Origin of the sequence: Polynucleobacter sp. MG-28-Ekke-A2 (assembly GCF_035012985.1) — a bacterium.
Classification (GTDB): Bacteria; Pseudomonadota; Gammaproteobacteria; order Burkholderiales; family Burkholderiaceae; genus Polynucleobacter.
Genome location: NZ_JAYGQU010000015.1, coordinates 1 through 42,208, shown reverse-complemented (window position 1 = coordinate 42,208; position 42,208 = coordinate 1). Strand labels below are relative to the sequence as shown.

Sequence of the window (42,208 nt, the reverse complement as noted above, 5' to 3'; positions counted from 1 at the left end):
GATAAGGAGCTTAGAATGATCCAAGACCGTTTAAACAACCGACCTAGAAAACGATTAGGATTTAAAACCCCCAATGAAGTATTTATGCAGTCCTTAAACCGTGTTGCACTTCGTGTTTGAATCTACGTTTAAATAAAAACCCGAAAAACAGTCATTTTTAGGGTTAATTTATGCTCTTTAAGCGCAAAATTCGCATTTTTCAGAAGTTAAGAAACCACCTTAAGGCTTGATATAGTAACCATAAACACATCGATTTCCACCTCTTGAGGGGTCATGCGTATCGTAAATTATCCCATTCACCACAGCAGTCAGATGCTTTGAGACCTTCACAATTAAGACCCCTGCAGGAAGCTCGCCTAACCTTAGGTGAACCTTGCAGCCAGCACCTATTTCCATCGTAGGCACCCATCGAAAACCCAGACTAATAATGTAGTCATGAAAGACATTGCGATGATTCCCGTTCCTAGGAGATGAACCTTTGACGTTGAGCCTTTTAGCAAGGCGGTCATTTTTCAGCTGGGCGTAACTCTCATTTGCCAGTCTTAAATCCTCATAGACCTGCATATAAGGCAGGCTTGCGGCAATCGCAATGGATCTCACAACGCAATCTCCTGCGCCGCCTTTAAAGCCAGCCGCCTCCCTGCCACCATCATTCAATTGAAATGGAAACCTGGGATATGACTTGGCGAATGGGTTTAAAAATGCAAACATTTGACGGTGTGTAATAAAAAATGGATTTGCTTTTTGGGCAAATCCATTTTTACTTAAAGCGTCGGCTAGATTACTTAGCGTGCGCCTTCTTTACCTCTAAACGCCATGCATGCAGCAAAGGCTCTGTGTAGCCGTTAGGCTGCTCAAGACCTTTGAAAATCAGATCGCTCGCTGCTTTATAGGCATATGAATCTTGGTAGTTAGGCATCATTGGCTGATACAAAGAATCACCAGCATTTTGACCATCAACCACTTTAGCCATACGTTGCAAGCTCTCGTTGACCTGATCAGCAGTCACAATGCCATTGAGCAACCAGTTAGCAATGTGCTGGCTGGAGATACGCAAAGTCGCACGGTCCTCCATCAAGCCTACGTTATGAATGTCAGGAACTTTAGAGCAACCAACACCTTGATCAATCCAACGAACCACATAACCCAAGATACCTTGGCAGTTGTTATCTAATTCTTGCTGAATTTCTTCCTTAGACCAGTTGGCCTTTTCAACCACTGGAATAGTCAACAAATCATCGATTAGCGCTTCTGCTTCAGCGGCTGTATCGAGCTTTTCCATTTCTTTTTGGAGTTCAGCTACGTTTACTTGATGATAGTGAAGCGTGTGTAAGGTTGCTGCTGTTGGTGATGGTACCCAAGCGGTATTTGCGCCCGCTTTAGGGTGAACAATCTTCTGTTCAACCATGGCCTTCATCATATCTGGCATCGCCCACATGCCTTTACCGATTTGAGCGCGGCCACGCAAGCCACAATCCAATCCTGCAAACACGTTACGGCGCTCATAAGCGGATAACCACTTGCTGGTTTTCATATCACCTTTGCGCATCATTGGACCTGCATACATCGCTGTGTGCATTTCATCACCAGTACGATCTAGAAAGCCAGTATTGATGAAGGCTACGCGCGCACCGGCAGCAGCAATAGCTGCTTTGATATTCGCACTCATACGACGCTCTTCATCCATGATGCCCAGTTTCACCGTATCTGCTGGTAAGCCGAGTAATTTCTCAATACGCCCAAAGAGCTCGCCTGCAAAAGCCACTTCTTCTGGGCTGTGCATTTTTGGCTTGACGATATAAACAGAACCCTTACGAGTATTACCAATGGCTTGGCTTGCTGGACGATTGATGTCGTATAGAGCAATCAATACAGTCACTACTGCATCTAAGATACCTTCGTAGATTTCTTTTCCTTCACCAGTAATGATGGCTGGGTTTGTCATTAAATGACCAACGTTACGAAGGAACAAGAGTGAACGGCCATGCAAAGTTACCACGCCATCTTTTGCATCAACAGCACCGATACCGGCCTTGTACTTACGATCTGGGTTTAGTGAGCGAGTAATCGTCTTGTCGCCCTTCTTCACCTCTTCAACCAAAGTGCCTTTTAAGATACCTAGCCAGTTTTCATAAGCAAGAACCTTGTCGTCACCGTCAACGGCAGCAATCGAGTCTTCCAAATCCAAAATAGTAGAGAGTGCAGCCTCAAGCACAACATCATTAATGCCAGCAGGATCGCTAGCACCAATCGTTTTGGTCTTATTGATTTCAATATCAATATGAACACCGTTATTACGCAACAAGATAGAGCTTGGAGCTGCTGCCTCACCTTGGTAACCAACAAATTGCTTCTCGTCCGCCAACCCTGTTGTAGTGCCGTCTTTTAATTTAACGGACAGCTTATTGCCATCAACAGAGTAAGCAACTGAATCACGGTGTGAGCCCTTAGCCAAAGGCGCAGCCTGATCCAAGAAATTGCGAGCGTATGCAACTACTTTTGCACCACGAATTGGGTTGTAAGCGCCAGCCTTAGTAGCGCCATCTTCTTCTGAGAGAACATCGGTACCGTAGAGGGCATCGTACAAAGAGCCCCAACGTGCATTAGCAGCATTCAAGGCATAACGCGCATTGAGTACTGGAACGACTAATTGAGGACCCGCTTGCAGAGCCAACTCATCATCTACATTCTTGGTGGTTGCAGTAATTTTTCCTGGCACATCAACTAAGTAGTCGATCTCTTTCAAAAACTTGCGGTACGCAGGCATATCCTTGATTGGGCCTGGATTGGCTTGGTGCCATTTGTCCAAATCCAACTGAATGCGGTCGCGCTTTGCGAGCAAGGCATCATTTTTTGGTGTGAGGTCTTTAACGATCCCATCAAAACCTTTCCAAAAATCGGCACTCTTAATACCGGTACCTGGAAGCACTTTGTCTTCGATGAATCGATATAAGGGAGTTGCCACCTGGAGGCTATTGCAAGTAGTGCGCGCAGTCATGTTGTGAACCTTTGTCTCTAAAGCGAAAGTTAATAAATATGGTTGATTAAATATTTTCCATCAATCCTGGAAAGGATGTTGGAGAAGAATGGTTTCATCACGCTCTGGGCCTGTAGATACCATTGCAATCGGCTTACCAGCTACTTCCTCGATACGACGAAGGAACTTTTGGGCTTCGGCGGGCAACTTATCCCACTCGCGAATGCCGAAAGTTGTACCCTTCCAACCCGGGAAATCCTCATAAATTGGCTCGCAACGGGCAACTGATTCCGCGCCACGCGGCAATACATCTAACTTCTTGCCATCAAGGTGATAACCAACGCATAAGCGAATAGTTTCAAAGCCATCAAGGACATCTAGCTTAGTAATGCAAAGACCAGATAGGCCATTGATCTGAATCGAGCGCTTCAAAGCAGCAGCATCTAGCCAGCCAGTACGACGTGGGCGTCCAGTGACAGAACCAAATTCTTTACCTACTTCAGCCAAACGCACGCCAATCGGATCTTGTCTTGCAGGATTGTCATGGTCATATAGCTCACTTGGGAATGGGCCGGCACCAACGCGTGTGCAGTAAGCCTTCGTAATACCTAAAATGTATTGCAAAGAGTCTGGCCCAACCCCTGAACCTGCAGCAGCATTACCTGCTACACAGTTACTGGAGGTTACATAGGGATAGGTGCCGTGATCGATATCGAGCAATGTGCCCTGCGCACCTTCAAATAACAAGTTTTGACCAGATTGCTCGGCAGCATACAAGGCACTGGATACATCCACCACCATTGGCTTAAGACGCTCTGCATAAGACATTGCTTCAGCTAAAGTCTTCTCATAGCTTACTGGCTCAGCACCGTAGTAATTTGTGAGCATGAAATTATGGTATTCCAAATTCTCTCGCAATTGCTCAGCAAATTTCTCTGGGTAGAACAAATCTTGCACACGCAAAGCACGACGAGCTACTTTATCTTCATACGCAGGTCCGATGCCGCGACCAGTTGTGCCAATCTTGGCCTCACCGCGCTTTTTCTCGCGAGCATGATCAATAGCTACGTGATAAGGCAGAATTAGAGTGGTTGCTTCAGAAATTTTGAGACGGGACTGAACATCTAAACCAGCAGCCTCGAGCTCCCCGATCTCTTTAAAGAGCGCCTCTGGTGAAAGCACCACGCCGTTACCGATATAGCAAATCACGTTTTTATGCATGATTCCAGAAGGAATCAAACGAAGAATGGTCTTCTTGTCGCCTATGATTAATGTATGGCCGGCGTTGTGTCCACCTTGAAAGCGAACTACTGCTTGAGCATGGTCAGTCAACCAATCCACTACCTTACCCTTGCCTTCATCACCCCACTGGGTGCCAATGACAACTACGTTACGACCTTTTGCTTGCTGCGTTGAAGACATAATGAAATCCAAAAAGATAATTACAAAATAAGTTAACTGCTTAATGCCAAATTGATTGCTTTACTTCTTTTTTACTTCCCAAGAGCTGCCCTGCTTTACCAGTTCTCGATCACATTCATACTCGGCAGCTTCTGCTGCTGTTCCTACTGGAATCTGTATCACCACCTCGCCCTGACTTCTCAAAGCGGTGATTGCCTTGCTTAATGCAGCATCCTCAACCCAAGGAGCCAAGATAGCCAACTTGCGCACCTTCATGGGTGATAAGCCTGCAAGAGTCAAAAGATCTAACGAAAATCCGGTTGCTGGACGAGGGCGACCAAAGGCCTGACCCACATGATCGTAGCGACCACCTCTGGCAATGGGCTGAGGCAACTGATCTATATAAGCCGCGAACATCACACCACTGTGATATTGATAGCCACGAAGATCGGCCAAATCAATACTGAGCTCTAAGTTGACAGATAACTTCGCTGCAGCTGAAACTAAACGCTCCAGATCTGCCAAAGCCTGATCAATTGCTACGTGCTTAGGCAAGTCTTTCTTAGCCTTTGCCAACACTTCAGCACAAGGGCCATTTAACTCAGTCAAGGCCATCAGCGCTTTAGCAACATTCGCAGGCAAACACGCCGCCCACTGACTTAAGCGAGGACGATCCTTGCTTTGCAAAAGGCTATACAAAGCTTCAACCGTTGCTTTATCTAAATTCTGGCCATCTAAGATACCCGCCAAAATGCCCGCATGAGATAAATCGAGGTAAACCTTTTCTAGGCCTGCAAGAGACAGCGTTTTGAGAAGCAAGGTGATAGCCTCTAGATCAGCTTCCCAAGTGGCACATCCATAGATCTCTGCGCCCAACTGCAACTCTTCACGCGCTGAGCTACCAACTGGTGTGCGAGCGTGCGCAACGGATCCGGCATAGCAAAGACGAGTGACGCCAGCACGATTCAAGAGATGTGCATCAATACGAGCAACTTGCGGAGTCATGTCTGCACGCAAACCTAAGGTGCGCCCAGATAACTGGTCTACCAATTTAAAAGTTTGCAGATTAAGATCGGAGCCAGTGCCGGTTAATAGGGAATCTAAAAACTCCAAAATAGGGGGGGCAACCAACTCATAACCATAGGATTGATACAAATCCAAAATAGCACGACGCAATGACTCAACTTTGCGAGCCTCAGCGGGCAAAACGTCTGCAATATCTTCAGGAAGTAACCAGCGATTCATGATGTGGACTATTCGCTTTCTTATTTTTTGTGCAGGAACTTAAAGAACTCACCATTCGGCTCAACCACCATAATGTCCTTCTTGTCCTTAAAAGAACTTCTATAGGCTTCTAGGCTTTGATAGAACTGAGCAAACTGGGGGTCGCGCCCAAACGCCTCTGCATAGAGTGCAGTCGCTTTAGCGTCCCCTGCCCCTTTAATCTTTTGGGCATCGCGATAAGCTTCCGCCAGGATAGTGTCACGTTGACGCTCTGCATTCGCACGAATCTTGTCGGATTCTGCAGCACCCGTGGAGCGGAGCTCATTAGCCACACGCTTACGCTCTGCTTCCATACGGCGATATACAGAATCACTGATTTCTGCCAAGAGGTCAACACGCTTTAAGCGCACATCAACAATCTCTACGCCGATATCAGAGGCATCATCAGCAACCTTCTTGCGAATACCCTGCATCACCTCTTCACGCTGATCAGAAATTAACTCACGCACAGTGCGTTTAGTGAATTCTTCATTCAGGGCGGAACGAACCAATTGGGTTAAGCGATCCTGAGCTAAGCGCTCATCGCCTTTGAAGCTGATAAAGAACTTCCGTGGATCAACAATGCGCCACTTCACATAAGAATCTACTAATAAGTTTTTCTTCTCGGCAGTAATAAAACGCTCTGCTTCTGGATTATCGATTGTCAAAATGCGGCGATCGAAGAAGCGCACGTTTTCAAATGGCGCTGGAAACTTTATTTGTATGCCCGGCTTCTCAATCACGCGAACAATCTGTCCAAATGAGAACACCACGGCGAACTTACGTTGATCCACGACAAAAATACTAGAAGACAGAACATAAATCAGCGCAATAAAGCTAATACCTGCAGCGATTAAACGATTGGCATTCATTATCTGGACTCCCGATCACGACTACGGAGACCATCACGTTTATCGGTAGAGTTATTCACAGCTGACGCTGGGGTTGCAGGAGTGGCACTGGAAGTTGGGGCTGGTGTATTTACTCCAGTGGCACCACCAACCGTCACGCTACCAGTTGGAGTGTTGGTACCAGACTGATTTGTCTGTGTATTTGCCGCTTGAGCACTTTCAGCACTCACCTGTGCAACGATCTTATCAAGCGGGAGATATAAAAGACTATTGCTCTTGGTGGTATCAACCAAGATTTTGGTCACGTTGCTATACATCTCACGCATGCTATCGATATACATGCGATCACGCGTTACTTGTGGCGCCTTTGCGTACTCCACCAAAATTTGCTTAAAGCGCGTGGCATCACCCTCTGCAGTAGCAACTACACGAGCCTTGTAGCCCTCAGCCTCCTGAATCAGACGGGCTGCAGTACCTTTGGCGCGCGGAATAATGTCATTAGCGTAAGCCTGGCCTTCACTCTTCAAGCGCTCCTGGTCTTGACCCGCTTTGACTGCATCGTCAAACGCTGCTTGAACCTGTTCAGGCGGTTGAACGTTTTGCACAGTCACACTGGTCACATATATGCCCGTTTTGTAGCTATCCAAAATCTTCTGAATTGAGTTGGCTAAATCGATACCAATCTTTTCGCGCCCCTCATACAACACGGTATCCATTTTGCTGCGGGCAACAATCTCACGCACTGCAGTTTCTGCCGCTTGCACAACTGCAGTATCAGGATCACGATTATTAAATAAGTAATCCGTAGGATCCTTGAGGCGGTATTGCACAGCAAAGCGCACATCGATGATGTTTTCATCTTCGGTGAGCATTGAAGAATCTTTTTGATTGGTAGCCTTGATTAATACGGGGCGCCCTACTTCTACAGAGCGAACGCCCGAGAGATTGACAGTCTCCTCAGATTGAATCGGCCAAGGCATGTGCCAATTAATACCCGGTTTTGCGGTGTAATCATATTTACCAAAAGTTAAGATAACGCCAGCCTGCCCTTCTTGAATAATGAAGAAGCCACTGCAGATCCACACAAAGAAGACCAGCGCTCCAGCAACAAGAATGCTTGCTTTAGATCCAAATGGATTATTGAAATTAAAGTTAGGCGCATTGATGCCGCCATTACCACCACCGTTACCGCCATTTCCGCGTTGTGAAGGTGGGGGAATATCGGTGCTGCTTGGTTTATTCGTTGGCTTACTAGCAGGACCGCCTGTTACGCCAGGTATTTTCTTGCCGCCAAAGATGCCAGCAATTCTGTCGTTGAAGTCGCGCCATAGCTCGTCCAAGTCTGGCGGGCCATCTGGCTTAGTTGGCTGAGTTTCTACCGGTTTATTGGTTTCTGGATCCGCCTTGGGAGCTTGTTCATTTCCCTGCCCATCTTTGGCATCTTTGGATCCACCGGAATTGTGGCTATTGCCCCAACCTGGATCATTGACCGAAAACAGGTCGAGAAATTTACGCATCATTTGAAAAATAGCTTCGCTTGGCAATCGGATTAAATTCAGAAGTTTCTGGTCGTTCGGGTAAAGGCTCTAAAAACTCATCCGGGGCCAATTGCTTCTTGGCACGGTTGTGCTCGACCCTTATTCTATCAGTCATTTGGGAGCATTCGGCCAAGGCTGAACGGAGTAAATCAAGGCCCAAGCCCGTCTTGGCTGACAGGAAAACCTGGCTCGGAATACCCTCCCCGTCCCGCTCTAAAACAGCCCCACGAGTGAAGGTTTGAGGCATCTGGTCGATCTTATTCATGACCTCGATACGGGGGATGTCATCTGCCCCGATTTCCTCCAAAACCGCTTCAACTTCCGCTTTTTGCTCTCTAGCTACAGGGCTACAGGCATCAATGACATGCAAAATCAGGTCGGCATGGATGGTTTCATCCAAGGTGGCTCTAAAAGCCTCTACTAACTGGTGAGGCAAATCCCGGATAAATCCAACCGTGTCAGAGACCACAATGGAACCAACCCCCTCTAAATGGACCCTTCTAGAAGTGGTATCCAGAGTGGCAAATAACTGGTCAGCAGCATAAGTCCCGGCTTTGGTTAGGGCATTAAATAAGGTGGATTTACCAGCATTGGTATATCCAACCAAGGAGACCGAAAACACATCTCTACGATTTCGGGAACGTCTTTGGGTTCTTTGCTGACGCTGCAGCTTTTCAAGCTCATTTTCCAAGCGCTTTGCTTTAGTGGCTAGCATCCGGCGATCTAACTCCATCTGCGTTTCACCAGGGCCGCCACGCACACCAATACCGCCGCGTTGACGCTCCAAATGACTCCAGGCTCTCACTAAGCGTGACATGCGATAGCGGACCTGTGCAAGCTCAACTTGCGTCTTACCAATATGACTTTGCGCTCTTTGGCTAAAGATATCCAAAATCAAGCCTGTGCGATCCATTACATGAAAGCCAATGTGACGTTCTAAATTGCGTTGCTGGGTTGGGGATAGCGGGTGATTAAAGATGGCAAGTTCTGCCCCCTGCTCCTCCATCACCCTCTTGAGTTCGTTAGCCTTGCCCGAACCAATAAATAAGGCGGGGTCAGTTTTGCCCTTGCGTGCGATAACACTGGCTGCAGGTATAGAGCCGGCGCTGTCAGCTAAAAGACTGAGCTCAGCCATGCTATCTGCAAAATCCTCGCGTCCTGTATCTACACCAACCAGAACGGCGCGTGCCGCATCTACTCCAGTTTTATACAGGGCTAGCTTCTTCCAAACGGAAATCAATCGCACGAGCTGGAACGATCGTGGAGATTGCATGTTTGTAAACCATCTGTGTCACGGTATTACGCAAGAGGACAACATATTGATCAAAAGATTCAATATTGCCCTGTAACTTAATGCCGTTTACAAGATAGATCGAAACAGGAACATGCTCTTTGCGCAAAGCATTGAGAAAAGGGTCCTGAAGTAATTGAATTTTGTTGGGGTTGCTATTACTCATACTGCTCCTTAATTATTTTTTGCTTTATTACTTTTTTGGGAGTCTTGCTTTTTTTATTAAATACCAATTCACTACAAACCTTCACTACAAATCATTTATTACAAACTACTCAATCAGCCCTCTATATTGGGCTGATTTTGGAAAAAATCAAGCCCATTTCGAATGAAAGATAAAACTCAGCTCAAATTAACGCTTTTTGCCTTTTTTACCCTTATCTGCCTCTACGTAGGGGTTTTTAGCGGTATTCATCTGAATACGCAGAGGCGTACCGCGTAATTTAAAGACATCCCTAAAGCGACCTTCTAAGTATCGCTTGTAGCTATCCGTCACCCCACTCAAGGATGTACCATGAATGACCACAATTGGAGGGTTCATGCCCCCTTGATGGGCATAACGCAATTTAGGACGACCCATACCAACGCGTTTAGGCTGTTGATGCTCAATCGCCTCTTGCAAAATACGGGTTAAGCGTGGGGTTGGTAGTTTTGCCATTGCGGCTGCATATGCAGAATCCACATCCTTAAAGAGCTCCTTAAGGCCTGTACCCTTTTTAGCGGAGATTGGGTGGACGTTTGCAAAATCGAGGAAGCGTAGCTTTTGCGCAATCTCTAATCGAGCGCGCTCTTTTACATAAGCATCCAAACCATCCCACTTGTTCACTGCAACCACTAAAGCGCGGCCAGCTTCCACAATAAATCCAGCGATGTGTGCATCTTGCTCCGAAATATCTTGCTGAGCATCTAACATCAAGATCACCACATTACAGTCAGCAATCGCTTGCAATGTTTTAACAACAGAAAACTTTTCAATCGCTTCAAAAACTTTTCCACGGCGACGCAAGCCTGCAGTGTCAACCAAGATGTAAGGCTTGCCATTGCGCTCAAAGGGAACTTCGATCGCATCACGGGTGGTACCTGGCATATCAAATGCAATGACGCGCTCTTCACCGATTAATTTGTTAATCAGTGTTGACTTGCCAACGTTAGGTCGCCCTACTACGGCGATCTTCATTGGACGATTTGGATCGTTAGCCAATTCATCCTCATCTGGCTCTGCAATGCCAAGGGAATCTAATGCGTCATCGATCAAGCCACGCACGCCATCGCCATGTGCTGAAGAAATTGGGAACGGCTCACCTAAACCAAGCTCATGGAAGTCGGCTGTGACAACGCCAGCCTGCATGCCTTCTGTTTTATTAACTGCGAGGATAACGGGTCGACCAGTCTTACGTAAGAAATCAGCGATGACACGATCTTGTGGCGCCATACCAAGACGACCGTCAACCAAGAAAATCACAATGTCAGATTCAGCAACAGCTTGCTTAGTTTGCTTTGCCATCTCAGCCACAATGCCGGTCTTAGCTACTGGCTCAAAACCACCGGTGTCTACGCAAATAAAAGCGCGCTCACCAATACGACCTTTGCCGTAGTGTCGATCTCTGGTTAGGCCAGAAAAGTCAGCCACCAATGCATCACGTGAACGCGTTAAGCGATTAAAGAGAGTCGACTTTCCCACATTAGGACGGCCGACGATAGTGATGACTGGATTCATTTTGGACTGTACGCCGCTATTTTTCCACCTTGAGATTGAACCAAGATGAGGCCACCTACCGCAATGGGGGCAGCCGAGATTGGACTACTGTCGTGACGAATACGCGCAACCATCTCGCCATTCGCCTGTGAAAATGCATGGATATAACCTTGAGCATCACCCATGAGTAGCACCCTGCCTACCGCAAGCGACTCACCAACATCACGGAATGTCAGCTGCGTGTTTTCCCAAACTTGAGTGCCGTCTTTTGTTGCAAAGGCGGTGACATAAGACTTATCGTTTGCCGAGAAAACCATGTCGGTGCTTTGTGAGGTACCGGTATAACTTGAATAGTCTTTGAACCATAAAAGGTTGCCTGTACGAGCCTGCCCGCAACCAATCCGTCCTTGATAAGAGACTGCGCAGAGGATATCGCCTTCCATACTTGGTTTAGCGGTGACATCATTCAAGCGCTCAATCTCTGAGAAGCCCTTAGGAAAAGAAACTGGCGTCTCCCAAACTAAGCCGCCATTAGCAATAGCAATCATCCCAAAGCGCCCACCAGTGAAACCAGTAACGATGACTTCATTGCCAATAGCCAGCATGCCGTAGCCAACACGCAATGACAATGCAGCCTGTTGACGCTGATAAGTCCATTTTTTAGCGCCCGTTAGCGCATCCAGTCCAATGAAGCGATTGTCTAGCGCGCGCACTACGACAACGCCACCGGCTACCACTGGCTCACTCAATACTTCACTACCAACGCTGACATTCCATATCGGCTTGCCAGTATCGTCATAGGCGTAGACCACCCCCTTGGTGGTAACGGCAACAGTAGTACGGCCATCAGAGCCAGGGCCAACCGACAAATTCTCAGGAACGGATACTGACCAGACCTTATTGCCGGTTGCTAAATCAATCTTTGCCAAGTTCCCACCATGAGAGGCTGCATACACCGCATCGCCAGCAACAATAGGATGAAAGTTAAAGGATTCAGATGAACCAATGCTAGTTGACCATACAGGCTGCAAATCAAATTGCTTGGTAACGGTCACTAAATCAGCGGGCTTCCTTACTCTGGAGCTACCAGAGCATGCGGCTAAAGCAATTACCACGGCACCCAATACCAAGGCGGCGCCTAAGCACATCGGTAAACGCTTGATTTCTTTAGTCATCACTGAGCAACTCCTCCAACAGCATCTAATTTAACCTTGAGAAGGCGACGCGCCTCTTCAGGAAATTCTTTTGCTTGGTCTAATTTTTTCCAGGCATCTTGATAGCTTACTTTAGCTTGCTCATTTTTCTTTTGCGCCAAATACCAATCGCCACGACGCTCAAGCCATAAAGATTCAAAACCAGCAATCGGTTTCTCATTCAATATTTGATCAGCCTCTGCAAAATCTTTTTCACTGCCCTGCTCAATCAATAGAGTTACTAGGCGTAATTTCGCCAATCCAAGATAACCATCATTAGATGCATTCTTTGCCGCCCAACGCAAATAATCCAAAGCCTTCGCGGTATCACCTGCGTCTGATGCGATCCGTGCGGCGATCAAACTAGACATTGCTGCGTAAGGTGTACGGCCAAAATCTTTTTGCAAGTCGTCTGTTGCGCGCAGAGTCTGGTCTTTATCGCCTTTAGCAATGGCACCTACCATCGTTTCATAAAGCTTAGACGCTTCGAGTGCCTGACTATTGCGCCACCATTGATAGCCACTGTAAGCAGCATAAGCAAACAACGCAACTGTAACGACCCCAGTAATAAGGTTACGGTACTTTTGCCAAAACGCTTTGAATTGGTCTAATTGTTCTTGTTCTTCTAGATCTAAAGGCATGTCAATCCAAACTCATTTAATAGGTAATTAGTGTGTATTAGCTTAATTCTATTCGGAGGCGCCTACCAGGGCATCAATTGCAGCCCCTAAGACATCATCCAGGGGTACAGACTTCTGCTCGCCGGTACCGCGCAAGTCCTTGAGTTGCGCCTCATTCTTGGCTAATTCATCAGGTCCAATAATGACCGCAAAGGCAGCCCCACTAGCATCCGCCTTCTTCATTTGGGACTTAAAGCTGGCTGATTGACCGTCAGGAGGGCAGAACAGGATTGTATCGATTCCAGCGCTCCGCAAGCGTTCAGCGATGATCATGGCAGCAGTCAAAGTCTCGCCGCCTTGATGCAATACAAAAATATCGCATTGAGCCTGAGCTTCTGGCAATGATCCAGAAACCTTCATTAATTCTAGAACCCGTTCCATACCCATAGCCCAACCACAAGCTGGTGCAGCCTTGCCACCCATACGCTCAATTAATGGGTCATAGCGTCCACCGCCAGCAATAGTGCCTTGTGCACCTAATTCATCAGTCACCCACTCGAATACAGTGAGGTTATAGTAATCGAGGCCACGAACTAAACGAGGATTAATTTTGCAGGGGATGTTATTTGCTTTAATTAATGCCTGCACCGCATTGAAATGCTTCAGCGACTCTTCGCCCAAAAAATCCAATAATTTTGGTGCGCCCTCAATCAATGCCTGCATCTCTGGATTTTTAGAGTCCAAAATACGCAAAGGATTGGTAATCAGGCGACGCTGTGAATCTTCATCGAGCTGCGATTGATTTTTCTCAAAGTAAGTAACCAATGCGGCGCGGTGTTCAGCACGCTCAGGGGCCTGACCTAGGGAGTTCATTTCTAAACGAACGCCCTTCAATCCCAACTCGTCCCATAAACGCTGACCCATGAGAATGATTTCAGCATCAATATCAGGTCCGGCAAAGCCTAAGGCCTCAACACCAAACTGGTGGAACTGGCGATAGCGACCACGCTGTGGGCGCTCATGACGGAACATCGGTCCGGTGTACCAAAGACGCTTAGGCCCTTCGTATAACAAATTATTTTCAATTACAGAGCGCACTAATGCGGCAGTACCCTCAGGGCGTAAGGTGAGTTGCTCGCCATTCAAGCGATCCTCGAACGAATACATTTCTTTTTCAACAATATCGGTAACCTCACCGATGCCACGCTGGAATACGGCAGTTGCCTCAACAATAGGTGTTCGCAAAAACTCATAGCCGTAAGCATGAGTTAAATCACGCAATACATGCTCAAGATGAGCCCACTGCGCCGCATCCGCTGGCAGTAAATCATTCATACCGCGCACGCCATTTATCTTTTGAGTTTTCTGGACTTTAGTTTGCTTGTTCTCGTCAGTCATTTTTATTATTCTTCTTGTTAAAGCTTGGCAGCGTAGTTTTGTTTAACATAGTCATCTACGATCACCTGAAACTCTTCGGCAATTTTCTCACCACGCAGGGTTTTGACCTTAATTCCGTCGACAAACACTGGGGCTGCAGGGGTTTCACCCGTTCCAGGCAATGAAATACCAATATTGGCATGCTTACTCTCGCCTGGGCCATTCACGATACAGCCCATCACGGCGACATTCATATTCTCTACGCCAGGATGGGTTTTCTTCCAAATAGGCATTTGTTGACGCAAATAAGACTGGATATTCGCTGCCAACTCTTGGAAGGTGGTGCTAGTTGTTCTTCCGCAACCTGGACATGCAATTACCATCGGTGTGAAATTACGCAAGCCCATGGTTTGCAATATTTCTTGGGCAACAATGACTTCATTTTCACGAGGAGCGCCTGGATCAGGCGTCAATGAAACGCGAATGGTATCGCCAATACCTTCTTGCAACAAAATACCCATTGCTGCAGTAGAGGAAACAATGCCTTTGCTACCCATGCCTGCTTCAGTTAGACCTAAGTGCAGCGGATAGTCGGAGCGACGTGACAGATCACGATACACAGCAACTAAATCTTGAACATTACTGACTTTGCAAGAAAGCAAAATTTGATCGGGATTCATGCCAAACTCAACCGCTTTTTCTGCTGACTGCAAAGCCGACTGAATCAAAGCCTCAATCATCACTTCTTGCGCAGTCTTTGGATTTGCCAGAGCTGCATTGCTATCCATAATCGAAGCTAGAAGCTCTTGATCCAAGCTACCCCAATTCACACCAATTCGAATAGGCTTATCGTACTTGCAAGCGGCTTCTATCATTTGTGCAAATTGTGGATCGCGCTTGGCGCCCTTACCCACATTGCCTGGGTTGATGCGGTACTTCGAGAGCGCTTTAGCGCACTCCGGAAAATCGTTTAATAAAGTATGGCCGTTGTAGTGGAAGTCGCCAATCAACGGTACCAAAACATCCATCTTGTCTAACTGCTCACGAATATAGGGAACTGCGGCAGCCGCCTCTGGAGTATTGACAGTGATACGCACCATCTCTGAACCAGCGCGAGCTAATTCCTTTACCTGAATTGCAGTACCCACTGCATCCGCAGTATCGGTATTAGTCATTGACTGCACACGCACTGGTGCATCTCCACCAACGGTAATGATGTTGGTTTTCCAGGCAACGGTTGCTTGACGCGTTGCACGCTTAGGGGATGGGCCTAGCGGTAGTGGTGGCAAAGAATGATTAGAGCTCATTAGGATCTATGGGTTGGGTTCTAATTTTTTTACTTCAGCTTTTTGAGCCACTCAATGGGATGCTCGTTTGGCCCCAGATTGGTATCCTCATCAAACTCTTCATCCGGCTCAACCTCGGCGAGTTCAATCTCGGCATTGTGAACAGCGCGTTCACGCACACGGGTGCGATCCACAACACCTCCTGCCAGCTGACCACAGGCAGCGGCAATGTCATCACCACGTGTCTTCCGCACAGTAGCCACCATGCCCGCATCTAAAAGGATGCCGGCAAAAGCATTGACGCGTTGGGCTGATGAGCGCTTGAGACCGGACTCTGGGAAAGGATTAAATGGGATGAGGTTAATTTTGCACTTAATGTTTCTGAGTAAGCGTACTAATTCTTTTGCCTGGATATCGGAGTCATTCACGCCATCGAGCATGCAATATTCAAAGGTCAAGAAATCCCTTGGCGCAAATGGTAAGTAACGTTCGCACACATCAAGCAATTCACGTAAAGGATATTTTTGATTGAGTGGCACCAATTGATCGCGTAATGCATCATTGGGCGCATGTAATGAAACTGCCAATGCTACAGGGCAATCTTGTGCGAGACGATCAATCATCGGCACTACGCCTGATGTAGAAACCGTCACACGACGGCGCGATAAACCATACGCCCTGTCATCCAGCATCAAGCGCAATGCAGAAACCACATTGTCATAGTTGAGCAAGGGCTCGCCCATGCCCATCATTACCACATTAGAAATCACACGACCAGTGTGTTCCCAACCTGGCGTTGGAAACTTCTCAATTCTACGAATAGCCTCAGGGTCATTGCGTAAAAGATGTTCAGCAAACCAGAGTTGACCAATGATTTCACCGGAAGTGAGATTGCGTGAAAAACCTTGGTGCCCAGTTGAGCAAAAACGGCAATTGACTGCGCAGCCCGCCTGAGAAGAGATACACAAGGTGCCTCGATCATCTTCAGGAATAAACACAGACTCGACCGCATTACCAGCGCCCACATCCAATAGCCACTTGCGTGTACCGTCATTGGCGTGTTCATCTTTGATAACGGGGAGGGAAATTACTTCCGCTTTATCTAGCAAAGTTGCTCTAAAGCTTTTTGCTAAATCACTCATGTCGTTAATGTCAGCTACACCGCGTTGGTGTATCCACTGCATGAGTTGCTTTGCCCTAAAGGGCTTTTCATTCAACCCCGCGACAAACGCTGCCATTTGGTCAGCGTCAAAATCTAAGAGATTTACGCGCGGGGAGGTCAATGCGCCTACTTATATATTAAATAGGTTGTTCGTTAGCAATCGTAGATTAACGATTGAAAACATTCATGCCAGGGAAGAAGAAAGCAACTTCCACAGCAGCCGTTTCAGGAGCATCAGAGCCGTGAACTGCGTTTGCGTCGATGCTATCAGCAAAGTCAGCACGGATTGTGCCTTTTTCTGCCTTCTTCGGATCAGTAGCGCCCATCAAGTCACGATTCTTAGCAATAGCGCCTTCGCCTTGCAATACTTGAATCATTACAGGACCAGAAATCATGAAGCTCACCAAATCTTTGAAGAAAGGACGATCTTTATGAACACCGTAGAACTGCTCAGCTTCATTCTGTGACAAATGCGCCATTCTGGAAGCAATGATCTTCAAACCAGCAGATTCAAAACGGTCATAAATTTTGCCGATGACGTTTTTAGCAACAGCATCAGGTTTGATAATAGAAAGGGTGCGTTCAATTGCCATGCAAGACTCCAATAGTGATTTCAAAGGTATTTGCCAGGTGAGGTCAATTAGCCACCCCACTCCAGCGACCCCCGAATTATACATTGCCTAACCGTATTTACCCCTATGTCCGTAGGGCTAAGCCCTTGAATTTACAGGGCATAAGCCTTTAATTTGTAGGTCTTTTCAATAGCGGCTTGAAATTAGGGTGTTTTGTCTATACTTAACCTCAACAGCCCTTCATGGGCTCTTGTATTCACTATGAAAAAGAAGGAGTCAATATGAGTGATCTGAACTCTTACGGCTTTGGCCAAACCGGCTCAATTAGTAATGTCCAGGTGCGCAACCGCGTTCTCCGTAATACTTATGCCCTCTTGGCGCTCTCCATGATTCCAACCGTGATTGGCGCCTGGCTTGGAGTGGCCATGGGTCTAAGCCTTTTCTCTGGTAGTCCATTTATTGGCTTTATCGTCTTCATGGCCGTAGCCTTTGGCTTCTTCTGGGCAATTGAAAAGAATAAAGATACAGGCGTGGGCGTTCTCCTGCTCCTGGGCTTTACCTTCTTTATGGGCATCATGATGTCCCGCTTGATTGGCTTCACCCTCAATAGCTATAGCAATGGTGCGACATTGATCATGTTGTCATTTGGCGGTACGGCTGCAATCTTCGCCACAATGGCAACCATTGCAACAGTGAGCAAGAGTGATTTCTCTGGCCTAGGCAAATTCTTGATGGTAGGCGTACTTCTCTTGATCATTGCCTCATTGGCAAATATCTGGCTGCAATTACCAGCGTTGATGTTGACAGTGATGGTGTTAGCCATTGCCATCTTCTCAGCCTTCATCCTGGTTGATGTTCAACGCGTCATCAATGGTGGCGAGACAAATTACATCATGGCTACTCTGGCTATTTATTTAGATGTCTATAACGTCTTCACCAACTTACTTGCCCTCTTGGGTATTGTTGGTGGTAATCGAGATTAAGGGAGATTAAGACACGCTAAAACTTTAGTGTGTTGTTCTCATTAGGCGCCTGCGGGCGTCTTTTTTACTACTGCTATTTAGTCTGTTTGTTTAGCTAAATAATTAAGTTGCTACAAACATACTCACAGCATAGGATAGTGCAAGCAAGATCAATAAGATTGCAAAACTATCTGAGGCTTTCATGACGCTCTCCCGAAGGTAAAAAAGTTGGGCAGAAATACATCACTGCACAAACTCAATCTACTCTTCTATAAGACATGATTTTGAGGGCGCCGCACCAGCATCAGGCTAAATGCACTAAATATGGGCAATACTTACGGAAAATAGAACTAAATCTGGGGTTTGAGGGGCTATAGACGATCAAATACGGCCATAGACTCCACGTGGGAGGTGTGGGGGAACATATTAATAATGCCCGCACTACTTAATGTGTAGCCTGCCTGATGGCACAAGATCTCTACATCCCTCGCCAAAGTTTTGGGATTACAGGATACGTAAACAATCCGTTGTGGCAATAATTCACTTTGCGCAATATGCAACTCTGCAAGCGCTTTACAAATCTCCATCGCACCCTCGCGCGGCGGATCCATTAACCAACGCTCTGCTTTGCCCCACGATACAATCGTTTCTGTTGTAACTTGAAATAAATCGCTTTGCATAAAGCTGGCCTTATCAACGAGTCCGTTATGCTCTGCATTGGCTTTAGCTCGAGTCGTCAGACTCTCCAAACCCTCGATCCCTAGGACCTGTTTTGCTTTTCTGGCTAACGGTAATGTGAAGTTGCCAATACCGCAAAACAAATCCAACACTCGATCTGTTTCTCTCACTTCCAATAAGCGAATAGCCCTACTGACTAAGGCACGATTCATCATATGATTTACCTGTGTGAAATCCGCAGGTTTAAATGGCATCTCTATCTCAAACTCAGGCAGCCGATAACAAAGCTTGCCGGTCTCGGGATAAAACGGTGCGACGGTCTCAATGCCTTTAGGCTGGAGCCAAACCCAAACCTGGTGCTGATCTGCAAACTGTCGGAGAAGTTGCTCATCTTCAGCCGTTAAGGGCTTGAGATTCCGAAACACTAAAGCAGTAACTGGTTTTGATTTCTTGGGATCATCCGAGAAGACATCTTCCGGCTCACCAACCGCAATCTCAATCTGCGGCATACGGTCAACGATCGATAATCCCATTACCAACTTACGCATTTCTGGCAATAAATCCGATACATGCTTGGGCAAAATTTCACAAGCCAGCATGTCAGCTACATAGCCGCTCTTACCCTCATGAAAACCAATCAGTACGGTACCTTTTTTAATGGAGCGATTGACAGCACTTAAACGTGCGCGGTGACGATATTCCCAAGTAGGGCCACCCATCGGGCGCAGAATTTCTTCAGGCCTTACCTTGGCAATATGTTGCAAGTCATCCTCAAGTACACGCTGCTTGATAGCCACTTGCGCTCGTATATCTAGATGCTGCATGGTGCAGCCACCACACACACCAAAGGCTTTGCACTTAGGTTCCGCCCTAAATACGGCGGGTTTCAGAATATCGCGTACTTTGGCTTTGCTAAAGCGCGCTTTATTACTGGTGATGGTGTAACTGACCAACTCTGTTGGTAGTGCGCCTTTAATAAAGATCACCTTACCGCTTTGACCTTGGGCGGCCTCCTCCTCATTGGGGGCTAGGCGTGCAATCCCCTGAGCATCCAAATCCAGCGCTTCGACTTTAATTGGCTCAGTCACCTCTATATTGACTGGCTTATCCCCTCTACGCATCCGCAGAAAAACCTTGCAGATATTCTTGCCATTGACTGCCATTAGGCTCTTTAGATTCCCCCTCTAAATAAGCCTTAACAAACTCAATTTCTTCTTGATATTCAGCGTGAGAAAAGCCGCCACGCAGCAATTGAAAGCGGCAGTACATGAGATAGGTATTGACCACGTCGGTCTCGCAGTAACGGCGGATGTCATTAATCTTGCCATCTTGATACGCGGGCCATACTTGGCTGCCGTCCATACCCATCTTGCCCGGGAAACCGCAGAGCTTGGCCAAGCCATCCAATGGTGCATTAGCGCGGCCGTTAAATTTAGCCAATAGATCCATCATGTCGAGATGGCGCATGTGATAACGACTGATGTAGTTATTCCACTTAAATTCTCGGCTATCAGAATCCTGGCTCTCACCCATCTCCCAGTAGCGGGGAGCTTGCACATGATTCGCTAATGCGCGATAGTGCAACACGGGTAAATCAAAGCCGCTGCCATTCCAAGAAACGAGTTGAGGGGTGTATTTTTCGATGAGATCAAAGAAGGCTTGTATTAGGACCTTCTCATCATCCTGCGGAGTGCCTAGAGTGCCCACTTTAATTTGTGGCAAGCCCTCTTTAGTAGTTCTGCGAATCACGCAAGAGATGGCAACAATCTTTTGCAGAAACAAGGGTAGAAATTCACTACCGGTCTTTTCTGTGCGCTCAGCCATCACTTTGCTAGCAACCTCGGCATCACTCATGGAGTCCGGCAAATCTTCTAGGCGACGCAATCCAGCTACATCAGGGATGGTTTCAATATCGAATACAAGAACGGTCGCCATGGCGCCTACCCTAGACCAACAACATTACTGCAAGTACGGCGTTGGATTAACTGGTTTGCCGTTAACGCGTAACTCGAAATGCAGCTTAGCTGCAGTAGTGTCTGTATCGCCCATCTCAGCGATCTTCTGACCCTTACGAACAGTATCACCCTCTTTTACCAAGAGCTTACTGTTGTGGGCATAAGCAGTGAGATAGGTGTTGTCGTGCTTAATAATCACGAGATTGCCATAGCCACGCAAACTATTCCCTGCGTAAACCACTTTGCCATCAGAGGCGGCAAGAACTGGCTCGCCGACCTTACCAGCAATATCGATCCCCTTATTTGTCTCACTGAACTCACCGGTGACCTTACCTTTTGCAGGCCAAGATAAACGTATGCCCGGCTCAGCAACTACATCGTTTTTCGCTGGCTCAGGAGTGGAGGCTGCTGAATCTGCTTTATCCGCTGCAGGTTTTTTCTCAGCCACTTTTGCGGGCTTAGTTCCTGCTGGTGCTTTAACCATGATCAAGTCACCGACCTCAATCACGTTGGGATTAAAGCTAGGATTGGCTGTCTTGTTCCACTGCACCACATCACGCGGTGCCTGACCATGGTCCAAAGCAATGCGCGCCAAGGTGTCACCTTTTTTAACGCGATAGTAACCAGGGGGCGCAGGCTCAGTTGAGCCACCGCTACGATCAGTCACGCTAGCAGGCTTAGTGCGAGGTGTAGAACATCCAACCATCAACATCAAAGATGAGGACATGAGCGCGGCGAGGAAAAGCTTCAATAAAGTGGATGACATTAAATTGGGTTCTGAATTGGTGAATTCATCATAAATCTCATACTACCCCTGATTGTAAGGGTACAAAAAAGACCCCGTCCAGTACAGTTCTTTGATAGCGCTGGGAACTCATTCTTTCAACCATCACCAGTTGCTGCTCTTTGTCATTTTTGGCGACTGGGGCAACTAAGCGCCCTCCAACCGCTAATTGGTCAAGTAAGGCATCCGGAATACCCAAGCCAGCAGCAGCCAAAATAATGCCGTCAAATGGAGCGGCCTGAGGCAAACCTAAAATACCGTCGCCGTATATCAAGCGAAGATTGTTAATGCGAAATGGGCGCAACTTAGCTCTTGCCATATCATGCAGCGGACGAATACGCTCTATGGAGTAAACCTCGTCTGCCAATAAACTCAGTACCGCCGCTTGGTAACCGCAACCAGTGCCAATCTCCAGCACTTTGCCAAGTTTATGTTTAGGCTTGTGAAGCAACTCAATCATGCGTGCCACTACTGATGGCTTAGAGATAGTCTGCTCGTGCCCAATTGGTAGCGCAGTATCTTCGTAGGCTTGTGCATGTAATCCAGCATCCATAAAAGCGTGCCGAGGAACAGTAGCAATCGCCTCTAATGTTTTACCGTGCTTTACTCCGCCAGCATGTACTTTTGCTGCTAGGGCTTGCCGATAAGCAGCAAAGCGTTCGGTTGGAGCCTTCAACCGCGATCCCAACCATTCGCGCGCATCGCTGCTAAACGAGCATGGTGCGTTAAATCCAATTGCATAGGCGTGATCGAAACACATCCTTCAGCAATCGCATGAAAGTCCGTACCCTCTGAACCCTCTTTGACATCGCCCGCAGCGCCGATCCAGTAGATCTTCTCACCACGCGGACTATCCTGCACCACTACTGGTTGAGAGTGATGACGATTACCGAGGCGCGTTACACGCCAGCGATACAAATCAGCATAAGGGCGATTGGGGATGTTGACGTTCAGTAGTGTTGCTGTACCCTCAGTACGAGCCAAGGCAGAAACCAGCATTTGGGCCACTACATCATGCGCCGCTTTAGCGGCATCTTCAATGCGATTCCAGCCGCGATCAATTTGCGAGAAAGCAATGCCTGGCACACCAAACATCACACCTTCAACTGCGGCAGCAACAGTGCCTGAGTAAAGCGTATCTTCACCCATGTTTTCACCTTGATTGATGCCAGAGATCACTAGGTCAGGTTTCTCATCCAAAAATCCTGTCATGGCAACGTGCACACAATCGGTTGGTGTGCCATTGACAAAGAAAAAGCCATCCCGCTCGCCACCAGCAACGCGATGAATCGACAATGGTCTAGATAATGTGAGTGAATTCGAGGCACCGCTATGGTTCTGCTCAGGAGCAATCACGGTAATACGACCCAAGGGACGTACCGCCTCTACTAAAGCTAGCAAGCCAGGAGCTAAATAGCCATCGTCATTAGAGACCAGGATGTGGGGTTGCTTAGACATGATTAAACGAGTCCTGGTTTGTGTTTGCCACGCGCTCTCATTGCTGCGTAGATCACTGGCAATACTAGTAAAGTCAAAATAGTTGTGGTGATCATTCCGCCTACAATCACAAGGGCCAATGGACGCTGCGCTTCCGAACCAATTGCATGTGACAGCGCTGCCGGCAAGAGACCAAGGCCAGCTAGCATCGCGGTCATCAGAACAGGGCGCACTCTCAAGGCAGCCCCATCAACCATCGCATCTTTCATAGCGCCATGCTCTTGCGCAACAGTTTTATTGATATAAGAAATCAAAATCACGCCATCCTGAATCGCAATACCAAATAACGATAAGAATCCAAACAAGGCAGAAATGCTTAAAGTCTCACCGCCAAGATGCAATGCGATAATGCCGCCGATAGCCGCAAAAGGTACGTTAATCAGAACAATGATGGCATCACGGAAGTTGCCTAGAGCAGTCACTAGCAGCAAGAAAATTGCCACCAGTGTTAATGGAATAATGACCATCAGCTTTTGCTGCGCAGCCTTCATTTGATTGAATTGGCCATCCCATGCAATAGAGTAATTGGCGGGTAATGCCACATTCTTCTCCACTAAATATTTAGCATCCTCTACGGCACTCCCAAGATCACGATCACGCACACTAAAAATCACAGCAATATAGCGTTTCCCAGCTTCGCGGTAAATAAAGAATGGGCCATCAGTTAATTCAACATTGGCGACCATACCCAAAGGTACCCTGGCACCTGAAGGGGTATCAATCAGTAAATTAGCAATATCGGGTAAATCGTTTCGGCTTGACTCATTTAAACGCACCGCAATACCAAAAGTTTTTTCATCTTCCAAGAAATTACTAACTGGTGCCCCACCAATGGCATTCGCCACTACAGTCTGAACATCTCCGACATTTACACCATATCGCGCCGCTCGCTCACGATCGATTTGAATATTCAAGGTTGGCTGACCAAGCTCCCTCAAAATACTTTCGTCCTCAATACCGCGTACTTTTTTAAGCTGATCAATAACTTCATGAGCTTTAGTATTCAGAATATTCAGATCGGTACCAAAAATCTTTACCGAGTTCTCACCCTTGACACCCGACAAAGCCTCATTCACGTTGTCTTGAATATATTGAGAGAAGCTAAAGGAAACTCCAGGAATACGATTGAGCTCACCCTGTAAACGTTTCAAGAGGTCGGCTTTTGTGGTGCCCTTAGGCATCGCTTCTGGGGATTTCAGATACAAACCATACTCTTGATTAAATACCCCGGTAGAGTCAGTACCATCATCAGGGCGCCCAATTTGGGCGGCAACATGGTCTATCTCAGGCTGCCTTGTAAAGGTTTCTCGCAGCTGATTGGCTATGCTAATGGAATAGTCCAAATCTACTGTATTGGGCAAGACAACCCGCAACCAAATATTGTTTTCCTCAAGAGTGGGCAAGAATGCCGTACCCAAACGGGTAGCGCTTATTAAAGTAATCCCCAACACCAAAATAGATATTGTAATTACATGCCGAGGATGATCCATGAGACGTCTAAGCAATGGCTTATAGCGACTGAGCATCCAAGTGATAAATTTTGGTGGCTCATGGTGGAAGTTTTCACCAAACGAATATGAAATCGCCGCCGGCAAGAATGTCAGACTCAAAATAATCGAGGCAATTAACGCAAAGCCCATGGTGAAGGCCATGGGCTTAAAAATAATTCCCTCAACTCCACCCATTAAAAATAAGGGGGAATAAGCAACAATAATGATGCTGGTGGAATACACCATGGCCCTTTGTACTTCGGCAGTGGCCAAAATAATGCTTTGGTTTAAGCGTTTTCCGCCATCCTCTAGATGGCGCATAACGTTTTCAGTGATGATCACTGCGGCATCTACAATCACGCCAAAGTCAATGGCCCCTAAAGAAATTAGATTAGCTGGTACGTTAAACACGTACATCATGATGAAAGAGAAACACAGTGCCAGCGGAATGACAACTGCAACTACTGCGGCGGCCCTAAAATTTCCTAAGAAGATATACAGCAATATCAAGACCATAGAGATGCCAAAGAACATCGTATGCTTTACTGTGCCGACAGTAATATCTAATAGCACCTGACGATCATAGAATGGCTTGACTTCAATGCCAGGAGGCAATACATGGGCATTGATTGTGGCAATTTTTTCACGCACTCGTGCCAAGACTTCGGAGGCATTCTCGCCGCGACGCAAATAGACGATTCCTTCTACTGAGTCAGGATTTTCGTCAAACTGGAACAAGCCCAAACGTGGTGCATTGCCAATTTCTACCGTTGCTACATCACCAATACGAACGGGCACGCCATTATTAACAGCAATCACTACGCGCCTAATATCATCTAAATTCTTTAGCAAGCCGACACCGCGTACAACAAACTGCTGTTCACCACTTGGCAAAACACCGCCGCCAGTATTGTCATTAGCCTTTGTTAAGGCATCAATTAGCTGCGCCACAGTAATATTTTTAGATTGCAGGCTCTCTGGGCGAACAATCACGTTGTACTGCCGTACCTTCCCCCCAAAGGAAGAAACGTCTGCGATTCCCGGTGTTTGTTTGAGCTCTTTATAGATCTCATAGTTCTGCAAAGTCTTTAGTCGGGTTGGAGACGCATAGTCAGACTTAACTTGGTAACGCAAGATCTCGCCAGTAGCATCCGAATCAGGACTCACACTTGAACTCACGCCCGGGGGGAAAGTCACATTTCCCAAGTTGGAAATAAAGATTTGGCGTACTTTAAAAGGATCTGCGTTGTCATTAAATTTGAGCGTGACAACAGAAAGACCAAAGAGAGATACCGAGCGGAATGCCTTAACTCCGGGAATGCCAGCGAGTGCATTTTCTACTGGAATAGTCACCTGCTGCTCTACTTCGGTTGTACTTCTTCCAGGCCATTGGGAGATCGCTTGGATGGTGAGCGGCGCTACACCAGGGTAAGGCTGAATAGGCAATTGCTTGAGACTATATCCGCCCATGCACAATAAAACAAAAGAAGCGAAGAGGATGAGAACACGTTTATCTAAAACGCTCCTTAGAAAGTTCGTTGCGAAACTCAATTACTCCTCCTGCTTCGCAAAACGATCATTTAACAAGACCGCGCCATCCGTTAATACTTGCATACCAGGCTCAACACCTTCGGTCACCGCAAATTGTTTGCCATCAAGATCGAAACCTTTGACCACAAAACGTCTAAAAGTATCCGGAGCCGTTCTGATAATGACATAACGCATCTCGCGAACCCGCACAATAGCAGTCTGTGGCAAAACGACAGCCTGCGATGAGCCAACCTGTAGCTTGCCTGAAGCAAACATATCCGGACGCAATAAACCATCGGAATTATCAACATCACAACGAATCACTAAAGCCCTGGTATCCGGATCAATAGTAGGCGCAATAAAATTAGTTTTAGCAGTGAATACTTTGTCCGGATAGGCTTCAGTACGCAAAATAATGGTTTGACCTTTTTGAATCTTGGCAATATCTTGCTCGTATACGTTACCCAAGAACCATAAGGCCTTCGGATCCGCCAAGGTGGCCAAAACATCGCCAATGTTGGCAAAAGCACCAGGCTCTACTGCACGCTTCACTACCACGCCATCAATTGGTGATCGCACCACTAAGTTGGTTTGCGTTTTACCAGTCTTTTCTAGGAAATGAATGTCGCCATCACCGGCACCTAAATTACGAATGCGGTTGGCAGCAGCCTCTTGTGTAATACGAGAATCCGACAATAAATCACCCATCGCTTTATTACCCTCTAGAATCTTCGTAGTCTTAGAGGACAGTAGATATTCTTGCTGAGCAGAAATGAAATCTGGGCTATACATCTCCAAAACAGGAGAGCCCACTTTTACTTGCGCACCATCAAAGGCGTCAATCCGCTCAACCCGTCCAGCAGCTCGAGCCGAGAGCACTTTCGATTTTTCAGCATTAAACGTCAAACGACCAGGCATCGCTAACTCAACTGGAACATCCGATTTAATGGCCTCGGTAAATACATAAACATTTGGATTTAAATTAAGGCCTGGGAGCTTTAACTCCATCACACCAGACGACTCTACCTTTAATGACTTATCATTTTTTTCAAGCTTGACTGGACGGTTCACATTGACAAATAGCCCTATCACAATGCCCAGCATCAAAATTGAAATACAAATGATCACTAAACGCAGTCGAGCGCGCGTCTCTGGTGGTAGCGCCCAATAGGAGCGATGGATATTATTTGTATTCGCATCAATGCGCGCTACAAATTGATGCTTTAGCTTATGCGCTTCTGCAAGGGCTCGCTGGTAAATGGCAATCAGTTTATGCTTCAAAACAACTCCTTAAAAAGGTTCTTTACCGGCCGTAGCCAATAAAACAGCTTGCGCTTGCAATAAATTACTCTCCGCGAGAGCCAGCTGAATTTCCAAGCCGCGTAATTGCGTTTGTGCTGTTAACAAATCATTGAACCCTTGGCCATTATTGGAATACTGAGTTAATCCGACCTTGTATGCTGCATCAGCCTGAGGTACTTGCCTATCCCTGAGAAAGTTTGCCGCAGTTCTGGCTTGCTCATAAGAAGCGTAAGCTGAGTTCACAGCCAGCACGATCTGTTGACGATTAGAAATATCGCTTGCCTCAGCAGAAGCTTGATTGCGGATCGCTTGTTCCACCCCGTATTTCTCCTTGGTAAAAAAGTACAAAGGAATAATGAGGTCTAACTCTAACTGGTAAAACAAGGCACCATTATTGGCTGAAAATGGTCCGCGTGGGGTATAGGAAGAACCAATCACCTGGAAATCTGGCAAGTAGGCCTTCTTCGCCAAGGTCACCCCTTTGCGAGCGGCCTCCAATTGGAGGGCAGATCCTTTTAGACTTGGGTGACTAGATTCGGCGTAATCCTCTAACTCTATCAAGGTTGGCATTGCATTCATCGAACGGCGGACATCGCCTTTGAGAACAAGCTTTTCACGTGAGTGGCGCCCCACTAAAGTATTAATGTTGTTTAACGCTACTTGTAGCTGGCGCTCTAAATTAAATTGATCTGCTTCTGCAGAACTTTGAGCAACTTGAGCATTTAAATACTCAACATAAGCAGCAGCATTATTCGCATAGCGAGCCTTCGCAACATTCTTAATCATCTCCAAACGAATCACCGACTCTTTTAGCACTTGCAACTGCTTTTGTGCAGCAAGCGCGCTGTAATACAGCGTAGATAACTGTGCACCTAACTGCAAATAGGCTGCCTCAGATTGAGCCAGCAATGCCTCTGCATTGGTATCGGCAATATCAGCAGCTAAACTCTTTTTACCTGGAAACTGAAATGGCTGAGCAATCGAAATTGAGTTATTACTACTAATTCCACCGGGGTATTGCTGAGATGGTGCATTAGCACCACCTAATGCAAATGGGGAGTTAGCCGGCATACCGGACCACACTAGACCAACCTGTGGATTAGCTGGTGCTGCAATTTGAGGCACAGTTGCTTTCGCCGATAAATACGATTCACGCAATGCGCCAAGCTGGGGATTATTGAGTTTGAGCTCACTCCAAAGTTGGCGTAAATCCATTTCTGATGAGCCAGTTGATGCGTTGTTGACATAAATCTTTGGGGTATTTTGTTTGGTAACTGGTGCAAATAGTTCCGTAGCCTTTGAGGACTTATCCTTAGCACTCAGCTGAGCACTAATTGAGGGAGGCGCAGTTAAAGATGTATCACCTGTTTGCACGCTGACACTTGCCGGCGTGATGTCATTGGTAGCGGACTGCGCAAACACAGAGCAAGCAAAAGTCGCAACTACCAAGGAAGTGATGCAGTGAGCAGCATTGAATGCGCTAATTTTGCGTGTAAGGATTAACAAATGCGGCAGCCTCTAAATCAATAAAAATGCTGTTTTTATAGCTCCAGATGCAGATTTCGACCAAATTTAAACGCGATTCTGGAGGTTTTAAGGATTATAGGGGATAAAGGATAAAAGTCGAATTATTAAAATTCTCTATGTTATTGATTCTAAAGATAATAATTATGGATCGAGTCTAAAAATTCTTAGAACTCGGCATGAATCCTAAAAGACACAACATTTACAGGACCGCGAGCAGCATTGTAGGCTGGGTTCATGATGTGCTGATAGTTGAGACCCAAGAGGACATTTTGAATCACCAAAGCGTTGTAGTACACCTCACTAATTTGTTCAGGCTTATAACTAATAGACTGACTTGGACCTGCGTAAGGATAAGGGGTGTCACCAATGAAATTGGAAATTCCTCCTGCTTGTAAATAGGCTCTTCGATTAGATGAAATGCCATTGAGCATCGCAGATAGGCCTATCGTATCTTTGGCCCTACCCCAGCGCTCACCATTAATCCCCATACCAACAGATAAAGAGCTGTCGGCCTCTGCAAAAGCCATAGTTTCTGTATGGCCATCGGATGTGAATGCCCGCATGTATATACCCATGTCCTTGGTCAAGGCTTGTTCAGCATTTAAACCAATACCGGTTTTGACTTGAGCGCTATTGCGAACATTGACAATAGCTTGAGTGCCCTGAGCATTATTCACCAACAAATAATTAGTAGCGTCAGTAAATCGTGCCATAACCATGCGATTACGGTAACCTAGGACACTGACCTTACCCGGTAAGCTGCCAATACTATGCTGACGCTCTACCTCAATCTGATCACCGTAAGAATTAAAAATTTGCCAGTTCAGATCGCGCCCGTTTGGGTCTTTTGGAGCTAGCATGCGTGAGGCTCTAAAGACCCAATTATCACGATACCACTCACCCGCCAAGCCCCAGCTATAGCCGCGCGCATCGGCTGCGTAGTCATAAGATAGGGAAGTCATATTGCCCCAGTTCATAAATTGCACGCGGGGATCTTTAGCGTACCTACTGTCATCAAAAATATCTAATGTAGAAAACTGTCCTGCAGTAATCACAAATCGATTGCTGCTGACTGTTTGACCAATCTGGTTGGCATCATTTTCTAACTCGACCTTACCGCCCTCTTGGTTAATCGTTTGACGCAAGAATGCGCGAGCAGAATAAAAGTGGGCTTGTGCACCTTGTGCGCGAGTTGCCTCGCCATTGGTAGGACCACCTAAACCTGTCAATCCAGAAAAAGGCACCCCAGAAACTACTTCAGGATTGAAATAAATATCAGTATCAGAGGCGACACGTGCACCAAAAAATAGCGTCCCCGACCAGGTATAACTCATCGACTTATCGGGTAGCAAACTGTTTTGCCCCTGATAAGGGGAATTGAATGCGTTGTAGCGCTGATTAATATAGGTAGTTTGACCGTGTACGTTTACAGGCAACCCCAGGATCTCACCTTCTGTTGGCAATCCCTGAATTGCTTCTGCAAAACTCGCAATTTGGTCGGCGCCTGACCCTGCCCGCTGTGCGTACACAGAAGCAGTGACAAAACTTAACAAGAGAATGAGCAAAAGCTTGCGGGTCATTCACGATTTCTGATGAGGTTGCTGAACCTAGTGGTTATGGCAACAGATTGAAGGAAAAATCAGTGCACTCACGGCCTGGGATTGAAGCCCAAGGGCGGCGCAGCCCAAATTATCCCCAAAAAGAGGCAATTTACCTAGTCTTTATGTCCTAGAGATGACAGATCAGGGAAGAATCACTGATAGATTGGGCTCGCATTAGTCTTGGGTGTGCCCTGAAAACAACTCAAGGAGCAATCAGAAGAATTAACGGCGATCCATTAATGCGCGAGCTAAGGTGCCAGCATCCACATACTCAAGCTCTCCTCCTACTGGGATGCCTCGTGCAATACGCGTAACTTTGATGCCTTTAGCTTTAAGTACCTCGCCAATGTAATGAGCAGTAGCCTCACCTTCACTCGTGAAATTCGTAGCCAGCACCACTTCCCGAATCGACACACCAGTATCAGGGGTCTCAATGCGATTGAGTAATCGATCAAAGCCGATTTCATTTGGACCCATGCCATCGAGTGGTGAGAGACGACCCATCAATACAAAGTAGTTACCTTTAAAACTGAGCGTCTGCTCCACCATCACTTGGTCAGCAGGCGTTTCTACTATGCAAAGCAAAGAAGGATCACGGCGACCATCGGAACAAGTACCGCAAACCTGAGTTTCTGAAAAAGTATTACAACGCGCGCAGTGCCCTACTGTTTCAACTGCCTCACCCAATGATTGAGCGAGTACTGCCGCACCATTACGGTCATGCTGCAATAAATAGAACGCCATGCGCTGCGCTGACTTGGGGCCTACCCCAGGCAGAACGCGTAATGCCTCGATCAATCGACCGAGTGCATCTTGAGGTGCTTCTATGCGCGCCATTAAATATTCAGGTTCGTATTTAACAAAATTGAATTAGAACGGTAACTTAAAGCCAGGGGGCATTGGCATGCCAGCAGTGGCGCCAGACATCATCTGGGCACTTGCCGCTTCCACCTGTTTGAATGCTTCTGTGTAAGCAGTCACGATGAGGTCTTCCAACATCTCACGATCATCCATGGCGCCTGGATCAATCTGCACACGTTTGAGTTCGTATTTGCCAGAGACAGTTACTTTTACCAAGCCACCGGCAGCTTGACCAGTTACTTCCAACGCAGCCAACTCGGCTTGCGCAGTCTTCATCTTCTCTTGCATCTGCTGAGCCTGTTTCATGAGGCCAGCAAGTCCACCTTTCATCATCGCTTTATTTCCTTAGTGGTATTAATTGTGATTTATGAATATTGATATTGAATTAAAGAGGTTTCACAGAACCGCCAACTACCTTGGCACCAAACTCTTTTTCTAATTGCTGAATAAATGGATCGGCAGCAATCATTTGCTCCGCATTCATTCTTTTCTCTTGATGAATCTGGGCATCCACCTTGGCCACTGTCTTACCTTCTACTTCGCCCTTTTCAATTACGATCTTGACGGGCTTGCCAAAGTGAGTTGTAAGCGCATCAGCCAAACGACCAACAGAAGCTTCTGAAGCTAACTGCGGCATCGGCGTGAGGATAGTTGCACGCACCCCAGAAGCTGAATCATTCCAATCTTGCAACTCTGTCTGAAATGCTAACTGCTGCACCATCCCTTTAACGGGTAACTGACGCATCAAGGCATGCCAATCAGGACGCTCGGCAGAACTGGCCACGGAAATTTGTGCAGCTGGTGCTGACGGTGTAGACACTGGAGCGGCAGGCGCAGCTGCTCTAGCAGCAGGTGCTGGTGCAGACGCTATTGGACGAGCAGTATTGACTGGTGGAGCCGATGGAGATGACGGTGCTGGAGAAGAATTACTTCCTCCGCCGCTATTGCCTCCGGGACGGAACGCCAACATACGTAATAGGGTCATGGCAAAGCCAGTTTGCTCATCCGGTGCCAGCGATAAATCTGGACGACTTGTAATCGTGATTTGATAGAAGAGTTGCGCCTCTTCTTTTGTGAGCTGGCCTGCCAAGCGACAAATCTCGCCTGCTTCTGGCCAATCTTCTAAAACGGATTCTGGAACGACTTGGGCTGCTGCAATTTTTTGCAACAGACTAGAGAGATCTTGCAACGCCAATGAGAAAGACATGCTGCGCTCACCCATTTCGTTTGCGACTGCAAGAAGGCTTGCACCATCTTTAGCAATCAAGCAATCTAAAATACGGATGAGATAAGCATCATCTAATGTGCCAAGCATGCCGCGTACGGATTCTTCGCTAACTCTGCCAGCCGCATAGGCAATGGCCTGATCGGTTAGCGACAAAGCATCACGCATTGAACCTTGAGCCGCCTTGGCGAGAACACGTAAGGCATTGACTTCGCACTCCACCTTCTCAGCAGCGAGCACTTTTTCTAAATGTTCAACAATGAGCGGTACTGGCATTTGCTTGAGGTTGAACTGCAAGCAACGAGACAGAATGGTAACTGGGATCTTTTGTGGATCGGTAGTAGCTAGAATAAATTTGACGTGCTCTGGCGGCTCTTCCAAGGTTTTAAGCATGGCATTGAAGGCATGATTGGTGAGCATATGCACCTCGTCAATCATGTAGACCTTATAACGCGCATTGCTGGGTGCGTAAGCTGCCTTTTCTAGGAGGGCAGCAATATCGTCAACGCCACGATTACTTGCAGCATCCATCTCTATATAGTCAACAAAGCGACCAGCATCGATTTCCATGCAGGCCGGGCATTTTCCGCAAGGCTCTGAAGTCATCTTGCCGGAACCATCAGACCCCGTGCAATTGAGGGCCTTAGCCATAATCCGGGCAATTGTGGTCTTACCTACTCCACGGGTACCCGTAAAGAGCCATGCGTGGTGCAGGCGACCCTGATCCAAAGCATGGGTTAAGGCCTTAACCACATGGTCTTGGCCGACTAATTCAGAGAAGGTTTTGGGGCGCCACGAACGGGCTAATGCCAATGCTGTCATGTCTTACATTCTAACAAGCTAAAATGGAATTGGATGGGCCTCCCCGCATGGTGGGTTGGATAACCTGGTCAGGTCGGGAACGAAGCAGCCAAACCCAATTTCTGCCAGTGCCGGGGGTTTGGCTCATCCACCCTTACCCCCCATCAAAAACAGTTATTCAGAAGATCTTCAGAATCCTAAAAATCCCCCAAATTATCCAGATAATTAGCAAAACCAGAACAGTTCGTGCATCCAGCGAGATTCTGAATAACTGCAGGTGCTTATGGGAACACTCAATAGAAACTCGCAAAGCAAGCCCTCCTCTATATATAAAGATTGAGCGTAGAACCCCAGGATCACAATGCATAGGCAATTAGGATGATTAAGATGTAAGCAGATTGATACTCAGGGCACAATAGATCCATTCAATACCAACAAAGCCCTTATGTCCCAAGCCATTATTTTCGATGTAGAAGCAACTGATAAGAACGATGCCGTCATTATTGAAGCTGCTTCATTAGATGTCACCTCCCTGAAGCCATTTGAAGTGGGTAATCCTTGGGTGCAGCGCTATAACCCCGGCAAGCCTATTAGCTTGGGTGCACTTGCTACTCATCACATCATGGACGAAGAGCTGGTCAATTGCCCGGCGAGTAGTTCTTTTAGATTACCTACTGGCACCAAATACCTGATTGGGCACAACATTGATTTTGACTGGGTTGCGATTGGCAAGCCTGAAGTAAAGCGTATCTGCACCCTTGCTCTTGCACGCAGTCTATGGCCTGAGCTTGATAGTCACACTCAAAGTGCTCTGCTCTACTTCTTCGAACGCGATACAGCTAGGGACCAATTACGCAATGCGCATAGCGCATTAGCTGACGTATGGATTTGCTCCAAGATTGTTGGGCAAATTATTGATAAGCTACACCCAGTCTCTTTAGATGCCCTATGGGAAATGTCTGAGAAGGCCAGGATTCCAACGATCATGCCTTTTGGCAAACATAAGGGCGAGCCCATTAGCCAAGTTCCCACTGACTATAAGCAATGGATGCTTCGCCAAGATAATGTCTCCGAGTTTTTACGCAAAGCTCTAGAAGCTAAGTAGTCTTAGCTTTCTTGCTTAGGTTGATCCAACCCTTACTGTTTTTTTATTAAAGCCCCCTACAAGCTTTTCGGTAATTTCTGATGTAATATATGTACCATTATTGGTACGCTATACGGATGAAAACCCCAATCCTAGATGTGTACTTTTTTAAGACAGAATCAAATAACGAACCCGTTAGGCAATGGCTCCGACTACTAACCCCTAGGGATAAAAAAGTAATGGGCGAAGATATAAAAACTATTCAATTTGGCTGGCCCCTTGGCATGCCCCTAGTAAGGCATATTGATGGCGAACTTTGGGAGGCTCGCAGCAAGCTATCCAATGGCATTGCCAGAGTTCTATTTGTGCTGGATGGCAGTGCCATGATACTGATTCATGGATTCATCAAGAAACAACAAAAGACACCAAAGCCTGATTTAGATTTAGCAAGAACTAGAGTAAAGCAGTTAAGGAGAGGATTATGAAAAAGAAACATATTGGTAGTAATTTTGATGAATTCTTAAAAGATGAATCACTGCTTGAGCACTCTACTGCCGTAGCAGTAAAACGTGTCATTGCCTGGCAAATTGAAAGTGAGATGGAGAAACAGCAAATTACGAAGACTTCTATGGCTAAAAAAATGCACACTAGTCGTGCTGCTTTAAATCGTCTTCTTAATGAAACCGACACTAGCCTTACTTTAATTACCTTAGCCAGTGCAGCAACTGCCCTAGGAAAGAGAATTAAGTTTGAACTAAAGGCCGCCTAAAAAGAGCAAGGGAATAAGGAATCCGTGATTTCCTTATTCCCCCCTACTTTTGCTGCCTGCTGCTTTTTTCATTAACTACTACCGCCGATATTTTTTACTGATATCTACGATTAAAGATCTGTTTTGTTTCAGCATCATGACGCTTGGTGTTTTTCAACACTGCGCAATAAGACAGGATCATGATCACTGCCAATGAGATGCCATTAAAGTTGTTCATCAAGTTGCTAATTGTGTTCATTTGTTTCTCCTCTTTTGCTATTTGGCTTTTGCTATCTATTTTTTACCGCTTATCTACTGCTACGAATTCAGAATAATTGACTTAAAGCTCACAAAATGAGCTTGTAAAAAATTGTGGTTTTTTATTTAAATATTTCATGTTTTTTATCGTGCGATGGGCAACTCATCCCACCTCGTGGTGTAGTTCGGCGACCGATTGTTTGATCTCATCTGCCACTCTTCTTTAGTGCCATTGGTTCCTGCGGCTGCAGATCTGATGAATGCATTGCCAAAGCGCGTGTTGATCTCATCTACCGCTTTCATCAAATGAGCAGACTTACCTTTAGTCTCGATATCCTCAAACAAGGATTGCTGAGCTGTTGGCTTGTCGCTAATCAGATTGAGAATGACGCCCGCCTTCTTGTAGCGGAAGTTCGCTTGATAGATTTGCTTGAGGCCTGCCAATGCTGCATTGGTTAAGGTCAACGTGTTATCCGTTGGATCCGCCAATGGAATCGTGACGCTTTGGTGATACTGTGGCTCGTTTTGCTTAAACGGATTGGTCTGAATAAATACGGTGAGCGCGCCCGTAGTACTGTTTTGCGTTCTGAGCTTTTCAGCTGCACGCGCTACGTGAGTAGCAACCGATTCTGCAAGCTCTACCTGGCTAGTCACCAACTTACCAAAACTGCGCGAGGCGATAATTTGTTGTTTGGCTGGCGCTACCTCTTCTAGTTGCAAGCAAGATGTGCCACGCAGTTCATAACAGAGACGCTCCATCACCACGCCAAACTGTTGACGCATAGCTTGTGGTGAGGCTTGCAAAAGATCAAATACACTCTGAATGTTTTGGGCTTTGAGTTTCTTGGCAATTTGTTTACCAACCCCCCAAACCTCACCCACTTCAGTCTCGCTCATCCACTGATAGAGCTCTTCTTTGGCCATAGCGTTGACATCACATACGCCAACGAACTGCTTATGTTTCTTGGCCAAGTGATTGGCCAACTTAGCCAAGGTCTTGCTGGCACCAATGCCCACACAGACTGGTAAGCCGGTGGTATCTTTCACTTCCTGTTTAATCTTTTGACCTAATTCAATCGTATCTTGATATTGTTTTAAGACTGTCTCGATTTGTAAAAAGCTCTCGTCGATGCTGTAAACCTCTAGGTTTGGCGTGAACGCTCTCAGCACTTGAACTACACGACTACTCATGTCGCCATACAAGGTGTAATTAGACGAGTAAGCCTGAATGCCATGCTGCTTGGCCAAGTCCTTCATTTGAAACCAAGGTGTTCCCATCTTCACGCCAAGCGCTTTGACTTCAGCACTACGTGCTACAGCGCAGCCATCGTTATTGGAGAGCACCACCATCGGCACTTCTTCCAACTTCGGCTGAAATACACGCTCACAAGAAACGTAGAAGTTGTTTACATCCACAAGTGCAAAAAGTGGAGTTGATATGGTTTGTGAATTGGAGTTCATCTCACTTCCCATTTCTGCCACTGGCATTGCTGTACTTACGCACTACCCCAACCACTACACCCCAGATTTGCAGCTCACTGCCTTCATTAAAGGTAATGGGTTGATAGTTTGGGTTTTCTGGCTGGAGCTCAATACGGCCGCGCAACTGATAAAGGCGCTTGATGGTGTACTCGCTATCCACTACGGCAACCACGATGTCTTTATGTTTTGGCTTAAGGGCTTTATCAACGACGACCTTGTCGCCATCACAAATCCCCGCGCCCAGCATGGAATCCCCCTTCACGGTGAACATGAAGGTAGCTGGCTTGTTCTGGACAAGGTAATGGTTCAGATCGAGGCCGTCTTCGGCGTAATCTGCCGCTGGACTAGGGAATCCAGCTGACATCCGATGACTTAGGAGCTTGAGCTCATAGGCGGCAAAATGGCCTGCCAAGGCTTGTGGTGCCTGGCTTAGGGTTACTTTTGCGGGGTTCATTACTTGCGTCATAGTCATTAATATACTGTATGTTTATACAGTATATGTAAAAACCGCAAAAATGGCCTTATTTTTGTTGTTTTGGGGCTATGAACCCCCTCCCACCCCCTCTTTTTTCTCGACCTCCCTAGCCATAAACCCCGAGTACCCCATAGTTGTATTGGGACCTAGGAATTGCATAATGATCCTAGAAGTTATTCAGGAAGTTATCCCTGAAATAGCTCATATAAAAAGAACAGTAGGAGACATATGAAGACGTATAAGATCGCATCCATCCCAGGTGACGGCATTGGCAAAGAAGTCATCCCAGAATGCGAGAAGGTATTGAATGCCTTAAGTAAAAAACATCCTGAAGTCGCTTTCCAATTCGAGCACTTTGATTGGGGTGGCGATTACTACCGCAAGCACGGCATCATGATGCCCGAGGATGGTCTCGAACCTTTGCGCTCTAAAGATGCGATTTTGTTCGGCTCAGCTGGCGACCCTAAGATTCCAGATCACATTACTTTGTGGGGCTTGCGTCTCAAAATTTGCCAGGGCTTTGATCAATATGCAAACGTACGCCCTACGCGCATTCTTCCTGGCATTGAAACGCCACTACGTAATTGCAAACCAGATCAGCTTGATTGGGTGATCGTGCGCGAGAACTCTGAAGGCGAATACTCTGGTGTAGGTGGCCGAGCACACCAGGGTCACCCCATCGAAGTAGCTTCAGATATGAGCATCATGACTCGCGTTGGAGTGGAGCGCGTACAGCGCTTCGCCTTTAAGTTGGCGCAGTCACGTCCTCGCAAGCACCTCACTGTCATCACTAAATCTAATGCGCAGCGCCATGGCATGGTGATGTGGGACGAGATCGCCAATATCGTTGCCAAAGATTTTCCGGATGTCACTTGGGACAAGGAGTTAGTTGATGCCGCTACTGCGCGCATGGTCAATCGCCCAGAATCTTTAGACACCATCGTTGCTACCAACTTACATGCAGACGTACTCAGTGATTTGGCAGCTGCATTAGCTGGTAGCCTAGGCATTGCGCCTACTGGAAACCTCGATCCAGAGCGTCGCTATCCATCCATGTTTGAACCGATTCATGGCTCTGCTTTTGACATTATGGGTAAAGGTCTTGCTAATCCAATTGGCACCTTCTGGTCAGCAGTGATGATGCTCGACTTCCTAGGTGAAAAAGCGCTCGGTGCAAAGTTAATGGCAGCCATTGAAAAAGTGACAGTCAATCCAAAGTTACATACTCGTGATTTAGGCGGCACAGCCATGATGAGTGATGTTACTAATGCAGTCATTGAGGAGATTTCTAAATGAAGCCGTTTAAATTACTAAGTAGATTGCTGAGTATTGGCCTAGTCTCACTTGGCTTGCTATCCGGCGCGCATGCTCAACCTTTCCCCGATAGAACCATTCAGTACATCATCCCCTTCCCACCTGCTGGTGAGTCTGACCTGGTAGCGCGCTATCAAGCCGACATCTCAGCTAAGAAATTCAAACAGCCGATGGTAGTGATGAACCGTGCTGGTGCTGGTGGTGCATTGGTATGGAGCACCATGAATACCTATCCCGCTGACGGTACAACGGTAGTGGGTGTGAATATCCCCCACACTATCTTGCAGCCGCTACAGGAGGGGATTCAGTACAAGACGGAAGATATTAATGCGATCTACTACTACCACTTCACCCCTGATGCTTTGATGGTGTCTGCAGATAGTCCTTACAAGACCTATCAAGAATTTATTGCGGCCGCCAAAAAAGATCCTGGCAAGATGACGCTTGCTGGATCCGCACAGTTCTCAGCTAACCACATGGCAGTCGAGCGCCTCAATAAACTGGCTGGCGTCAAAATTACTTACGTTCCCTTTAAAGGCACGGGTGATTTGATTACCGCCTTGATTGGAATGCACGTTGATGGCGCGATGGGTTACCTACCTTTGGCGATCCAGCAAAAAGGGAAAGTGCGCACACTGGCAATCGCTACTGAGAAACGTAATCCCGCTCTACCAGACGTGCCAACTTTTAAAGAGCTGGGATTGAACTGGGTAGATGGCGCTTACCGTGGCGTTGCCGTGCCCAAAGCAACCCCACTGATATTGCAACAAAAGATGTCTGACTACTTCGCACAGCTCAATGCCGATCCCGAGACTAAGAAGAAATTGGAAGATGCTGGCTTTGTGATTGTGGATATTCCATTGGCAAAGATGCCGGCATTCATGAAAGAGAAAACGGCTCAAGCCATGGATGATGCCAAGAATGCAGGGATGATTAAGTAAGGCTTTAACTTTCTTAAATAAAAAACCACCGCATGTTCGGTGGTTTTTTATTGGATGCTTGCTTTCCGCTCTAGCAAAAAGCAAAAGCGAGAATTGCCGGATCGTCTAGAAAAGCATTGGATAGGTAAACACTGGCTCGGAAGAGCCAAGGGTTTACTGTCTCAACGATTTGTGAAAAATATTCCATGATTATATTGTAAGGACTATTTAGCCACCTAGGTAATCGGACTTACCAACCTCTACCCCGTTATGGCGCAGGATGTCATAAGCCGTAGTGATATGGAAATAAAAATTAGGGATGATCCAGGTCAGCAGATATTGCTCGCCAACAAACTCAAAGTTCCACTCTTTAATTGAGAACTTAATTTCTTTTGCTTCAGTGCCATTAATTTGCTCTGGCTTGAGGCTATTGGCAAAAGCAATAGTTTTAGCAATACGGTCTTGTAGCTGGGTAAAAGTAGTTTCGTTATCTTCAAATTTAAGTGGCTCAACACCGGCTAGGCGCGCCATGCCATTTTTCACTTGATCACAAGCAATTTGAACTTGCTTGGATAGCGGAAACATATCTGGGGCAAGACGACCCTCCACCAATGCTTTGCTATCAAGACTCTTGGCACTTGCAAACTCCTCACCCTTTTTGAGGATATTGGAAAGATTGGTGAGCATCTTTGTGAGTTGCGGAATTGATGCTTGATACATTGAAATTGCCATAGTGCTCTCTCCACCCTCTTAGTTATTCTTACACGTCGCTCATAAAATCACCACCGCCATCATCCCAAGAGCTCGAACCACCATCATCCCAAGAGCTTGCATCATTGACGCCAAAGTTGGCAGCATCTGGTGCTTGACCGCCTACTTGGTTAAAGTCGTTATTGAGGTTTGGATTTGGGCGTTGATTACCGCCCATTAAATGACTTGCCAAAGCTTCACCAGCAACCATACCAGCACCGAGTGCTGCACCAGTCGCTAAGCTGCCCATTAAACCACCGCCCATGCCAGATGCTGGTGCGCCTGGGTAACCAGGCGGATAGGTGCCAGGCGCTCCTGGTGCCCCTGGATATGGTCCATTTGCAGTCGGCGCGTTATAAACCTCCACTGGCTGCTGGCGCTTCCTCATAAAGAAGATTACGCCCGCAACCAAGATAGCAATCAAGATCCAAAAAACTGGGCTAGTAAAGATGGAATTTGCACCCGCATTAGTATTAACGTTGCCTGGTGCTGTACCTGCACGTAATTGCGCTTGGAGCCTTTGTACAGAATCAGGTTGAGCAAATGGTAAACCTGGCGCCAGATTTTCTGCTTGTACAAAAGCGCTTCTTGCAGCATCTAACTTACCTTCTTTGAGGTAAAGCTCAGAAGCCATGTAATGTGCCTTGCCGCTATTAGGATGATTTTTCAAGACCTCTTGCATCATGGCATCCGCTTTTGCCAATTGCCCAGATTCAATTGCTTGATAGACCTCGGGCAAAGTAGCTTCTGCAAAAGCAAGATGACTCGTTAGTAATAGCGCGCTTGCGAATACACCAACAAACAACTTGAGTAAATTACCCATTTTCATCATGACTCCTCGTGAAATGTTTTGCTGCGAATTTTATTATCGCCAGTTTAGGCATTTCTGCTATTCATCATCCATATGAGGGCTTTTACGGGAAATTCAAGGGCATGAGCACCCCCTTCACACTCCTTGCTACCCTCTTCTTTAGATTGAAATTCCCATAATTTTTGTAGTTATATTAATTCATTGATGTTATGATTTAACGTAACTACAATATTTCCGATGAAATTCACTTATGATTCGGCAAAAAATGATTCAACCTCGCAAAACATGGCCTTCCGCTCTCAAATGCAAAGATACTTGATTGGGATACAGCCTTTAGCTGGATCGATGAAAGAAAGAATTACGGTGAAGAAAGACGGATTGCTTTGGTGTTAATGAATGAACGCCTGTATTGCGTGATTTATGTAGAGTCAAAAATAGCGATGAGAATTATTAGTTTAAGAAAAGCAAATAACCGTGAGATGAAAATCTATGAAGAAGAAGCTAATTAGACTGAGTGCCGAAGAGGATGCCGCAATTACTAAGGCCGCCTTATCTGACCCCGATAACCCGCCTATCACGGAAGAAGAGTGGAATGCGATTAAACACAGAGTCGTTCGCGGCAGGGGAAGACCTGTGGGTAGCGGAATTAAAGAACAAGTTACTCTAAGGATTGATAAGGATGTTTTAGATTTTTATAAATCTAAAGGTGAAGGTTGGCAAACATTTATCAACCAAGTGCTTGGCGAAGTAAAAAGAGAATCTAAATCCATTTTGATGGTTGAAAAGAAGTTAAACAAGGGACCCTGTAAATAAATTTGTGTAAGTTCCCTCGGCCAATTAACCTTCACAGAAGGATAGCCACATGGAACATCACACAATGGATCGTAGTAAATTACAAGCCTTAGCCAACGAACTAGCCAAGGATC

Annotated in this window: 38 protein-coding genes, 1 other RNA gene and 2 pseudogenes; 9 read left to right on the top strand and 32 right to left on the bottom strand. The window is 46.6% G+C overall.

Going from position 1 to position 42,208, the window contains the following annotated elements; translation table 11 throughout:
* Positions 1-219: 219 nt before the first annotated feature.
* The 15 genes from VC188_RS09365 to ndk form a co-directional block, all read right to left on the bottom strand.
* The gene (locus VC188_RS09365) at positions 220-711 is read right to left on the bottom strand and encodes a hypothetical protein (RefSeq protein ID WP_323483767.1); all 492 of its coding nucleotides are present in this window, start codon (positions 709-711) and stop codon (positions 220-222) included.
* A 70-nt stretch (positions 712-781) separates the two neighbouring features.
* Positions 782-2,998, bottom strand: coding sequence for a malate synthase G (locus VC188_RS09360; protein ID WP_323483766.1), 2,217 nt, complete (start codon positions 2,996-2,998; stop codon positions 782-784).
* A gap of 60 nt (positions 2,999-3,058) precedes the next feature.
* Positions 3,059-4,399 (bottom strand): adenylosuccinate synthase, encoded by a 1,341-nt coding sequence (locus tag VC188_RS09355; RefSeq protein WP_216191238.1) that lies wholly within the window; start codon positions 4,397-4,399, stop codon positions 3,059-3,061.
* Positions 4,400-4,459: 60 nt separating this feature from the next.
* Positions 4,460-5,623: an ATP phosphoribosyltransferase regulatory subunit gene (locus tag VC188_RS09350; protein ID WP_215321843.1), complete on the bottom strand. Its 1,164-nt coding sequence runs from the start codon at positions 5,621-5,623 to the stop codon at positions 4,460-4,462.
* Positions 5,624-5,643: 20 nt separating this feature from the next.
* Positions 5,644-6,513, bottom strand: a complete 870-nt coding sequence (gene hflC / locus VC188_RS09345) for a protease modulator HflC (RefSeq protein ID WP_323483765.1) — start codon at positions 6,511-6,513, stop codon at positions 5,644-5,646.
* A complete protein-coding gene (hflK, locus tag VC188_RS09340) occupies positions 6,513-8,012 on the bottom strand; it encodes an FtsH protease activity modulator HflK (RefSeq protein ID WP_323483764.1) in 1,500 nt (499 codons plus the stop codon). The genes hflC and hflK overlap by 1 nt, the downstream gene beginning before the upstream one ends.
* Entirely contained in the window at positions 8,002-9,276 is a 1,275-nt protein-coding gene (gene hflX, locus VC188_RS09335) for a GTPase HflX (protein ID WP_256441486.1), read from the bottom strand. Before hflX ends, hflK begins: the two co-directional genes overlap by 11 nt.
* The gene (hfq, locus tag VC188_RS09330; RefSeq protein WP_072582173.1) at positions 9,236-9,487 is read right to left on the bottom strand and encodes an RNA chaperone Hfq; all 252 of its coding nucleotides are present in this window, start codon (positions 9,485-9,487) and stop codon (positions 9,236-9,238) included. The genes hflX and hfq overlap by 41 nt, the downstream gene beginning before the upstream one ends.
* A 186-nt stretch (positions 9,488-9,673) precedes the next feature.
* Positions 9,674-11,038: a ribosome biogenesis GTPase Der gene (gene der, locus VC188_RS09325; protein ID WP_072582172.1), complete on the bottom strand. Its 1,365-nt coding sequence runs from the start codon at positions 11,036-11,038 to the stop codon at positions 9,674-9,676.
* Entirely contained in the window at positions 11,035-12,192 is a 1,158-nt protein-coding gene (gene bamB, locus VC188_RS09320; protein WP_323483763.1) for an outer membrane protein assembly factor BamB, read from the bottom strand. Before bamB ends, der begins: the two co-directional genes overlap by 4 nt.
* On the bottom strand, positions 12,192-12,851 hold the full coding sequence (locus VC188_RS09315) for a tetratricopeptide repeat protein (protein ID WP_323483762.1): 660 nt from the start codon (positions 12,849-12,851) through the stop codon (positions 12,192-12,194). Before VC188_RS09315 ends, bamB begins: the two co-directional genes overlap by 1 nt.
* 48 nt (positions 12,852-12,899) lie before the next feature.
* Positions 12,900-14,228 (bottom strand): histidine--tRNA ligase, encoded by a 1,329-nt coding sequence (hisS, locus tag VC188_RS09310; protein ID WP_323483761.1) that lies wholly within the window; start codon positions 14,226-14,228, stop codon positions 12,900-12,902.
* A 17-nt stretch (positions 14,229-14,245) separates the two neighbouring features.
* The gene (gene ispG / locus VC188_RS09305) at positions 14,246-15,514 is read right to left on the bottom strand and encodes a flavodoxin-dependent (E)-4-hydroxy-3-methylbut-2-enyl-diphosphate synthase (protein ID WP_323483760.1); all 1,269 of its coding nucleotides are present in this window, start codon (positions 15,512-15,514) and stop codon (positions 14,246-14,248) included.
* Positions 15,515-15,543: 29 nt separating this feature from the next.
* On the bottom strand, positions 15,544-16,776 hold the full coding sequence (gene rlmN / locus VC188_RS09300) for a 23S rRNA (adenine(2503)-C(2))-methyltransferase RlmN (RefSeq protein ID WP_323483759.1): 1,233 nt from the start codon (positions 16,774-16,776) through the stop codon (positions 15,544-15,546).
* Positions 16,777-16,822: 46 nt separating this feature from the next.
* Entirely contained in the window at positions 16,823-17,248 is a 426-nt protein-coding gene (ndk, locus tag VC188_RS09295; protein WP_071465494.1) for a nucleoside-diphosphate kinase, read from the bottom strand.
* A 260-nt stretch (positions 17,249-17,508) separates the two neighbouring features.
* Here ndk and VC188_RS09290 point away from each other — a divergent pair, with 260 nt between their 5' ends.
* Positions 17,509-18,210, top strand: coding sequence for a Bax inhibitor-1 family protein (locus VC188_RS09290; protein WP_215321835.1), 702 nt, complete (start codon positions 17,509-17,511; stop codon positions 18,208-18,210).
* Between the two features lie 350 nt (positions 18,211-18,560).
* On the opposite strand, the gene rlmD is transcribed toward VC188_RS09290, so the two are convergent.
* The 12 genes and pseudogenes from rlmD to dnaX form a co-directional block, all read right to left on the bottom strand.
* Entirely contained in the window at positions 18,561-19,988 is a 1,428-nt protein-coding gene (rlmD, locus tag VC188_RS09285; RefSeq protein ID WP_323483768.1) for a 23S rRNA (uracil(1939)-C(5))-methyltransferase RlmD, read from the bottom strand.
* Entirely contained in the window at positions 19,981-20,802 is an 822-nt protein-coding gene (locus tag VC188_RS09280) for a 3'-5' exonuclease (RefSeq protein ID WP_323483758.1), read from the bottom strand. Before VC188_RS09280 ends, rlmD begins: the two co-directional genes overlap by 8 nt.
* 24 nt (positions 20,803-20,826) lie before the next feature.
* On the bottom strand, positions 20,827-21,549 hold the full coding sequence (locus VC188_RS09275) for a peptidoglycan DD-metalloendopeptidase family protein (protein ID WP_323483757.1): 723 nt from the start codon (positions 21,547-21,549) through the stop codon (positions 20,827-20,829).
* 76 nt (positions 21,550-21,625) lie between these two features.
* Positions 21,626-22,249: pseudogene (locus tag VC188_RS09270) on the bottom strand (protein-L-isoaspartate(D-aspartate) O-methyltransferase); the annotation flags it as partial.
* Positions 22,250-22,278: 29 nt separating this feature from the next.
* A complete protein-coding gene (gene surE, locus VC188_RS09265) occupies positions 22,279-23,064 on the bottom strand; it encodes a 5'/3'-nucleotidase SurE (RefSeq protein WP_216242119.1) in 786 nt (261 codons plus the stop codon).
* A 2-nt stretch (positions 23,065-23,066) separates the two neighbouring features.
* Positions 23,067-26,144: a CusA/CzcA family heavy metal efflux RND transporter gene (locus tag VC188_RS09260; RefSeq protein ID WP_323483756.1), complete on the bottom strand. Its 3,078-nt coding sequence runs from the start codon at positions 26,142-26,144 to the stop codon at positions 23,067-23,069.
* Positions 26,145-27,404, bottom strand: coding sequence for an efflux RND transporter periplasmic adaptor subunit (locus tag VC188_RS09255; RefSeq protein ID WP_323483755.1), 1,260 nt, complete (start codon positions 27,402-27,404; stop codon positions 26,145-26,147).
* 9 nt (positions 27,405-27,413) lie between these two features.
* Positions 27,414-28,931 (bottom strand): TolC family protein, encoded by a 1,518-nt coding sequence (locus tag VC188_RS09250; protein WP_072582159.1) that lies wholly within the window; start codon positions 28,929-28,931, stop codon positions 27,414-27,416.
* 185 nt (positions 28,932-29,116) lie between these two features.
* Positions 29,117-30,532, bottom strand: a complete 1,416-nt coding sequence (locus VC188_RS09245) for a carbohydrate porin (protein ID WP_323483754.1) — start codon at positions 30,530-30,532, stop codon at positions 29,117-29,119.
* A gap of 243 nt (positions 30,533-30,775) precedes the next feature.
* Positions 30,776-31,390 carry a recombination mediator RecR gene (recR, locus tag VC188_RS09240; RefSeq protein WP_072582157.1) on the bottom strand — a complete coding sequence of 205 codons (615 nt, stop codon included), beginning with the start codon at positions 31,388-31,390 and terminating at the stop codon, positions 30,776-30,778.
* A 33-nt stretch (positions 31,391-31,423) separates the two neighbouring features.
* Positions 31,424-31,747: a YbaB/EbfC family nucleoid-associated protein gene (locus VC188_RS09235; protein ID WP_215359808.1), complete on the bottom strand. Its 324-nt coding sequence runs from the start codon at positions 31,745-31,747 to the stop codon at positions 31,424-31,426.
* 52 nt (positions 31,748-31,799) lie between these two features.
* Positions 31,800-33,461 carry a DNA polymerase III subunit gamma/tau gene (gene dnaX, locus VC188_RS09230; RefSeq protein WP_216242127.1) on the bottom strand — a complete coding sequence of 554 codons (1,662 nt, stop codon included), beginning with the start codon at positions 33,459-33,461 and terminating at the stop codon, positions 31,800-31,802.
* Between the two features lie 32 nt (positions 33,462-33,493).
* On the opposite strand from dnaX, the gene ffs reads away from it, so the two are divergent.
* The 4 genes from ffs (at position 33,494) to VC188_RS09210 (ending at position 35,293) form a co-directional block, all read left to right on the top strand.
* An RNA gene (ffs, locus tag VC188_RS09225) (signal recognition particle sRNA small type) lies at positions 33,494-33,592 on the top strand.
* Between the two features lie 293 nt (positions 33,593-33,885).
* Positions 33,886-34,545 (top strand): putative quorum-sensing-regulated virulence factor, encoded by a 660-nt coding sequence (locus VC188_RS09220; protein WP_216157040.1) that lies wholly within the window; start codon positions 33,886-33,888, stop codon positions 34,543-34,545.
* Positions 34,546-34,661: 116 nt separating this feature from the next.
* On the top strand, positions 34,662-35,009 hold the full coding sequence (locus tag VC188_RS09215) for a type II toxin-antitoxin system RelE/ParE family toxin (protein ID WP_323483753.1): 348 nt from the start codon (positions 34,662-34,664) through the stop codon (positions 35,007-35,009).
* Positions 35,006-35,293, top strand: coding sequence for a helix-turn-helix domain-containing protein (locus VC188_RS09210; RefSeq protein WP_216242131.1), 288 nt, complete (start codon positions 35,006-35,008; stop codon positions 35,291-35,293). The genes VC188_RS09215 and VC188_RS09210 overlap by 4 nt, the downstream gene beginning before the upstream one ends.
* A gap of 94 nt (positions 35,294-35,387) precedes the next feature.
* Here the strand turns inward: VC188_RS09210 and VC188_RS09205 are convergent, their stop codons facing one another.
* From VC188_RS09205 to VC188_RS09195, 3 genes are all read right to left on the bottom strand, one after another.
* Positions 35,388-35,531 carry a hypothetical protein gene (locus tag VC188_RS09205; protein WP_216157050.1) on the bottom strand — a complete coding sequence of 48 codons (144 nt, stop codon included), beginning with the start codon at positions 35,529-35,531 and terminating at the stop codon, positions 35,388-35,390.
* 143 nt (positions 35,532-35,674) lie between these two features.
* A complete protein-coding gene (locus VC188_RS09200; protein ID WP_323483752.1) occupies positions 35,675-36,991 on the bottom strand; it encodes a Y-family DNA polymerase in 1,317 nt (438 codons plus the stop codon).
* Position 36,992: 1 nt separating this feature from the next.
* Positions 36,993-37,466: a LexA family protein gene (locus VC188_RS09195; protein WP_251367788.1), complete on the bottom strand. Its 474-nt coding sequence runs from the start codon at positions 37,464-37,466 to the stop codon at positions 36,993-36,995.
* A gap of 249 nt (positions 37,467-37,715) precedes the next feature.
* Between VC188_RS09195 and VC188_RS09190 the strand changes: the two genes are divergently transcribed.
* Positions 37,716-38,783 carry a tartrate dehydrogenase gene (locus VC188_RS09190; protein ID WP_215359796.1) on the top strand — a complete coding sequence of 356 codons (1,068 nt, stop codon included), beginning with the start codon at positions 37,716-37,718 and terminating at the stop codon, positions 38,781-38,783.
* A complete protein-coding gene (locus VC188_RS09185) occupies positions 38,780-39,742 on the top strand; it encodes a tripartite tricarboxylate transporter substrate binding protein (RefSeq protein ID WP_323483751.1) in 963 nt (320 codons plus the stop codon). Before VC188_RS09190 ends, VC188_RS09185 begins: the two co-directional genes overlap by 4 nt.
* A 207-nt stretch (positions 39,743-39,949) precedes the next feature.
* Here the strand turns inward: VC188_RS09185 and VC188_RS09180 are convergent, their stop codons facing one another.
* Both VC188_RS09180 and VC188_RS09175 read right to left on the bottom strand, forming a co-directional pair.
* Positions 39,950-40,453: a DUF1993 domain-containing protein gene (locus VC188_RS09180; protein ID WP_323483750.1), complete on the bottom strand. Its 504-nt coding sequence runs from the start codon at positions 40,451-40,453 to the stop codon at positions 39,950-39,952.
* 28 nt (positions 40,454-40,481) lie between these two features.
* Positions 40,482-41,294: a tetratricopeptide repeat protein gene (locus tag VC188_RS09175; protein WP_323483749.1), complete on the bottom strand. Its 813-nt coding sequence runs from the start codon at positions 41,292-41,294 to the stop codon at positions 40,482-40,484.
* A 272-nt stretch (positions 41,295-41,566) separates the two neighbouring features.
* Here VC188_RS09175 and VC188_RS12060 point away from each other — a divergent pair.
* Both VC188_RS12060 and VC188_RS09170 read left to right on the top strand, forming a co-directional pair.
* Positions 41,567-41,791: pseudogene (locus VC188_RS12060) on the top strand (BrnT family toxin); the annotation flags it as partial.
* Positions 41,772-42,095: a BrnA antitoxin family protein gene (locus VC188_RS09170; RefSeq protein WP_323483748.1), complete on the top strand. Its 324-nt coding sequence runs from the start codon at positions 41,772-41,774 to the stop codon at positions 42,093-42,095. The pseudogene VC188_RS12060 and the gene VC188_RS09170, both read left to right, overlap by 20 nt.
* Positions 42,096-42,208 lie beyond the last annotated feature (113 nt).

Coding starts and splice junctions, on each gene's coding strand:
- VC188_RS09365 (WP_323483767.1), bottom strand. CDS start 711: ATGTTTGCATTTTTAAACCCATTCGCCAAGTCATATCCCAGGTTTCCA.
- VC188_RS09360 (WP_323483766.1), bottom strand. CDS start 2,998: ATGACTGCGCGCACTACTTGCAATAGCCTCCAGGTGGCAACTCCCTTA.
- VC188_RS09355 (WP_216191238.1), bottom strand. CDS start 4,399: ATGTCTTCAACGCAGCAAGCAAAAGGTCGTAACGTAGTTGTCATTGGC.
- VC188_RS09350 (WP_215321843.1), bottom strand. CDS start 5,623: ATGAATCGCTGGTTACTTCCTGAAGATATTGCAGACGTTTTGCCCGCT.
- hflC (WP_323483765.1), bottom strand. CDS start 6,513: ATGAATGCCAATCGTTTAATCGCTGCAGGTATTAGCTTTATTGCGCTG.
- hflK (WP_323483764.1), bottom strand. CDS start 8,012: ATGATGCGTAAATTTCTCGACCTGTTTTCGGTCAATGATCCAGGTTGG.
- hfq (WP_072582173.1), bottom strand. CDS start 9,487: ATGAGTAATAGCAACCCCAACAAAATTCAATTACTTCAGGACCCTTTT.
- der (WP_072582172.1), bottom strand. CDS start 11,038: ATGAATCCAGTCATCACTATCGTCGGCCGTCCTAATGTGGGAAAGTCG.
- bamB (WP_323483763.1), bottom strand. CDS start 12,192: ATGACTAAAGAAATCAAGCGTTTACCGATGTGCTTAGGCGCCGCCTTG.
- VC188_RS09315 (WP_323483762.1), bottom strand. CDS start 12,851: ATGCCTTTAGATCTAGAAGAACAAGAACAATTAGACCAATTCAAAGCG.
- hisS (WP_323483761.1), bottom strand. CDS start 14,228: ATGACTGACGAGAACAAGCAAACTAAAGTCCAGAAAACTCAAAAGATA.
- ispG (WP_323483760.1), bottom strand. CDS start 15,514: ATGAGCTCTAATCATTCTTTGCCACCACTACCGCTAGGCCCATCCCCT.
- ndk (WP_071465494.1), bottom strand. CDS start 17,248: ATGGCAATTGAACGCACCCTTTCTATTATCAAACCTGATGCTGTTGCT.
- VC188_RS09290 (WP_215321835.1), top strand. CDS start 17,509: ATGAGTGATCTGAACTCTTACGGCTTTGGCCAAACCGGCTCAATTAGT.
- rlmD (WP_323483768.1), bottom strand. CDS start 19,988: ATGCGTAGAGGGGATAAGCCAGTCAATATAGAGGTGACTGAGCCAATT.
- VC188_RS09280 (WP_323483758.1), bottom strand. CDS start 20,802: ATGGCGACCGTTCTTGTATTCGATATTGAAACCATCCCTGATGTAGCT.
- VC188_RS09275 (WP_323483757.1), bottom strand. CDS start 21,549: ATGTCCTCATCTTTGATGTTGATGGTTGGATGTTCTACACCTCGCACT.
- surE (WP_216242119.1), bottom strand. CDS start 23,064: ATGTCTAAGCAACCCCACATCCTGGTCTCTAATGACGATGGCTATTTA.
- VC188_RS09245 (WP_323483754.1), bottom strand. CDS start 30,532: ATGACCCGCAAGCTTTTGCTCATTCTCTTGTTAAGTTTTGTCACTGCT.
- recR (WP_072582157.1), bottom strand. CDS start 31,390: ATGGCGCGCATAGAAGCACCTCAAGATGCACTCGGTCGATTGATCGAG.
- VC188_RS09235 (WP_215359808.1), bottom strand. CDS start 31,747: ATGATGAAAGGTGGACTTGCTGGCCTCATGAAACAGGCTCAGCAGATG.
- dnaX (WP_216242127.1), bottom strand. CDS start 33,461: ATGACAGCATTGGCATTAGCCCGTTCGTGGCGCCCCAAAACCTTCTCT.
- VC188_RS09220 (WP_216157040.1), top strand. CDS start 33,886: ATGTCCCAAGCCATTATTTTCGATGTAGAAGCAACTGATAAGAACGAT.
- VC188_RS09215 (WP_323483753.1), top strand. CDS start 34,662: ATGAAAACCCCAATCCTAGATGTGTACTTTTTTAAGACAGAATCAAAT.
- VC188_RS09210 (WP_216242131.1), top strand. CDS start 35,006: ATGAAAAAGAAACATATTGGTAGTAATTTTGATGAATTCTTAAAAGAT.
- VC188_RS09205 (WP_216157050.1), bottom strand. CDS start 35,531: ATGAACACAATTAGCAACTTGATGAACAACTTTAATGGCATCTCATTG.
- VC188_RS09200 (WP_323483752.1), bottom strand. CDS start 36,991: ATGAACTCCAATTCACAAACCATATCAACTCCACTTTTTGCACTTGTG.
- VC188_RS09195 (WP_251367788.1), bottom strand. CDS start 37,466: ATGAACCCCGCAAAAGTAACCCTAAGCCAGGCACCACAAGCCTTGGCA.
- VC188_RS09190 (WP_215359796.1), top strand. CDS start 37,716: ATGAAGACGTATAAGATCGCATCCATCCCAGGTGACGGCATTGGCAAA.
- VC188_RS09185 (WP_323483751.1), top strand. CDS start 38,780: ATGAAGCCGTTTAAATTACTAAGTAGATTGCTGAGTATTGGCCTAGTC.
- VC188_RS09180 (WP_323483750.1), bottom strand. CDS start 40,453: ATGGCAATTTCAATGTATCAAGCATCAATTCCGCAACTCACAAAGATG.
- VC188_RS09175 (WP_323483749.1), bottom strand. CDS start 41,294: ATGGGTAATTTACTCAAGTTGTTTGTTGGTGTATTCGCAAGCGCGCTA.
- VC188_RS09170 (WP_323483748.1), top strand. CDS start 41,772: ATGAAGAAGAAGCTAATTAGACTGAGTGCCGAAGAGGATGCCGCAATT.